52 protein-coding genes, 2 tRNA genes and 2 pseudogenes (2 of these 56 only partly in view) are annotated in these 56,372 nt (G+C 72.9%); 37 read left to right on the plus strand and 19 right to left on the minus strand.

Features of this window, described 5'->3' with window-relative positions; genetic code table 11:
* From JQX11_RS14710 to rpmH, 5 genes are all read right to left on the minus strand, one after another.
* Nucleotides 1-542, minus strand: the 5' portion of a protein-coding gene (locus JQX11_RS14710; protein ID WP_204925521.1) for a Jag family protein. Its footprint begins 37 nt before the window's first position; the window shows 542 of its 579 coding nt (coding positions 1-542); its start codon is at nt 540-542; its stop codon lies off the left edge, out of view.
* 212 nt (nt 543-754) lie between these two features.
* The gene (yidC, locus tag JQX11_RS14715; RefSeq protein WP_204925522.1) at nt 755-1,750 is read right to left on the minus strand and encodes a membrane protein insertase YidC; all 996 of its coding nucleotides are present in this window, start codon (nt 1,748-1,750) and stop codon (nt 755-757) included.
* A gap of 3 nt (nt 1,751-1,753) precedes the next feature.
* Nucleotides 1,754-1,993 carry a membrane protein insertion efficiency factor YidD gene (gene yidD / locus JQX11_RS14720; protein WP_204925644.1) on the minus strand — a complete coding sequence of 80 codons (240 nt, stop codon included), beginning with the start codon at nt 1,991-1,993 and terminating at the stop codon, nt 1,754-1,756.
* Nucleotides 1,994-2,037: 44 nt separating this feature from the next.
* The gene (rnpA, locus tag JQX11_RS14725; RefSeq protein WP_204925523.1) at nt 2,038-2,466 is read right to left on the minus strand and encodes a ribonuclease P protein component; all 429 of its coding nucleotides are present in this window, start codon (nt 2,464-2,466) and stop codon (nt 2,038-2,040) included.
* Between the two features lie 29 nt (nt 2,467-2,495).
* A complete protein-coding gene (rpmH, locus tag JQX11_RS14730; protein ID WP_067300964.1) occupies nt 2,496-2,633 on the minus strand; it encodes a 50S ribosomal protein L34 in 138 nt (45 codons plus the stop codon).
* Between the two features lie 629 nt (nt 2,634-3,262).
* Between rpmH and dnaA the strand changes: the two genes are divergently transcribed.
* From dnaA to JQX11_RS14755, 5 genes are all read left to right on the plus strand, one after another.
* Nucleotides 3,263-5,074 carry a chromosomal replication initiator protein DnaA gene (dnaA, locus tag JQX11_RS14735; protein WP_204925524.1) on the plus strand — a complete coding sequence of 604 codons (1,812 nt, stop codon included), beginning with the start codon at nt 3,263-3,265 and terminating at the stop codon, nt 5,072-5,074.
* A gap of 784 nt (nt 5,075-5,858) precedes the next feature.
* A complete protein-coding gene (gene dnaN, locus JQX11_RS14740; protein ID WP_088643664.1) occupies nt 5,859-6,992 on the plus strand; it encodes a DNA polymerase III subunit beta in 1,134 nt (377 codons plus the stop codon).
* 40 nt (nt 6,993-7,032) lie between these two features.
* Nucleotides 7,033-7,905: a phosphogluconate dehydrogenase (NAD(+)-dependent, decarboxylating) gene (gene gnd, locus JQX11_RS14745; protein WP_204925525.1), complete on the plus strand. Its 873-nt coding sequence runs from the start codon at nt 7,033-7,035 to the stop codon at nt 7,903-7,905.
* A 16-nt stretch (nt 7,906-7,921) separates the two neighbouring features.
* A complete protein-coding gene (recF, locus tag JQX11_RS14750) occupies nt 7,922-9,055 on the plus strand; it encodes a DNA replication/repair protein RecF (protein ID WP_204925526.1) in 1,134 nt (377 codons plus the stop codon).
* Nucleotides 9,045-9,743, plus strand: coding sequence for a DciA family protein (locus JQX11_RS14755; protein ID WP_307826190.1), 699 nt, complete (start codon nt 9,045-9,047; stop codon nt 9,741-9,743). The genes recF and JQX11_RS14755 overlap by 11 nt, the downstream gene beginning before the upstream one ends.
* Before the next feature lie 3 nt (nt 9,744-9,746).
* On the opposite strand, the gene JQX11_RS14760 is transcribed toward JQX11_RS14755, so the two are convergent.
* Nucleotides 9,747-9,974, minus strand: a complete 228-nt coding sequence (locus JQX11_RS14760; protein WP_145917177.1) for a hypothetical protein — start codon at nt 9,972-9,974, stop codon at nt 9,747-9,749.
* Nucleotides 9,975-10,064: 90 nt separating this feature from the next.
* Here JQX11_RS14760 and JQX11_RS14765 point away from each other — a divergent pair, with 90 nt between their 5' ends.
* Complete coding sequence (locus JQX11_RS14765; protein WP_204925527.1) at nt 10,065-10,559, plus strand: MarR family winged helix-turn-helix transcriptional regulator; 495 nt, start codon at nt 10,065-10,067, stop codon at nt 10,557-10,559.
* A gap of 13 nt (nt 10,560-10,572) precedes the next feature.
* Here the strand turns inward: JQX11_RS14765 and JQX11_RS14770 are convergent, their stop codons facing one another.
* Nucleotides 10,573-11,157 (minus strand): hypothetical protein, encoded by a 585-nt coding sequence (locus JQX11_RS14770; RefSeq protein WP_204925528.1) that lies wholly within the window; start codon nt 11,155-11,157, stop codon nt 10,573-10,575.
* Nucleotides 11,158-11,685: 528 nt separating this feature from the next.
* On the opposite strand from JQX11_RS14770, the gene gyrB reads away from it, so the two are divergent.
* From gyrB to JQX11_RS14805, 8 genes are all read left to right on the plus strand, one after another.
* A complete protein-coding gene (gyrB, locus tag JQX11_RS14775; protein ID WP_204925529.1) occupies nt 11,686-13,632 on the plus strand; it encodes a DNA topoisomerase (ATP-hydrolyzing) subunit B in 1,947 nt (648 codons plus the stop codon).
* A gap of 121 nt (nt 13,633-13,753) precedes the next feature.
* Entirely contained in the window at nt 13,754-17,536 is a 3,783-nt protein-coding gene (gene gyrA, locus JQX11_RS14780) for an intein-containing DNA gyrase subunit A (RefSeq protein WP_204925530.1), read from the plus strand.
* A gap of 4 nt (nt 17,537-17,540) precedes the next feature.
* Nucleotides 17,541-18,416 carry a DUF3566 domain-containing protein gene (locus tag JQX11_RS14785; RefSeq protein WP_204925531.1) on the plus strand — a complete coding sequence of 292 codons (876 nt, stop codon included), beginning with the start codon at nt 17,541-17,543 and terminating at the stop codon, nt 18,414-18,416.
* A gap of 289 nt (nt 18,417-18,705) precedes the next feature.
* Nucleotides 18,706-18,779 (plus strand) — tRNA-Ile (locus JQX11_RS14790).
* A 49-nt stretch (nt 18,780-18,828) separates the two neighbouring features.
* A complete protein-coding gene (locus tag JQX11_RS32470; RefSeq protein WP_211291697.1) occupies nt 18,829-18,957 on the plus strand; it encodes a DLW-39 family protein in 129 nt (42 codons plus the stop codon).
* Nucleotides 18,958-18,990: 33 nt separating this feature from the next.
* Nucleotides 18,991-19,066, plus strand: a tRNA-Ala gene (locus JQX11_RS14795).
* Nucleotides 19,067-19,375: 309 nt separating this feature from the next.
* Entirely contained in the window at nt 19,376-20,035 is a 660-nt protein-coding gene (locus tag JQX11_RS14800) for an HAD family hydrolase (RefSeq protein ID WP_204925532.1), read from the plus strand.
* A gap of 83 nt (nt 20,036-20,118) precedes the next feature.
* Complete coding sequence (locus JQX11_RS14805; protein ID WP_307826191.1) at nt 20,119-20,454, plus strand: DUF952 domain-containing protein; 336 nt, start codon at nt 20,119-20,121, stop codon at nt 20,452-20,454.
* A 66-nt stretch (nt 20,455-20,520) separates the two neighbouring features.
* On the opposite strand, the gene JQX11_RS14810 is transcribed toward JQX11_RS14805, so the two are convergent.
* Nucleotides 20,521-21,267, minus strand: a complete 747-nt coding sequence (locus JQX11_RS14810) for an HAD family hydrolase (RefSeq protein WP_204925533.1) — start codon at nt 21,265-21,267, stop codon at nt 20,521-20,523.
* Nucleotides 21,268-21,461: 194 nt separating this feature from the next.
* Here JQX11_RS14810 and JQX11_RS14815 point away from each other — a divergent pair, with 194 nt between their 5' ends.
* Entirely contained in the window at nt 21,462-21,779 is a 318-nt protein-coding gene (locus tag JQX11_RS14815) for a hypothetical protein (RefSeq protein ID WP_204925534.1), read from the plus strand.
* Nucleotides 21,780-21,812: 33 nt separating this feature from the next.
* Entirely contained in the window at nt 21,813-22,781 is a 969-nt protein-coding gene (locus JQX11_RS14820; protein WP_204925647.1) for an L-threonylcarbamoyladenylate synthase, read from the plus strand.
* Between the two features lie 13 nt (nt 22,782-22,794).
* Here the strand turns inward: JQX11_RS14820 and JQX11_RS14825 are convergent, their stop codons facing one another.
* Nucleotides 22,795-27,231, minus strand: coding sequence for a cation-translocating P-type ATPase (locus JQX11_RS14825; RefSeq protein WP_204925535.1), 4,437 nt, complete (start codon nt 27,229-27,231; stop codon nt 22,795-22,797).
* 197 nt (nt 27,232-27,428) lie between these two features.
* Between JQX11_RS14825 and JQX11_RS14830 the strand changes: the two genes are divergently transcribed.
* From JQX11_RS14830 to JQX11_RS14850, 5 genes are all read left to right on the plus strand, one after another.
* Nucleotides 27,429-27,689, plus strand: coding sequence for a hypothetical protein (locus JQX11_RS14830; protein ID WP_204925536.1), 261 nt, complete (start codon nt 27,429-27,431; stop codon nt 27,687-27,689).
* A gap of 83 nt (nt 27,690-27,772) precedes the next feature.
* Entirely contained in the window at nt 27,773-29,143 is a 1,371-nt protein-coding gene (locus JQX11_RS14835) for an MFS transporter (protein WP_307826192.1), read from the plus strand.
* A gap of 51 nt (nt 29,144-29,194) precedes the next feature.
* Entirely contained in the window at nt 29,195-29,842 is a 648-nt protein-coding gene (locus JQX11_RS14840; RefSeq protein ID WP_204925537.1) for a GAP family protein, read from the plus strand.
* A gap of 130 nt (nt 29,843-29,972) precedes the next feature.
* Nucleotides 29,973-30,167 carry a hypothetical protein gene (locus tag JQX11_RS14845; protein ID WP_204925538.1) on the plus strand — a complete coding sequence of 65 codons (195 nt, stop codon included), beginning with the start codon at nt 29,973-29,975 and terminating at the stop codon, nt 30,165-30,167.
* 89 nt (nt 30,168-30,256) lie between these two features.
* Complete coding sequence (locus tag JQX11_RS14850; RefSeq protein WP_204925539.1) at nt 30,257-30,805, plus strand: YbaK/EbsC family protein; 549 nt, start codon at nt 30,257-30,259, stop codon at nt 30,803-30,805.
* Between the two features lie 68 nt (nt 30,806-30,873).
* Here the strand turns inward: JQX11_RS14850 and JQX11_RS14855 are convergent, their stop codons facing one another.
* The 4 genes from JQX11_RS14855 to JQX11_RS14870 form a co-directional block, all read right to left on the minus strand.
* The gene (locus JQX11_RS14855; protein ID WP_204925540.1) at nt 30,874-31,506 is read right to left on the minus strand and encodes a DsbA family oxidoreductase; all 633 of its coding nucleotides are present in this window, start codon (nt 31,504-31,506) and stop codon (nt 30,874-30,876) included.
* 20 nt (nt 31,507-31,526) lie between these two features.
* Nucleotides 31,527-31,952 (minus strand): SufE family protein, encoded by a 426-nt coding sequence (locus JQX11_RS14860; RefSeq protein WP_145917200.1) that lies wholly within the window; start codon nt 31,950-31,952, stop codon nt 31,527-31,529.
* A gap of 181 nt (nt 31,953-32,133) precedes the next feature.
* The gene (locus tag JQX11_RS14865) at nt 32,134-32,553 is read right to left on the minus strand and encodes a CBS domain-containing protein (RefSeq protein ID WP_204925541.1); all 420 of its coding nucleotides are present in this window, start codon (nt 32,551-32,553) and stop codon (nt 32,134-32,136) included.
* Between the two features lie 58 nt (nt 32,554-32,611).
* Nucleotides 32,612-34,423, minus strand: a complete 1,812-nt coding sequence (locus JQX11_RS14870; RefSeq protein ID WP_204925542.1) for a proline--tRNA ligase — start codon at nt 34,421-34,423, stop codon at nt 32,612-32,614.
* Nucleotides 34,424-34,666: 243 nt separating this feature from the next.
* Between JQX11_RS14870 and JQX11_RS14875 the strand changes: the two genes are divergently transcribed.
* The 3 genes and pseudogenes from JQX11_RS14875 to JQX11_RS33430 all read left to right on the plus strand — a co-directional run bounded on the left by JQX11_RS14875 (nt 34,667) and on the right by JQX11_RS33430 (nt 37,180).
* The gene (locus tag JQX11_RS14875) at nt 34,667-35,401 is read left to right on the plus strand and encodes a class I SAM-dependent DNA methyltransferase (protein ID WP_204925543.1); all 735 of its coding nucleotides are present in this window, start codon (nt 34,667-34,669) and stop codon (nt 35,399-35,401) included.
* A 19-nt stretch (nt 35,402-35,420) separates the two neighbouring features.
* A pseudogene (locus JQX11_RS33690) lies at nt 35,421-35,558 on the plus strand (IS982 family transposase); the annotation flags it as partial.
* 221 nt (nt 35,559-35,779) lie between these two features.
* On the plus strand, nt 35,780-37,180 hold the full coding sequence (locus JQX11_RS33430; protein WP_204925544.1) for a transposase: 1,401 nt from the start codon (nt 35,780-35,782) through the stop codon (nt 37,178-37,180).
* 42 nt (nt 37,181-37,222) lie between these two features.
* On the opposite strand, the pseudogene JQX11_RS14885 reads toward JQX11_RS33430, so the two are convergent.
* Nucleotides 37,223-37,360: pseudogene (locus JQX11_RS14885) on the minus strand (DUF397 domain-containing protein); the annotation flags it as partial.
* 270 nt (nt 37,361-37,630) lie between these two features.
* Between JQX11_RS14885 and JQX11_RS14890 the strand changes: the two are divergent.
* The 3 genes from JQX11_RS14890 (at nt 37,631) to JQX11_RS14900 (ending at nt 39,851) form a co-directional block, all read left to right on the plus strand.
* Nucleotides 37,631-38,401, plus strand: a complete 771-nt coding sequence (locus JQX11_RS14890) for an SGNH/GDSL hydrolase family protein (protein ID WP_204925546.1) — start codon at nt 37,631-37,633, stop codon at nt 38,399-38,401.
* Between the two features lies 1 nt (nt 38,402).
* Nucleotides 38,403-38,885 (plus strand): imidazolonepropionase-like domain-containing protein, encoded by a 483-nt coding sequence (locus JQX11_RS14895; RefSeq protein ID WP_204925547.1) that lies wholly within the window; start codon nt 38,403-38,405, stop codon nt 38,883-38,885.
* A gap of 63 nt (nt 38,886-38,948) precedes the next feature.
* The gene (locus JQX11_RS14900; RefSeq protein WP_204925548.1) at nt 38,949-39,851 is read left to right on the plus strand and encodes a sulfurtransferase; all 903 of its coding nucleotides are present in this window, start codon (nt 38,949-38,951) and stop codon (nt 39,849-39,851) included.
* Between the two features lie 133 nt (nt 39,852-39,984).
* Here the strand turns inward: JQX11_RS14900 and JQX11_RS14905 are convergent, their stop codons facing one another.
* Nucleotides 39,985-40,539 (minus strand): TetR/AcrR family transcriptional regulator, encoded by a 555-nt coding sequence (locus JQX11_RS14905; protein WP_204925549.1) that lies wholly within the window; start codon nt 40,537-40,539, stop codon nt 39,985-39,987.
* Between the two features lie 100 nt (nt 40,540-40,639).
* Here JQX11_RS14905 and JQX11_RS14910 point away from each other — a divergent pair, with 100 nt between their 5' ends.
* Together JQX11_RS14910 and JQX11_RS14915 are read left to right on the plus strand one after the other, a co-directional pair.
* Nucleotides 40,640-41,833 (plus strand): FAD-dependent oxidoreductase, encoded by a 1,194-nt coding sequence (locus JQX11_RS14910; RefSeq protein ID WP_204925550.1) that lies wholly within the window; start codon nt 40,640-40,642, stop codon nt 41,831-41,833.
* A 79-nt stretch (nt 41,834-41,912) separates the two neighbouring features.
* Nucleotides 41,913-43,544 (plus strand): alpha/beta fold hydrolase, encoded by a 1,632-nt coding sequence (locus JQX11_RS14915; protein WP_204925551.1) that lies wholly within the window; start codon nt 41,913-41,915, stop codon nt 43,542-43,544.
* Here the strand turns inward: JQX11_RS14915 and JQX11_RS14920 are convergent.
* Entirely contained in the window at nt 43,516-43,938 is a 423-nt protein-coding gene (locus JQX11_RS14920; RefSeq protein ID WP_204925552.1) for a DUF7144 family membrane protein, read from the minus strand. The two genes, JQX11_RS14915 and JQX11_RS14920, sit on opposite strands and share 29 nt — an antisense overlap.
* 182 nt (nt 43,939-44,120) lie before the next feature.
* Here JQX11_RS14920 and JQX11_RS14925 point away from each other — a divergent pair, with 182 nt between their 5' ends.
* Together JQX11_RS14925 and JQX11_RS14930 are read left to right on the plus strand one after the other, a co-directional pair.
* Nucleotides 44,121-44,735 carry a TetR/AcrR family transcriptional regulator gene (locus tag JQX11_RS14925; protein WP_204925553.1) on the plus strand — a complete coding sequence of 205 codons (615 nt, stop codon included), beginning with the start codon at nt 44,121-44,123 and terminating at the stop codon, nt 44,733-44,735.
* Nucleotides 44,736-44,840: 105 nt separating this feature from the next.
* Nucleotides 44,841-46,178, plus strand: coding sequence for an acetyl-CoA carboxylase biotin carboxylase subunit (locus JQX11_RS14930; protein WP_204925554.1), 1,338 nt, complete (start codon nt 44,841-44,843; stop codon nt 46,176-46,178).
* 31 nt (nt 46,179-46,209) lie between these two features.
* On the opposite strand, the gene JQX11_RS14935 is transcribed toward JQX11_RS14930, so the two are convergent.
* Complete coding sequence (locus JQX11_RS14935; protein WP_204925555.1) at nt 46,210-47,097, minus strand: hypothetical protein; 888 nt, start codon at nt 47,095-47,097, stop codon at nt 46,210-46,212.
* Nucleotides 47,098-47,494: 397 nt separating this feature from the next.
* On the opposite strand from JQX11_RS14935, the gene JQX11_RS14940 reads away from it, so the two are divergent.
* Nucleotides 47,495-47,704 carry a hypothetical protein gene (locus JQX11_RS14940; RefSeq protein ID WP_204925556.1) on the plus strand — a complete coding sequence of 70 codons (210 nt, stop codon included), beginning with the start codon at nt 47,495-47,497 and terminating at the stop codon, nt 47,702-47,704.
* Between the two features lie 183 nt (nt 47,705-47,887).
* Nucleotides 47,888-48,805 (plus strand): hydroxymethylglutaryl-CoA lyase, encoded by a 918-nt coding sequence (locus tag JQX11_RS14945; protein ID WP_372444590.1) that lies wholly within the window; start codon nt 47,888-47,890, stop codon nt 48,803-48,805.
* Nucleotides 48,806-48,889: 84 nt separating this feature from the next.
* On the opposite strand, the gene JQX11_RS14950 is transcribed toward JQX11_RS14945, so the two are convergent.
* Nucleotides 48,890-49,459: a snapalysin family zinc-dependent metalloprotease gene (locus tag JQX11_RS14950; RefSeq protein ID WP_204925557.1), complete on the minus strand. Its 570-nt coding sequence runs from the start codon at nt 49,457-49,459 to the stop codon at nt 48,890-48,892.
* Between the two features lie 208 nt (nt 49,460-49,667).
* On the opposite strand from JQX11_RS14950, the gene JQX11_RS14955 reads away from it, so the two are divergent.
* The 3 genes from JQX11_RS14955 to JQX11_RS14965 all read left to right on the plus strand — a co-directional run bounded on the left by JQX11_RS14955 (nt 49,668) and on the right by JQX11_RS14965 (nt 55,244).
* Nucleotides 49,668-51,200, plus strand: coding sequence for an acyl-CoA carboxylase subunit beta (locus JQX11_RS14955; protein ID WP_204925558.1), 1,533 nt, complete (start codon nt 49,668-49,670; stop codon nt 51,198-51,200).
* Between the two features lie 152 nt (nt 51,201-51,352).
* Complete coding sequence (locus JQX11_RS14960) at nt 51,353-52,501, plus strand: acyl-CoA dehydrogenase family protein (RefSeq protein WP_204925559.1); 1,149 nt, start codon at nt 51,353-51,355, stop codon at nt 52,499-52,501.
* Between the two features lie 124 nt (nt 52,502-52,625).
* Nucleotides 52,626-55,244: an ATP-binding protein gene (locus JQX11_RS14965; protein WP_204925560.1), complete on the plus strand. Its 2,619-nt coding sequence runs from the start codon at nt 52,626-52,628 to the stop codon at nt 55,242-55,244.
* A 206-nt stretch (nt 55,245-55,450) separates the two neighbouring features.
* Here JQX11_RS14965 and JQX11_RS14970 read toward each other — a convergent pair whose 3' ends face one another.
* On the minus strand, nt 55,451-55,957 hold the full coding sequence (locus JQX11_RS14970; protein WP_204925561.1) for a MarR family winged helix-turn-helix transcriptional regulator: 507 nt from the start codon (nt 55,955-55,957) through the stop codon (nt 55,451-55,453).
* A gap of 101 nt (nt 55,958-56,058) precedes the next feature.
* Between JQX11_RS14970 and JQX11_RS14975 the strand changes: the two genes are divergently transcribed.
* Nucleotides 56,059-56,372, plus strand: the 5' portion of a protein-coding gene (locus tag JQX11_RS14975) for a YceI family protein (protein WP_204925562.1). The gene runs 265 nt beyond the window's last position; only the first 314 of its 579 coding nucleotides appear in the window; its start codon is at nt 56,059-56,061; its stop codon lies off the right edge, out of view.

A 56,372-nucleotide genomic window follows, 5' to 3' on the forward strand; every position in this document is an offset into this window, starting at 1 on the left:
TCGACACCCTCGGACTCGCTCTCCACACCGCTCATCGCGTTGACCACATCGTGTACGCACTTGCGCTCGAAGGCCGACATCGGCTCCAGCCGGACCGGCTCGCCGTGCTCCTTGACCTTCTCCACCGCGTTCTTGGCGACGGCGGCGAGTTCCTTGCGCCGGGTGGCGCGGTAGCCGCCCACGTCGAGTAGGAGCCGGCTCGGGGAACCGGTCTGCCGGAACACGGCCAGCCGGGCCAGCTCCTGGAGCGCCTCCAGGGTGGCACCCCGCTGACCGACGAGGTTCTGCAACCGGCCACCGACCACCTCGACGACCGGACGACCGCCGGAGACCAGCTCGTCGATGTCGCCGTCGTAGTCGAGGATGTCGAGCAGGCCCTCGATGTAGTCCGCGGCGATCTCGCTCTGGGCGAACAACTCACCCTCGCCGGCGGACTTCTTCTCCTTGCCGCCGTCGGCGGGCTCACCCTCACCGGTCACGGCGGTCGGGACGGTCTCCTCGTCGAGCGAGGCGTCCGCGCTGGGGATGCTGGTGTCGGTCACGGTGTCATCTCCGTACTAGCTCGGCCGGACCGTCGGGTCCGTTGGTCTCCCGGGTCGGCCGGCTGAAGGGGGCCGGGCTCGACACGGGCACGTCTGGTGGGGGCAGTCCCGTCCGCCACGTCGGGCGCGGCGGATCCGGTCCGGCGCCTGCCGTCACGGCGGCTGCGCGTACCGGAGGCTGCCGCCGGTCCCGCCGACGGCAGCCCGTCGGCTCAACCCTGGCGCTTGGCCGGGCCCTTCTTCGGGTTGACCGGCTTGGCACCGGGCTTCGGCCCGGCGACCTTCGGCGCGGCCGGCTTGGCCGGCACCTGCGCGACGGGCTTGTTCCGGTTGAGGAAACCACCGGACTTGGCCGGCTGTACCGGGTTCCGGCCACCCGGGGTCGTCGCCTTGCCGCCGGCGACCCCCTTGTTGGTCACCAGCGGCGGGAACTTGCGGAGCACCCACTGCTGCTGGCCGAGGGTGAACAGGTTGTTGGTGACCCAGTAGATGATCACACCGATCGGGAAGATCGAGCCGGAGACCAGCAGGGAAAGCGGGATGCCGTAGAGCATCAGCCGCTGGATCATCCGCTGCTGCGGGTCCTCGGCCCAGCCGGTCTTGAGGATCATCTGGCGGCTGGTCAGGTAGGTGGTGCCCATCATGACCAGGACCAGGATGCCGGCGATCACCTTCACGGTGGTGCCGTTCGCGCCCAGCCGGGCCAGCTCGTCGGCGGTGGAGCCGAACTTGCCGGCGATCGGGGCGGTGAAGATCTTGGCGCTGGAGGCGCTGTCGAACTGCTCGGCGGTCCAGCCGTAGAGGCTCTTGGCCTCCTTGGCCGGGTCGAGCCGGCGCAGCACGTGGAAGAGACCCAGGAAGACCGGGATCTGGAGGAACATCGGAAGGCAGCCCATCAGCGGGTTGGCCTTTTCCTTCCGATAGAGCTCCATCATCTCCTTCTGGAGCGTCTCCCGGTCACCCTTGTGCTTCTCCTGGAGCTCCTTGACCTTCGGCTGGAGCGCCTGCATCGCCCGCTGGGACTTGATCTGCTTGACGAAGACCGGGAAGAGGATCACCCGGACGGTGACCACCAGGAAGACGATGGCGAGAATCCACGACCAGTTGGTGCCGAGGACCGCGTCGACCGGCACCCCGATGGCGTCCCACGCCGAGTGCCAGGTCAGCAGGATCCACGAGATCGCGTAGTAGATCCAGTCGAGACTCAATTCTCAGACTCCAGTCACGTCGGCGCGTCGGCGGCGGCCCGGCTCCGGCACCGGGTCGTGTCCACCAGGGTGGAAAGGGTGGCAGCGCGACAGCCGCCGGACCGTCAGGCCGGCTCCCCGCAACGCACCGTGACGGGTCACCGCCTCCAGGGCGTAGGCACTGCACGACGGGTAGAACCGGCAGCGGGCCGGCAACGCCGGACTTATCCAACGACGGTACGCGATGATAGGGCCACTGAGCATCCGGGCACCCATGCTCCGGCGCGGCGGCACGATCGGGCTGCTGCTCACCGCGACCTCCGGCCCCGGGGCTGCCGGGCGGCGGCGATGGCCGCGTCCAGGTCGCCCGCCAGCCGGGGGTACGGCGTCCCGGCCGCAGTGGGCAGGGCGCGTACCACCAGGGTGCTGCCGGCCGGCAGCGCAGCCAACCGTTCGCGGACCAGGTGCCGCAGCCGGCGGCGGACCTTGTTGCGGACCACGGCGGGGCCGACGGCCTTGGACACGACGAAGCCGGCGCGGCTCGACTCGGAGATCAACTCCGGGTCGGTGGTCCGCGCCGGCTCCGGCGGGGTTGTCCCGAGGGGTGTAGCCGCGGGTGTGGAGGTCGCCGGCAGCGTCAGGTGGACGACGACGGCGCCACGACCGACGCGTCGACCACCCCGGACCGCTGCGGCGAAGTCGGTGCTACGCCGCAGTCGCTGTGCGGCCGTCAGCACGACTGTCCACGTCCCCGGACCGGTCGGCCTCAGGCCGACAGGCGGGTGCGGCCCTTGGCGCGGCGGGTCGACAGGATGGCGCGGCCGGCCCGGGTGCGCATGCGCAGCCGGAAGCCGTGGGTCTTCGCGCGCCGGCGGTTGTTCGGCTGGTAGGTGCGCTTGCTCACGTCAGGCTCTCCGTTTTCGTACGTCCCCGGTGCGGGTTCGCCCGGGGTCGTTTGGTGGACCAGACCACCTCGGCGGTGGCCTCCGATCGGCACTGCCCGGCGGCACGGAACCTCGACGGGGCGAGGCGGCGACCACGGACAGCGAGCACCCATCACCCTAGCAGAGGGCGACAGAGCAGCCGCTCCAGCCTACGCAGGGGGGCAATGACCGTCAAACCACCCTGGGCTGCGGCTCCGGGGTGGTCGCAGCACCGCCGATCCGGCGTCGCGTCCCGATCCTGACGGGGGCGTCGGTTGATGGCGGCCGGCCGTCGCTGTTACCGTGCGCGTTTGCGGTCAGCTTCAGGTCCGGGTTGTCGTGCGGAGCGCAAGACCGGATCCGGCAGTGAATCGTTCGGCACGGTGAACCCGCTTCAACGCCCTCCCCGACAAGGGGGGCAGGTCCGACCCGCGTCCGGCGGGCGGCCACAATCGGTCGGTACACACAGGCTGTGGATAACTTGTGGATGCCGGCCGGTCAGCCGTCCGGTGGGTGAGAGGTACCACCCGCTCGAACGCGGTGGCGGGCCCGGCACGATCCGCTGGACCACAGCGGCGGCCGGGAGCAGAGGCGAGGGGGTGGCACGACGGTGGCCGGAACGATCGACCTTGCCGCGGTGTGGACCGCGGCGACGGACGAACTCGCCGACGAGATCATCTCCGCCCAGCAGCGCGCCTACCTCCGACTGACCCGGCTGCGGGCGATCGTCGAGGACACCGCGTTGCTGTCGGTGCCGGACGCCTTCACCCGGGACGTCATCGAGTCCCGGCTGCGCCCGGCCATCACCGAGGCGCTCACCCGTCGGCTGGGCCGACCGATCCAGGTCGCGGTCACCGTCCGGATCGCCGAGGACGCCGCCGGTCGACCGGCCGGCACCGTCTACCGCAGCGGGCCGGAGGCCGCCGCCGTGGTGGAACCGGGTCCGGCCGTGGACGACTATCCGGGATTCCGGCCGCCGGCCTACGACGAACCCGAACCGCCGTACCCCCGGGAGGCCGGGCCAGCGCCGGAGCAGGCCGGGGAACGGTCGCCCGCCGGGCAACCGGAGCCGGACGGGCACCGCCCGGCCCGGGTTCCGGCCAGCCGCGACGGCGGTCAGGACACGCTGTTCGGCGTCGGCTTCGCCGAACCGGCACGGCTGGACCGCCCCGCCCCCGAGCGGCGCGGTTTCGAGGAACGCCACCGCGCCGAGCCGGACACCGACCCGCGCGGCTACGAGCCCGCGTACCGGGACCAGGGGCGTGCGCCACGTGACCAGCAGGGTCCGCGCGGCCTGGCCCGCGACGGCGCCACCGACAGCGGGCCCGGTCGGGCCGGCGTCGACCACCGCCCCGGTGCCGGCGACCGACGCCCCGGCGGTACGGAGTCCAGCGGCAACCGGCTCAACCCGAAGTACATGTTCGAGACGTTCGTCATCGGCTCGTCCAACCGGTTCGCCCACGCGGCGAGCGTCGCGGTGGCCGAGTCACCGGCCAAGGCGTACAACCCGCTGTTCATCTACGGCAGCTCGGGGCTGGGCAAGACCCACCTGCTGCACGCGATCGGGCACTACGCCCAGACGCTCGGCAACGCCCGCTCGGTCCGGTACGTCTCGACCGAGGAGTTCACCAACGACTTCATCAATTCGCTGCGGGACGACAAGACCAGTGCGTTCCAGCGCCGCTACCGCGACGTCGACATCCTGCTGATCGACGACATCCAGTTCCTGGAGAACCGCGAGCGGACCCAGGAGGAGTTCTTCCACACCTTCAACACGCTGCACAACGCGAACAAGCAGATCGTGATCACGTCCGACCGCTCGCCGAAGCAGCTGGCGACGCTGGAGGACCGGTTGCGGACCCGGTTCGAGTGGGGGCTGCTGGCCGACATCCAGCCGCCCGACCTGGAGACCCGGATCGCGATCCTGCAGAAGAAGGCCGCCCAGGAGCGGCTGTACGCCCCACCGGACGTGCTGGAGTTCATCGCCTCCCGGGTGTCGAACTCGATCCGGGAACTGGAGGGGGCGCTGATCCGGGTCACCGCGTTCGCCAGCCTGACCCGCTCCAACGTCGAGCTGTCGCTGGCCGAGGAGGTGCTGCGGGACTTCATCCCCGACGGCACCGGGCCCGAGATCACCGCCGACCAGATCATGATCTCCACCTCGGAGTACTTCGGGGTGAGCCTGGAGGACCTGCGCGGGCACTCGCGTTCCCGGGTGCTGGTGAACGCCCGCCAGGTGGCCATGTACCTGTGTCGGGAGCTGACCGACCTGTCGCTGCCCCGGATCGGGCAGGCGTTCGGCGGACGCGACCACACCACGGTGATGCACGCCGACCGGAAGATCCGCCAGCAGATGGCGGAGCGGCGCTCGCTCTACAACCAGATCGCCGAGCTGACCAACCGGATCAAGCAGAACACCTGAGACGTACGCCACTCCCGCTGCACCACCGACGCCCGGCCGATGCCCTCGGCCGGGCGTTTGCGTGGCGGTACGCCCCGGCGAGGTTGACCCTCGACCCGGTCGAGGGGCCACGATCGGCGCATGACGCCGTCTTCTTTGTCCACAGGACCGCCCGGTTGTCCACACCCCCTGTTCCACAACCGGTGGATAACCACGCTCCGTCCGGAGCCGGTTACCCACAGACTGTGGACAAACCCTGGGGACAGTGCTGTGGACGGCTGGGGACAACCGCAGCGTTGTCCACCGACGACGGTGGGCCTGTGGGCAACCTGTTGAAGGTTCTGGGGATGACGGCGGTCCGGGTCCGACCGGTTGTCCACAGCGCTGGGGGTAAACCCGGTGGATTACCGGTGGACAACCGGTGGACAACGGTGGACAACTCTGGGGACACCGGGTGCCTGTGGACCACCGACCGGGTTTACCCCCCGGTTCTCCACAGCGAACCCACCGGTGGATAACGTGTCTGAGCTGCGACGACGCGAGTTACCCACAGTTTGCACAGGTGCGATGAAGACGATGAGTTATCTCTTCTGAAGAATCAAAAACCAATCATCACCGTTGGACTTCCTGTGGATCGGGCCGCAGCGCTGCCGTCGGCAGTCACCCCGGCACCGGAAGCACGGGGTCGGGCGCACAGCCGATGCCCACGCGCCCTAAGGTGCGATGGGTACCCGCACGGTCGGGCGGGACGGTGGGCAGCGGTCGGCATGAGAGAGTTGTCGCTGACGTCGACGCGGAGGCATTGATGAAGTTCCGAGTGGAGCGCGACGCGCTCGCCGAAGCGGTGGCGTGGACCGCGAAGAGCCTGCCCAGCCGGCCGTCCGTACCGGTGCTCGCCGGGGTGATGCTGCGGGTCACCGACGGCAACCTCCAGGTCTCCGGCTTCGACTACGAGGTCTCCAGCCAGGTGACCGTCGAGGTGCAGGGCGACGCCGACGGGGCCGCCCTGGTCTCCGGCCGGCTGCTCGCCGAGATCACCAAGGCGCTGCCGGCCAAGCCGGTGGACATCGCCGCGGTCGGCGCCCACCTGGAGCTGGTCTGCGGCAGCGCCCGGTTCACCCTGCCCACCATGCCGGTGGAGGACTATCCGGCCCTGCCGGAGATGCCGGAGAGCGCCGGCACCGTCGAGGCCGCCGCCTTCGCCGCCGCCGTCGGCCAGGTGGCCATCGCCGCCGGCCGGGACGAGACGCTGCCGATGATGACCGGGGTCCGGCTGGAACTCTCCGGAGGCACCCTGGCGATGCTCGCCACCGACCGCTACCGGCTCGCCCTGCGCGAGATGGAGTGGAACCCGGACGACCCCGAGATCAGCATCAACGCCCTGGTGCCCGCCCGCACCCTGAACGACACCGCCAAGGCGCTCGGTCCGCTCGGCGGCCAGGTGACCATGGCGCTGTCCCAGGGCGGTGCCGGCGAAGGCATGATCGGTTTCTCCGGCGGCACCCGTCGCACCACCAGCCGGCTGCTCGACGGGGCCAACTACCCGCCGGTCCGCTCGCTCTTCCCGGCCACCAGCAACGCCGAGGCCCGGGTGCCGGTGAGCACCCTGATCGAGGTGGTCAAGCGGGTCGCCCTGGTCGCCGAGCGGACCACCCCGGTGCTGCTCAGTTTCAGCTCCGACGGCTTGGTCGTCGAGGCCGGCGGCACCGAGGAGGCCCGCGCCAGCGAGGCCATGGAGGCCACCTTCACCGGCGAGCCGCTGACCATCGGGTTCAACCCGCAGTACCTGATCGACGGCCTGGCCAACCTGGGGGCCCAGTACGCCCTGCTGCGCTTCGTGGACGCCTTCAAGCCGGCGGTGATTTCCCCCGCAGGTGAGGATGGCGAGGTCATCCCTGGGTACCGGTACCTCATCATGCCGATCCGCGTGTCCCGCTGATCGGCACCGGCAGTACCCGGACGCACGGAGGTAGGAGCAGATGCAGCTCGGCCTGGTAGGACTCGGCCGGATGGGCGGCAACATGCGCGAGCGGTTGCGCGCCGCCGGCCAGGAGGTCGTCGGCTACGACCGCAACGCCGACCGCAGTGACGTCGCGAGCCTCGCCGAACTGGCCGACAAGTTGCAGTCGCCCCGGGCGGTCTGGGTGATGGTCCCCGCCGCCGTCACCGACGCGACGATCGATGCGCTCGCCGAGGTGCTGGGCGAGGGCGACATCATCATCGACGGCGGCAACTCGCGGTTCAGCGACGACGCGCCCCGGGCCGCCCGGCTGGCCGAGCGGGGCATCGGGTACGTCGACGTCGGCGTCTCCGGCGGTGTCTGGGGCAACGTGAACGGCTACGCCCTGATGGTCGGTGGCGCGCAGGAGCACGTCGACCACCTGATGCCGATCTTCGAGGCGTTGAAGCCGGCCGGCGATCACGGCTTCGTGCACGCCGGCCCGGTCGGTGCCGGCCACTACGCCAAGATGGTGCACAACGGCATCGAGTACGGCCTGATGCACGCCTACGCCGAGGGCTTCGAGCTGCTATCCGCCGCCGAGATGGTCACGAACGTGCCGGGGATCATCAAGTCCTGGCGGGAGGGCACCGTCGTCCAGTCCTGGCTGCTCGACCTGCTCGACCGCGCGTTGGACGAGGACCCGGACCTGGCCACGCTGACCGGGTACACCGACGACACCGGTGAGGGGCGCTGGACGGTCGACGAGGCGATCCGGCTGGCCGTCCCGCTCAACGTCATCACCGCCGCCCTGTTCGCCCGGTTCTCCTCCCGCCAGGACGACTCGCCCGCGATGAAGGCGGTCGCCGCGCTGCGCCAGCAGTTCGGCGGGCACGCCGTGCACAAGCGCTGAGCGGCATCCACAGGCTGTGTACGTCCGCCGGCTCGAACTGGTCGACTTCCGCTCGTACGAGCGGGTCGGCGTCGATCTGGAGCCGGGTCCGAACGTCCTGACCGGTGCGAACGGCGTCGGCAAGACCAACCTGGTCGAGGCGTTGGGCTACGTGGCGACCCTGGACTCGCACCGGGTCGCCACCGACGCCCCCCTGGTCCGGCTGGGCGCGACCGCCGCCGTGATCCGCTGTGCGGTGGTGCACGACGGCCGGGAACTGCTGATCGAGCTGGAGATCGTCCCCGGTAAGGCCAACCGGGCCCGGCTCGGGCGCTCCCCGGCCCGGCGGGCCCGGGACGTTATCGGCGCGTTGCGGCTGGTGCTGTTCGCCCCGGAGGATCTGGAACTCGTCCGGGGCGACCCGGCGGAACGCCGCCGCTACCTCGACGACCTGCTGGTGCTCCGCCAGCCCCGGTACGCCGGGGTGCGCGCCGACTACGACCGGGTGGTCAAGCAGCGCAACGCCCTGCTGCGTACGGCGTACCTGGCCCGTAAGACGGGCGGGTCGCGCGGCGGTGACCTGTCGACCCTGGCGGTCTGGGACGCCCACCTGGCGCGACACGGGGCCGAACTGCTCGCCGGCCGGCTGGAACTGGTCGCCGCGCTCACCCCGCACGTGGCGAAGGCGTACGACGCGGTGGCGGCGGGGGCCGGGGCGGCGGGCATCGCGTACCGGCCGTCGGTGGAGCTGACCGGGGTGGGCACCGACCGGGAGGTGCTGGCCGAGGCGTTGACCGCCGCGCTGGCCGAGTCCCGGTCGGCCGAGATCGAGCGGGGCACCACGCTGGTCGGGCCGCACCGCGACGACCTCGTGCTCACCCTCGGCCCGCTGCCCGCCAAGGGGTACGCCAGCCACGGCGAGTCCTGGTCGTACGCGCTGGCGCTGCGGCTGGCCGGGTACGACCTGCTGCGCGCCGACGGGATCGAACCGGTGCTGGTGCTCGACGACGTCTTCGCCGAGCTGGACGCGGGTCGCCGGGAGCGGCTGGCCGAACTGGTCGGCGGGGCCGGTCAGCTCCTGGTGACCTGTGCGGTGGACGACGACGTCCCGGTGGCCCTGCGTGGCGCCCGGTACGCCGTCGGCGAGGGGACGGTCCGTCGTGCCGACTGAACCGGAGCAGCCCACCGGGTCGACGGGCCGCCCGGGGCGCACCACCCCGGGCGGGGCACGCGGTGCGCGTACCCCCGGTGCAGCCGGCGGGGGCGCGGAGGGCGCGCGGGGCCGACCGGCGGGCAACGACGCGGACGCCGCGCCCGGGGGGTCGGCGGCTGCGGCCGGTGACGCGGCGGCGGGGGCGAGCGGGCCGGAGCTGGCGCGGGCGGTGCTGGACGCGGCGCGGGCCCGGCGGGAGGCGGCGGCCCGCACCCGGCGACCGGGGGTGACCGGCGCGGCCGACGGTGGTGGGCGGCGGCTGCGGGGCTACTCCGGGCCGGGGCCGGACCCGCGTGACCCGCAGCCGTTGGGCGCGGTGCTGGAACGGCTGATGAAGGCGCGGGGCTGGCAGCAACCGGCGGCCGAGGCGACCGTCTTCGGTGCCTGGGAGAAGGTCGTCGGGGCGGAGATCGCCCAGCACAGCCGCCCGGTCAAGCTGGAGGACGGCGAGCTGACCGTGGAGGCCCGCTCGACCGCGTGGGCAACCCAGTTGCGGCTGCTCGCCGGATCGCTGTTGAAGCGGATCGCCGGGGAGGTCGGCCACAACGTGGTGCGCAAGCTGCACATCCACGGGCCGGCGGCGCCGTCCTGGTCGCGGGGGCCGCGTCGGGTGCGTGGTCGGGGACCGCGCGACACCTACGGCTGAGGTTCACCGTTCGGCGCGGCGGGCCTCCCGCTCGGCGCGTTTGCGTTCCCGCTGCTCGCGGCTCCACTGCTTGCGTCGTTCCAGGTCCTCTTTCCAGGCGTCGCGGGCCTGCCGGGAGCCGCCCTGCACCGCGCCGGCCACCTCCGGCGGGCCGGCCAGGTTCTTGAACGCCCAGGCCAGGAGCCGGCCACCCTCGCCCGGGGCCTTAGCCGCCGGCTTGTCCTCACTCATCGGCAACCGAACCTTCCTCGACGCTTGGTGTACAAACAATTGGTACACCAAGCGTTGGTAGCATCGCAACGGCGACGAGGAGGAACACACGTGGACGGGCAACCCGACGGGGATCCGCTGGCGTTGGAGGAGCAGGTCTGCTTCGCGCTCTCCGTCGCCGCCCGCGGCGTCGTCGCGGTCTACCGGCCGCTGCTGGAACCGATGGGGCTGACCCACCCGCAGTACCTGGTCATGCTGGCGCTCTGGCAGTACGCGCCGCTGTCGGTACGCGAGCTGAGCCGGCTGCTGCAACTCGACCCGGGCACCCTGTCGCCCCTGCTCAAGCGGCTGGAGGCGGCCGGCTACCTGCGCCGGGAGCGGGACCCCGCCGACGAACGCAGCCTCGCCGTGTCGCTCACCGGGAGCGGCCGGGCGCTGCGGGCACAGGCCGAGCAGATCCCCCCGGCGGTCGTGGCGCGGCTCGGGCTGCCGCTGGCCGAGCTACGCGACCTGCACGGGGCGTTGACCCGGGTGATCGCCGCCGCCAATGGCGCGGTGACGGCCGGGCCGCCACCCGCCGGGCCGGCGACGCCCGACGGCCCCTAGAGCCGGGCCCCGATCAGGGCTGCGGGCCCGGACGACGGCCGGGCTCGGCGTCGGCGTAGATCGCGAAGCCCCGGTCGGCACAGCGCCGGTAGAAGGCGGCCAGCACCCCCAACTCGGCGCAGGTGAAGTCCCACTGCGGCGGGTCGCCGTTCTCGTCGCGCAGCCGGTCGAGCCGACTGCCCAGCCAGCGCAACTGCTGCTCGGCCAGGCGGCCGTCACCGAGCAGCGCGCGGAGCACGTCGCTGACCGACTCGAAGGTCACCGTCTCGCCGTGCGGCCGGTGCTGGGCGACGAACTTCTCCACCCCGTCGGCGATCCAGGCGCAGCCGTCCGGGTCGATCACCGGATCTTCGTCCTCGGCGGCGGCGTCAGTGGCGTAGAGCACATTTTCCAGGCCGAGGATCAGGTCGACCAGCTCGGTGTACGCGGTCGCCCGGACCGTGCCGGTCTTGGCGATGTGCTCGGCGAGCGCGGCGGTCGGCGCCGAGATGCGCGGAACGTCGACGATCTCGCCGAAGTCGACGAACTCGGCCGGCGCGACCGGGTCGTAGAAGCGGCCGGTCCGCGGCCAGTGCACCGCGACATTGTCCAGCCCCATCTGGTGTCACCTCTCGAGAGCACGTGTCGGATCGATCGGGTCCATCGTCCGGTTACGGGCGGAAAAGATCAAGACGAGCGACTTCGTCGCGCGCCGCAAAGCTACGGTACGACCACCGCCCGACGCGACCCCGCGCCACCCGGCGAGCCGGACTATCCGGTGGCGGCGGGCACGGAAACCGGGCCGGGGCGTGTAGGGGGAGTCGCGGACAGCGAGATTCGGCCCGCTACGAGGGTCTGAGCCGCCTTCAAGGGGTGCCGAGTGGCGGTTATGTCGTGTGCGCACAGTAAGATTGACGCTGAGACGACGACCTGACGCGGTGCGACGGACGGGGGCCCTCACCGGCCCTTGATCAACGTCCCGGGTCGGGTCTGGCCGATCGCGATCCGCGGGCAACCGCGGCGACCGGCGCGCACGATCCGGGACGGCCCTGCGGGGCCGTCGCCCGTGCACGCCGACGTCGCGTCCTGTCCGCCGAACCCGCGCCCCCGCGCCCTCGGCGCGGACGGTGCGAGAAAGTGGCCGAGGGTGGCAGCGCAGGACAAGCAGGATTACGGCGCAGAGTCGATCACCGTCCTCGAGGGTCTGGAGGCGGTCCGCAAGCGACCCGGCATGTACATCGGGTCGACCGGCGAGCGTGGCCTGCACCACCTGGTGTGGGAGGTCGTGGACAACGCGGTGGACGAGGCGCTCGCCGGCTACTGCGACACCATCGACGTGGTGCTGCTCGCCGACGGCGGGGTCCGGGTCACCGACAACGGCCGTGGCTTCCCGGTCGACCTGCACCCGAAGCTCAAGAAGCCGGGCGTCGAGGTCGCGCTGACCGTGCTGCACGCGGGCGGCAAGTTCGACGGCAAGGCGTACGCGGTCTCCGGCGGTCTGCACGGCGTCGGCGTCTCCGTGGTGAACGCCCTCTCCACCCGGATGGCCGTCGAGATCCACAAGTCCGGCCACGTGTGGCGGCAGAAGTACCACAACTCCAAGCCGGAGCCGCTCGACAAGGGCGAGACCACCGACCGCACCGGCTCGGCGGTCTCCTTCTGGCCCGACCCCGACGTCTTCGAGACGGTCGACTTCGACTTCCAGACCATCTACCGCCGCCTGCAGGAGATGGCCTTCCTCAACCGGGCCCTGTCCATCCACCTGCTCGACGAGCGGGTCGCCGAGGGCGAGGAGGGCAAGCCCCGCGAGGTCACCTTCTACTACGAGGGCGGCATCGCCGACTTCGTCCGGCACCTCAACGCCTCGAAGAACCCGATGCACAAGACGGTGGTCGAGTTCGCCGCCGAAGAAGAGGGCATGTCGGTCGAGATCGCCATGCAGTGGAACGAGTCGTACGGCGAGTCGGTCTACACCTTCGCCAACACGATCAACACGCACGAGGGCGGCACCCACGAGGAGGGTTTCCGGGCGGCGCTGACCAGCGTGGTCAACCGCTACGGCAGCGAGCGCAAGCTGCTCAAGGGCGACGAGAAGCTCTCCGGCGAGGACATCCGCGAGGGGCTGGCCGCGATCATCTCGGTCAAGCTGGCCAACCCGCAGTTCGAGGGCCAGACCAAGACCAAGCTGGGCAACACCCCGGTCAAGAGCTTCGTACAGCGGGTCTGCAACGACCGGTTGGTCGACTGGTTCGACCGCAACCCGGCCGAGGCCAAGACCATCATCCAGAAGGCGTCCCAGGCGGCGCGGGCCCGGATCGCCGCCCAGCAGGCGCGCAAGCTGGCCCGCCGCAAGTCGCTGCTGGAGTCCGGCTCGATGCCCGGCAAGCTGGCCGACTGCCAGTCCACCGACCCGCGCGAGTCCGAGGTCTTCATCGTCGAGGGCGACTCGGCCGGCGGCTCGGCCAAGCAGGGCCGCGACCCGCGCACCCAGGCGATCCTGCCGATCCGCGGCAAGATCCTCAACGTGGAGAAGGCCCGGATCGACCGGGTGCTGAAGAACAACGAGGTCCAGGCGCTGATCACCGCGCTGGGCACCGGCATCCACGACGACTTCGACATGGAGAAGCTGCGGTACCACAAGGTGGTGCTGATGGCCGACGCCGACGTCGACGGCCAGCACATCCAGACGCTCCTGCTCACCCTGCTGTTCCGCTTCATGCGTCCGCTGGTCGAGCTGGGTCACGTCTACCTGGCCGCCCCGCCGCTCTACAAGATCAAGTGGAACAAGAAGGGCGACGACGCCCAGTACGCGTACTCCGACCGGGAGCGGGACGGGCTGATCGCGCTGCGCCAGCAGAAGAAGCCCAACGCCAAGCCGGACGACATCCAGCGGTTCAAGGGTCTCGGCGAGATGAACTATCCCGAGCTGTGGGAGACCACGATGAACCCGGCCACCCGGACGCTGCGTCAGGTCACCCTCGACGACGCCGCGACCGCCGACGAACTGTTCAGCGTGCTGATGGGTGAGGACGTCGAGGCCCGCCGCTCGTTCATCCAGCGCAACGCCAAGGACGTGCGGTTCCTCGACATCTGACGGCACGGTCGGCCGGTGCCCCACCGGCCGACCGTCGTCCACCGGGTTATCCACAGCCTGGCCGGTTTCCACAGCGTTATCCACAGCACGAACACGACTCTGAGTCTGATAAGGGTTAACAGTGACCGATACTCCCGAGTCCACCCCGAACGAGCCGGAGACCACCGAGACACCCCTCGCGGCGGTCGTCCAGCACGACCGGATCGAGCCGGTCGGGCTCGAGGTCGAGATGCAGCGCTCGTACCTCGACTACGCGATGAGCGTGATCGTCGGGCGGGCCCTGCCGGACGTACGGGACGGGCTCAAGCCGGTCCACCGCAAGATCCTCTACGCCATGTACGACTCGGGTTACCGGCCGGACCGGGGCTACGTGAAGTGCTCCCGGGTCGTCGGCGACGTGATGGGGCAGTTCCACCCGCACGGTGACTCGGCCATCTACGACGCGCTGGTCCGGATGGCCCAGCCCTGGGCGCTGCGCTACCCCCTGGTCGACGGCAACGGCAACTTCGGCTCGCCGGGTAACGATCCGGCTGCCGCGATGCGCTACTGCCTGACCGCTGACGTCCGGATTCGTACGGTGGACGGCAGCGTCCGGATCGGCGAGATCGTGCCGGATGCCGCGCCGAGCAGCGAGACCGACATCGACCTGAAGGTCCGCGACCGTAACGGCGACCTGGTCCGGGCGTCGAAGTTCTTCCACTCCGGCGAGCACCCGACGCTGCGGCTGCGTACCCGCGAGGGGTACGAGCTGACCGGCACCCACAACCACCCGGTGCTCTGCCTGGTGGACGTGGCCGGGGTGCCGACACTGCTCTGGAAGCTGCTCGCCGAGATCTCCCCGGGTGACCGGGTGGTGCTCCAGCGGACGGTGCCGGACGAGATCGGCTACCCGATGCTGGAGCACGTCGAGGCGGCCGTGCTCGCCGGCGCGTTCGTGTCGGAGGGCTGGGTCTCGGCGGCCCGCGCGGGCTTCAACAACGTGGACCGGGACTACTTCCTGCGCGTCGTCGCCGCCTACGACCTGGCCGTCGGCGGCCCCCGGTACGTCAGCGAGCGGGTGATCGCCTCGGGCAGCACCCTGCACGAGCTGGACGTACAGGACCTGTCGGCGCTGCGCGCCAGCGTCCTCGGCGAGATGGTCGGCGCGCGCAGCGCCGCGAAGTTCGTGCCCGAGTTCGTCTGGCAGGGGCCGGCCGCGATCAAGCGGGCGTTCCTCCAGGCGCTCTTCGAGGGTGACGGCTCCTCGTCGCTGCTGCCGCGCCACACCATTCAGGTCTCGTACTCGACCCGCAGTGAGCGGTTGGCCCGCGAGGTCCAGCAGTTGCTGCTGGAGTTCGGCGTGATCAGCCGGCAGGCCCGGTACGACGACGGCGAGATCAAGGTCGTGGTGACCAATCGTCGCGATGCCCGGATCTTCGCCGCCCACGTCGGCTTCCTCGGCCGTAAGCAGGCCAAGCTGGAGGCCGAGCTGGCCCAGGTGCCGGCGAGCAGCACGGCGCTGTCCAGCGACCACGTTCCGCTGGTCGGCGACTTCATCCGGGAGCACGGCGCGACCCGCTGGACCGAGCGGGACTGGCTGCGTCGGCACAACGTCGACCGGATCGAGCGTTGGGAGCGGGACCGCGACGAGATCGCCGCCCGGATCACCAACACCGAGGTGCTCGACGTGGTCGAGCCGCTGGTCGACGGCCGGTTCTACTACGCCGAGGTGGCCGAGGTCGCCGACGCGGGTGTGCAGCCGGTCTACAGCGTCCGGGTGGACACCGAGGACCACTCCTTCGTCTCCGACGGTTTCGTCAGCCACAACACCGAATGCAAGCTGGACCCGCTGGCGATGGAGATGCTGCGGGACATCGACGAGGACACCGTCGATCTCCAGGACAACTACGACGGCCGGGCCAAGGAGCCCACCATCCTGCCGTCGCGCATCCCCAACCTGCTGGTCAACGGCTCCGAGGGCATCGCGGTCGGGATGGCCACCAAGATCCCGCCGCACAACCTGCGCGAGATCGGCGCGGCGGTGCAGTGGTGCCTGGAGAACCCGGAGGCCGACGAGGCGACCACCCTCGAAGCGCTGCTGGAGATCGTCAAGGGTCCGGACTTCCCGACCCACGGGCTGATCGTCGGTCAGGCGGCCATCCAGGACGCGTACCGGACCGGGCGTGGCTCGATCCGGATGCGCGCCGTGGTGGAGGTCGAAGAGGACAAGCGGGGCCGGCCGGCGCTGGTGGTCAGCGAGCTGCCCTACCAGGTCAACCCGGACAACCTGGCCGAGCGGATCGCCGAGCTGATCAAGGAGGGCAAGCTCGCCGGCATCGCCGACATCCGGGACGAGTCCTCCGGGCGTACCGGCATGCGGATCGTGCTGGTGCTCAAGCGCGACGCGGTCGCCAAGGTGGTGCTGAACAACCTCTACAAGCACACCCAGCTCCAGGAGACCTTCGGCGCCAACATGCTGGCCCTGGTCGACGGGGTGCCGCGCACGCTCAACCTGGCCCAGTTCCTCCGCTACTACGTCGAGCACCAGATCGAGGTGATCCGGCGGCGGACCGCGTTCCGGCTGCGCAAGGCCGAGGAGCGGGCGCACATCCTGCGCGGTCTGTCCAAGGCGCTGGACGCGCTGGACGAGGTGATCGCCCTGATCCGGCGGTCGCCCACCGTCGACGACGCCCGGCAGGGCCTGATCCGGCTGCTGGAGATCGACGAGATCCAGGCGACCGCGATCCTGGACATGCAGCTGCGCCGGCTGGCCGCCCTGGAACGGCAGCGCATCCTGGACGACCTGGCCAAGCTCGAACTGGAGATCGCCGACCTCAAGGACATCCTCGCCAAGCCGGAGCGGCAGCGGAAGATCGTCTCCGAGGAGCTGAGCGAGATCGTCGCGAAGTGGGGCGACGAGCGGCGCACGAAGATCGTCCCGTTCGACGGCGAGGTCTCCATGGAGGACCTCATCGCCCGCGAGGACGTGGTGGTCACCATCACCCGCACCGGGTACGCCAAGCGCACCAAGGTCGACCTCTACCGCTCGCAGCGGCGCGGCGGCAAGGGAGTGAGCGGCGCAACGCTGCGGCAGGACGACATCGTCAGCCACTTCTTCGTATGCTCCACCCACGACTGGATTCTGTTCTTCACCAACAAGGGCCGCGTGTACCGGGCCAAGGCGTACGAGTTGCCCGAGGCCAGTAGGGTGGCCAAGGGCCAGCACGTGGCCAACCTGCTCGCCTTCCAGCCGGACGAGCAGATCGCGCAGATCATCGAAATCCCGAACTACCAGGTGGCCCCCTACCTGGTACTGGCCACGAGAAACGGCCTGGTGAAGAAGACCCGACTCGAGGAGTTCGACTCCAACCGGTCCGGCGGCGTCATCGCGATCAACCTGCGCGATGAGGACGAGCTGGTCGGTGCCGTGCTCGCGGCACCGGAGGAGGACCTGCTGCTCGTCTCCAAGAAGGCCCAGGCGATCCGGTTCAACGCCTCCGACGAGGCGCTGCGCCCGATGGGTCGGGCCACCTCCGGTGTGATCGGCATGCGCTTCACCGACGACGACGTCCTGCTGGCCATGGAGGTCGTCCGGGAGGGCCTGGACGTCCTAGTGGCCACGAACGGGGGATACGCGAAACGTACCCCCATCGAGGAATACCCGGTTCAGGGCCGGGGAGGTAAGGGCGTGTTGACTGCGAAGATCACCGAGCGCCGCGGTGGTCTGGTCGGCGCGGTGGTGATCGACCCGGACGACGAGCTGTTCGCGATCACCAGCAACGGCGGCGTCATCCGGACTCCGGTGAAGCCTGTACGCCGTACCCGTGACCGGAACACAATGGGGGTCAAGCTGATGGACCTCCCGGACGGCGTGACTATCGTGGCGATTGCTCGCAATGCCGACGAGCCTGACGAACAGGACTAGTTGAATGACGGAGACACAGGCGAAGTCGGGGAACAAGGGGACCTCGGCCACCCCGGTCGACGAGGAGGCCGCCAAGAGCGGTACAACCCCCGCCGGCCGCGCCGCCGTGGGTCGGGCCACCGTCCCCGCCGACGCGCCTGCCCCGAAGTTCACCCGGGCACCCGGCATGGCACCGCCGCCGGACAAGCCCGGTGAGGACTCGGGGACGACGGAGAAGTCCCAGCCGACGGGCACCGACGCGCCATCGTCAGCCACCCAGCCGGTGGCTGCGGCGGCCCGGTCGAGCAACACGACACAGCCGATCGCGGTGGGGGCCGCCACCTCCCCGTCCACGACCGGCACCCAGCCGAAGGTCGGCGGTTTCCGGCCGACCCCGGACAACGCCGCCCGCCCCGCAAACGGTGGCGGTCTGCCCCCGGGCATCGGTGGCGCATCCGCCGTCGGTGCCGCGCGGGTGGGTGACGCGGTACGCGCCGCGCGTACCTCGGTCAGTTCGGCCGCCTCCCGGGGACCGCGCCGGGCCCGGCTGAACCTCAAGCGGATCGACCCGTGGTCCGTGATGAAGTTCGCCTTCGCCGTCTCCGTGGTGCTGTTCATCGTGGTGGTCGTGGCGACCTCGGTGCTCTACCTCGCGCTGGACGCGATGGGTGTGTTCCAGAGCGTCAACGACAGCCTGACCGACCTGGTCAGCGCCAGCGGCGGGCAGGGCACCAACAGCGGCTTCCAGATCACCGCGAAGGGTGTCATCCTGACGTCCGCCCTCGTCGGGCTGGTGAACGTGGTGCTGTTCACCGCGCTCGCCACGCTGGGGGCGTTCATCTACAACGTCTGCGCCGACCTGGTTGGCGGGATCGAGCTGACGCTCGCCGAGCGCGACTGATCCGACCCGACGCCGGGGCGCCGCGACCAGCGGCCGCCCCGGCGTCGTGCTTTTCCGGCCTGGTGGCCGAGCGGCCCGGCTCGTGCCCGCTCGTGGGCCGATCCAGCGGTGTCCGGGCCGCCCGATGCCGCCGCTTCGCGTCACAGGGGTGGATCTCCGGCCCTTGGGACCGGGGGAAAGGGCTCGCCCGGCAGCGGGTCGACCGGTACGGTCGGGAAGGCGCGGGAGCGTCGGCCACCCCGATTTGGGAGCGGACGACGCGATGGGTTAATCTTGCTCGTCGCCACGCGGGGCTATAGCTCAGTCGGTTAGAGCGCAGAGCTGATAACTCTGAGGTCGCTGGTTCGATTCCAGCTAGCCCCACCGCACACCGTTCCGACGGGCAGTCGAGTCGAGCGCGAGGGGTCGCCCCATGTTCAAGAAGCTTCTGTTCCTGGTCGGCATCATCGGCGTCGCTGCTGTGGTGGCCAAGAAGGTCAAGGAATCCAACGACGAGCGCGCCCTGTGGCACGAGGCCACCACCTCGCCCGACCTGCGTTGACCAGCCAGCACCCGGCGGCTCGATCCGCCCTCGGGGGCCCTAGCTCAACTGGCAGAGCACTGCCTTTGCAAGGCAGGGGTTAGGGGTTCGAGTCCCCTGGGCTCCACCAGCACGAACACCGGTTGACCCATGGTACCGAGTCAGCCATCCGTCCAGCCAAGCTGCTCAGGCCCTCTCCTGTCCGGGCGTGACTGCGAATGAGGCTGCGGTGCCCACCTGGAGGACCACCGGACCAGTCCAGGTAGCGCTGAGCCGCCCACCGCTCCTCATCCGCAGGTGTGCGTGAGGGCTGATCGGCAGACAGGGCAGAGTCGGAGTCCGAGGGCCCAGCGGTGCCGCAGCCGGGGAGGTGAGGTGCGGCGTACTGGCGTCCGGGACGAAGGGGCTTGGCTTCACCCGCCCGGTACGGTTGCTGACCATGCAGCGGTTGGCGCTCTTCGATCTCGACAACACCCTCGTGGACCGTTCGGAAGCGTTCCGGCGCTGGGCGGTCGAGTTCTGCGCCGATCACGGCCTGTCGGAAGAGGCTTTAGCCTGGCTGATCACTACTGATCAGAACGGTTCCGTGCCCCGCGACTGGTTTTTCGGCGAGGTGACGGACCGTTTCGGCCTGGCACCAGGGGACACCATGTGGGGGCAGTACCGACGCCGGATGCCGGAACTGGTGACGTGCCCCGAAGAAGTGCTGGGGGCGCTGACGCTACTGCGCGACGATGGCTGGACCGTCGCGATCGTGACCAACGGCCAGGCGGACAACCAGTTGGGCAAGATCAGGCGTACTGGACTGGACCGGTGCGTCGATGCATGGGCAATTTCCGGACAGGTGGGCATCCGGAAGCCGGCACGCGAGATCTTCGAGGTGGCGGCCCGTGGGTGCGGTCTCGATCTGCGCGGCGGGGGCTGGGCGATCGGTGACAGTCCGGTGCTTGATGTCGAGGGTGGCCGCGCAGCAGGGCTTGCCACCCTCTGGGTCAGCCGGGGGAAGGACTGGCCGGCGACGCTCGCCCCACCTGATCGCACCGTCACGGACGTATTGGCCGCTGTTCAGGTGCTACGAGACGAGGACACCGGGCGGTAGTCGTACGGCCTCCGTACAGCCGAGCCCGCCGACAGACGGGCGGCTGAGGGGCTGCGGCAGCCGGCCATCTGCCACCCTGGGCTGTGCTGATTTACAAGATTCTGCTGCCCGCCGAGTGGGCCGAGTTCGAAGCCGCCGGCCGCTTCGACGGATCGCCGTTCGACCACAGCAGCGGCTTCATCCACTGTTCCTCGCGCGAACAGGTGGGTGCGACCGCCCTGCGGTTCTTCGCGCACGAGCCGGCGCTCGTGATCGTCGCCCTCGACGCCGGGCTACTCGGCGCGGCGGTGCGCTGGGAGGACACCTCCGACGGCGGTTCCTTCCCGCACGTCTACTCGGCGCTACCGCGCGACGCCGTCGTCGCGGTCCACCACGTGGCGGGGGCGTCGTCGGTGGACGACACGCTGGGGCGCGGCTAGGCAGCGAACCCGGTCGAGGGACGGCCCTCCCCGCAGACGGCGACGGGAGGAAGAACCGGAACCTGATCAGGCCTGACGCAGCAGAGCCAGCAGGCCGTGGCCGTCCTCGACCCAGGCGTCCGGTACGACGGCGGGGTGCGGCGACTCCCGGTCGGTGCGGGGGGAACGCATCAGGATCGCCGCCCCCGCCCCGGCCCGGCGGGCGCACTCGACGTCCCGACCGAGGGTGTCCCCGACGAACCAGCAGTCACCGATCGGAACCCCGACGGCCTCCGCCGCCAGCAGCGCCAGGCGCGGGTTGGGCTTCCGGGGGCCGGCTTCGTCGCTGTAGAACTGGGCGGCGAACGACCCGGCCAGCCCGGCGGCGGCCAGGAAATCCCGGTGCGCGGCACCGCAGAGGGTGTTGCTCACCACGGCCAGCGGAAGACCCGCCCCCGTGGCCGCCCGCAATGCCTCGGGGATGCCCGGGCGCACCGCCCAGTCCGCCCGCCACGTCCAGGCGTACGACAGGGGGGTCGCCTCGCGGTCGACGGCGTCGCGGGCCGGGCGGGGCCACGAGCCGGTGACGAACTCTGCCCACACCCGGGCGTGCGGCAGCTCCACCGGGTCGGGCGTCCGGCCCGCGTCGTCGCGCCAGGCCGAGTACCGTCGCGCACCCCCGGTCAGGTCGGCGGCGATCTGCCGTTCGGACACCGCGCCGTCGACGAGCTGGGAGAGCCGCCGGACGAGTTCCGGCGGGGCGGGCGGCTGCGGGGGCGCGTCGGCCAGGACACCGCCGAAGTCCAGCAGGAGGGCGCGCGGCGAGCGGAGCATGCCGGCGATTCTCCCGCAGGGTGACCGACCGCAGGACGGCACGGTCGGCGTGCGTCCTCTAACCTCTCGGCAATGGGAGCACTCAGACCGTGGCACCTGGCCCTCCTGATGCTCTGCTGCCTGGTGCCCACGGCGCTGGCCATCGGCGGGGGCGTCTGGGCGATGCGCCGCTCCCGTCGAAGCCGTTGAGCCGCATGACGACCGATGGTGACCCGGGTAGCCGCCGTCTCCAGCTCTACTGCCGGATCGACGTCACCGTGACCGACCCGGCCGCGCTGACCGACCACGCGGTCGCCGAGCTGCGTGCCGCCGACATCGACTGGGCGCAGGAGGAGGACGACCTGCCGTCCGCCAGCGCGGAGCTGCGCGGTGACCTCACCCGGGCGCTCGCCTCCGTCGCGGACGTCACCCGGATCGTCGACGGAGTTCCGGGCATCGAGTTCCGGGGCGGCGTCTGCTGGGCGGAGACCGGCCCGCCACCCGCATCGGTCCGGGCGTCGACGGCAGGCTAGCGTCGGGGGGTGACCACTGGCTCCTGCCGCGTCCTGCCCGCCGAACACGACGGCATCGCCGAGGCCGCCGACGTGCTGCGGGCCGGCGGGCTGGTGGCCTTCCCCACCGAGACGGTCTACGGGCTCGGCGCGAACGCGTTGGACGCCCGGGCCGCGGCGCGGATCTTCGAGGCGAAGGCGCGGCCCAGCTTCGATCCGCTGATCACCCACCTCGCCGACGCCGCCGACCTGCCGGCCCTCGTCGGCGTGTTGCCCCCGACCGTCGCGGCGCTGGCCGAGCGGTTCTGGCCGGGGCCGCTCACCCTGATCGTGGACCGGCCGGCCGTGATCCCGCCGATCGTCACCTCCGGCCTGGACAGCATGGCCGTGCGGGTGCCCGACGAGGCGTCCGCACGCGCGTTGATCAGGGCCGCCGGGGTTCCGGTGGCCGCCCCGAGCGCCAACCGGTTCGGGCAGCTCAGCCCCACCCGGGCCGAGCATGTCGTACGCGGGCTCGGCGCGGCGGTCGACGTGGTGCTCGACGGGGGTCCGACCCGGTGCGGGATCGAGTCGACCATCGTGGACGCGCGTGGCCCGCAGCCGGTGGTGCTGCGCCTCGGGGCGCTCGCCGTGGAGGACCTCGTCGCGGCTGTCGGCCCGGTGACGATCCGGCCGGGCAGCTCCGGGCAGCCGGTCGCCCCCGGTACGTTGGCCGCGCACTACGCGCCGCGTACCCCGTTGCGGTTGGTGCGGGGTGCGGTGCCGGCGTCGGACGACGGCGTCCGGCGGGGCTACCTGGCCTTCCGCGCGGCCCCGGCGGCGGACCACGCGGCGGTGGAGGTGTTGTCGCCCGCCGGTGACGTGACCGAGGCCGCCGCCCGCCTCTTCGACGCGCTGCACCGGCTGGACGCGGCCGGAGTGACCGAGATCCTCGCCGAACCGGCTCCCGACGAGGGGGTCGGCCGGGCGGTCAACGACCGGCTGGGTCGGGCCGCCGCCACCTGGTCCCCGCCCCCGGCCTGACCCCGCCGAAGGTCTAGCCTGCCGACGGCGGGTCAGCGGGCCGGCCCCGGGCCGGCAGGTGTTCCACCAGCCGGGTCAACGTGCCGTTGGCGAAGGTCGCGCCGAGCGCCGACCCGGCGGCGATGGTCCACCCCACCGGGCCGAGCGGGGTGCAGCCGAAGAACTGGCTCACCCCGGGTGTCTGCACCACGGCGGCGAGCACCCCGACCGACGCCGCCGTCGACGCGAGCACCGTCGGGCTGGTGCCGCCGGCCAGGACGGTCTGCCCCAGCTGCGTGCCGACCAGGGAGACCAGGGCCACCGTGCCGGCGCGTCGTTCCCGGCCGGTCCACCGGGCCACCGTCCAGCCGGCGGTCGCCCCGAGGGTGGTGGCGGCGGCGCGCAGTCCGATCTCCCGGGTCATGGTGCCGCCGAGGGAGGCGTCGGGCCCCTCGCGGAGCAGGCCGTCGGCGTGGTCGGCGTCGGGCGGTCGGACGGCGATGGCCAGCGCCGGCGCCAGGTCGGTGAGCAGGTTGACCAGGAGCAACTGCCGGCCGTTGAGCGCCGACCGGCCGGTGACGGCGGCGCTGAGCACACTGAAGGCGATCTCGCCGAGGTTGCCGCCGACCAGGATGCTCAGCGCGTGGCGTACCGACGACCACATCGCCCGTCCCTCGACCAGGGTGGCGATGATGGTCTCCAGCCGGTCGTCGGTGACCACCAGGTCGGCGGCGGCGCGGGCGGCCGGGGTGCCCCGCTGGCCGAGGGCGATGCCGACGTCGGCCAGCCGGATCGCCGGCGCGTCGTTGGCGCCGTCCCCGGTCATCGCCACGGTCCGCCCGCACTTCTGCAACGCCTGGATGATCCGTACCTTGTGCGCCGGGGTGCACCGGGCCACCACGTCGGTACGGCTGAGCCGTTCGCCGAGCTCCGCGTCGTCCCACTGGTCCAGGTCGGTGGCGGTGACCACCCGTTGACCGTCGGCATCCGGGCTGATCGCCGACGCGATCGCCTCGGCGGTGGCCGGATGGTCCCCGGTGATCATGATGGTGTGCACGCCGGCCTGCCTGATCCGGCGGACCGCCGGGGCGGCGCTGTCGCGGATCCCGTCGGCGAGGGCGAGGAAGCCGACGAAGACCAGCCCGCGTACCTCGTCGTCGGTGACCGTCTCGGCACCGACCCGGCACTCCGCGACGGCGAGGATGCGGTGCCCCGCCCCGGCCCGGTCGGCGAGCACACCGTGCAGCCGCTCCCGGCGTTCGTCGTCCAGCGGCTCGTCCCGGCCGCCCGGCAGCCGCCACGCGCCGCACCGGGGCAGCACGGTCTCCGGGGCGCCCTTCACGCTCAGCAGCAGACCGTCGGCGGTGCGCCCGACTGTCGCGTGGTAACCCCGGGACGGCTCGAACGGCAGCCCACCCACCGCCGTCCACCCGTGCGCACCGGTCTGCTCGGTCGTGTCCGCCTGCCGTGCGCCGTACCGGACCGCCCGGTCGGTGTGCTGGGGCAGCTCCTGCGGGTCGGCCGCGTACGGGGTGGCGCGCAGCCCGGCGGCGAGGACCCGGCGCAACTCGTCGTCGAGCCGGTCGACGGGGTCGAACCGGTCGCCGTCGCCGACCCCGGCGAGCAGCAGCCGGCCCTCGGTGAGGGTGCCCGTCTTGTCGAAGCAGAGCACGTCGACCCGGCCCAGCGCCTCGATGGTGCGCGGGTTGCGGACCAGCGCGCCGTGCTCGGCCAACCGTCGGGCGGCGGCCAGCTGGGCCGCGCTGACCAGGAACGGCAGCCCCTCCGGCACCGACGCCACGGCCAGGTTCGCGGCGGTCGCCGCCGTCTGCCCCAGCGGTACGCCCCGCAGCAGTCCCGCCCCGGCCACCGCGATCGCCGACGCGACGGCCAGCGGGACCGCCGAGCGGGTGAGCCGGCCGAGCCGGGCCTCCACCCCGCTCTCCGGTGGGGCCTGCCGGGCCAGCGCGAGGCTGCGACCCGACTCGGTCGCGGCACCCGTGGCGACGACCACGGCGGTGCCGTGGCCGGTGGCGACGGTGGTGCCCTCGTACAGCATCGAGGCGCGGTCGGCGAGGACGGCGGCGACCACCGGGGCGGCCCCCTTGGGCACCGGCAGCGACTCACCGGTCAGCGACGACTCGTCGGCCTCCAGACCGTCGGCGGTGAGCACCCGGCAGTCGGCGGGCACCGCGTCCCCGGGGCCGAGGATCACCACGTCACCGCAGACCAGGTCCTCGGCGGCGGCCACCCGTTCGGCGCCGTCCCGCAGCACCTTGGCGGTGACCGCCGAGCGGGACAGCAGCTCGGCCAGCGCCCGGTCGGTGTTGCGCTGGTGCACCGCCCCGACCAGCGCCGACCCGCCGACCACGCCGCCGACCAGGGCCGCGTCGACGAGCGAGCCGAACGCCGCCGACAGGACGGCACCGGCGGCGAGCACCGGCGTGAGTGGGTTGGCCAGCTCGTCGACGAACGCCCGGAACAGGCCGACCGGCCCGGCCGACGGGTCCGGGTCGGTGCGGTGCCGGCGCTGCGCCTCGGCATCGGTGAGCCCGTCCGGGCCGGTGCCGAGGTGCCGCAGCACGGTCGGGACCGGCATCAGGTGCCAGGCGGTGGTGGCCGGCGTCGGGGCCACGGCCGGGTCGGGTAGCCGGCGGGCCCGCCACACCCCGTTGGCGAAGGCCACCGCCGCCGCGCCGTTGACGGCGGCGAGGCTACGGCCGGGAAGCTGCGTCGGCGCGGCGGTGAACGCACCCAACGCGCCGAGCCCGGTGCCGGCCATGGCGAGGCGGATGCTCTGCCCGGTCATCCGCCGGGCCACCCCGGCCGCCTCGATCAGCAGCGCCGCGATCCGCAGGTCGGTGCCGACGAGCAGGTGGGCACCCCACGGGGGCAGGTCGTCGGGGGCGGCCACGCCGAGCCCGCAGTCGGACGCCGCCAGCGCCGACCGGTCGCCGGAGACCAGCAGCACCACCGCCCCGTCGCGTTGCAGGGCCCGGACGGATCCGGCGAGCCGGTCCCCGCCGGGCAGCACCGCGTCGGCGAAGCCGTACCGCTGCGGGTCCGGGCCGGCGACGACCAGGCGCAGGCCGGCGTGCCGGGCGGCGGCGGGCAGCGCGTCGACGCCGGGCGCCGGCTCGGGGGCGACCCGGACGACGGCGGCGAGGGTGCCACCGTGGGCGAGGCCGAGCAGGGGGCCGTCCGTCGCGCGCAGCCGCCGGCTCTGCGGGGTGTCCCCCGGGTCGACGGCGTCGAGATCGGCCAGTGGCCCGAGTCGCCAACCGTCGGCCTCGTGGGTCTCGTCCGGGTGGTCGGGGTCGAACAGGGCGAACGCCCGGCCGGCCACCTCCCCGGTGTCCGTGCCGGCCAGCGGGGCCAGGTCGGCGAGGACACCCCGGGGCGAGCCGAGCACGGCCGCGTCCAGCACCACCGTGTCGATCCGGTCGAGTTCCCGCAGCACACTGCGGTCCATCGCGATCACGCCGCGCCGTGCCAGCACCCGGCCGAGCTGCGCGGCGTACCCCTCGCGGCCACTGCCGGGGGCCTTGGGCAGCGCGGCGAGCCCGAGCGCGGCGGCCCGCTTCGGACCGGCGACGGGCCACGCGGCGGCCCCGGCGGCGGCTCCGGTGGCGAGCATCGTCGAGACGTACCGTTCGACGGGGCCGTCGGGTCGGGGGCAGGGACGGCCGGGGCCGGGTGACCGGGCGACGGCGCGTCGCGGGTCACCGGTCAGTCTCGGCTCCGCCCGGGTCCACGCGGTGAGCTGGGCGCGCGCCTCACCCCACTGCACGATCCGCTGCGCGCCGTCGAGGACGATGCCGGCCCAGCCGCCGGTCAGCCCCTGCACGACCGCCTCGGCGAGCGGGAACAGCACCTCGGCGCGCGGGTCGGCACGCAGCCCCCGGCCGGCCAGGTCGTGCAGCTTCGGGTGCAGGTCGACGGCGGTGAGCAGGCCGGCCACCTCGCCCGGTACCGGGGTGAACGGCAGGATGCGGGTGGCGGCGGAGATGGTCAGGCCCAGCGCGTCGGAGGCGAGCGCGCCGAGGGTCCGGGGGGTACGTGGCCCGTCCTCCGGCGGGTGCGGGGGCGGGATCTCCGGGTCCGGCTCGTGCGGGCAGACCCGCTCGACCCGGGCCACGGTGTCGATCAGGGTGGCGAGTTTCGGCTTCGGGTCCTCGACGGCCACCACGACCCGGCCGGAGGGGGCGTTCACCCGCGCCCAGGCCACCCCGGGCAGCCGCTCCAACGCCGCCTCGACCTGGCAGGCCAGCCGGTCACCGCCGTCCTGGCAGACGCCGTGCACCTCGATGTGGTGCCGGCCGTCGCGGGACCAGACCCGACGGCGGGTCAACCCGGCCACCCGGGCCAGCCGGCCGGCGGCCGAACCGACGGTACGGGACGCCCCGCCGAGCAGCGGCGGCACCGGCACCGACGGGAGGACCCGGCCGGCGACCCGGCCCAGCGTGGTCATCGGGGGGTACGGGCGGATCGGTCCCGCCCACTGCCGCCGTACCCCATCTCGCCTCCCGCGTTCGTCAGGGGGCCTGGCTTCCCGGTCGGGCGTCCGTTATGCCCGTCGGTCGGGGGAAGTTTCCGCCGGTGGCGGGGCATGGACGGCGGTGCCGGTGGAATCCCCCTGACGACCCGACGAGTGGCAGGGAGGCCGGAATGAGCACGATCACGCGTCATCTCAGCGGCGGTCACGAGATGGTCCGGGTGTACACCCGACGGGTGGAGGTGCCGATGCTGGGCGAGGTGGCGGTGCCACCACCGGACAAGATCGCCTATTACGCCGGGCTGGGGGTGCTCGCCGCTCTCCAGGTCATCGAGTGGCCGCTGGCCCTGGTGATCACCGCCGGTCACCTGCTCGCCGACCAGCACCTGTCGGGGCTGGCCAGGGGGCTCGGCGAGGCACTGGAGTCAGCCTGACGAGACCGGGCTCACCCTTGACCTGAACCCGGGTGCAGGTCGCAGGCTGGGCGCATGTCTGACGTACCGCCCGGCGTCACCCGGTGACCGCCACCCTGACGCCGGCCACCCGCCTCTACGACCCGCGCCTGCGGGCGATGACGGTGGGCAGCGTCGCCCTGGTGTCGCTGCTCGCCTTCGAGGCGTTGGCGGTGGGCACCGCGATGCCCACGGTGGCCCGCGCGCTGGACGGGCTCGGGCTGTACGCGCTCGCCTTCGGCGGCTCGTTCGCCGCCGGTGTGCTGGCCATGGTGCTCTCCGGTATCTGGTGCGACGCTCGGGGTCCCCGGGGGCCGATGTGGGCCGGGGTGGGTCTGTTCGTCGCCGGCCTGTTCGTCGCCGGGAGCGCCGACGCGATGGGCACCCTGGTGGTCGGCCGGGCGGTGCAGGGCTTCGGCTCCGGCCTGCTCTCCGTCGCGTTGTACGTGGTGGTCGGGCAGGCGTACCCGGAGGAACTGCGGCGTCGGGTGTTCGCCGCGTTCGCGGCGGCGTGGGTCGTACCGTCGCTGGTCGGGCCGGCGTTGGCCGGGCTGATCGTGGAGTACCTGGGCTGGCGGTGGGTCTTCCTCGCCGTACCGGTGGTGGCGCTGCCGGCGGTGCTGCTGGTCGAGTCGGGCCTGCGGACGCTGCACCGCCCGCCGCCGGCCGGGCCGCCGGCGGGCGCGGCGGCCCGGATCGGGTGGGCGGCCGGGGCGGGGGTGAGCGCCGCACTGCTGCACCACGGGGGGCAGCAGCGCGGCGTGCTCGGGTTGATCCTGGTGGCGGTTGCCCTGGCCGGCCTGGGGGTCTGCGCGCCCCGGCTGCTGCCGGCGGGGTTCCTGCGGGCGGCCCGGGGCCTGCCCACGGTGGTGGGTCTGCGCGGGTTGGCGGCGGCGGCGTTCGTGGGCGCGGAGGTGGTCATCCCGCTGATGCTGTCCCGGGAACGCGGCTTCTCGCCGACCGCCGCCGGGCTGGTGCTGACCGTCGGCGCGCTGTCCTGGTCGGTGGGTTCCTGGGCGCAGAGTCGGCTGCCGCCGCCACGGTCCTCGGCGACCCTGCCCCGGCTCGGGCTGGCCTGCGTGGCGGCGGGCACGGCCACCGTCACCCTCGCCGTCTGGCCGGCGGTGCCGGTGGCGGTCGGGGTGGCCGGTTGGGCGGTGGCCGGGTTGGGGATGGGGTTGACGTTCCCGTCGCTGTCGGTGTTGACGCTGGCCCTGTCGGCCCCCGAGGAGCAGGGCCGCAACAGTTCCTCGCTGCAACTGGCCGACTCGTTGTTCACCGCCACCGTGCTGGCGTTGACCGGCACGGTGCTCGCCGCCGGGACGACGCCCGGCCCGGCCGGGTACGCGGGGACGCTCGCCGTGGCGGTGGCGTGTGCGCTGCTCGGCGCGGTGCTCGCCGGCCGGGTGGTGCCGGGCCGGGAGCGGACCGCCTGATCCGGGCGAATCCCGCCGGGCCGGCCGTGCCGACGGCGAGGATGGTGGGCGATGAACCTCCTGACGTTCCTGCCGATGGCCGTGGTGATGGTGGCCGGTACGCAGCTGGTGGCGGCGGTCTTCCTCGCCTCCGGTGACCGGCCCCGGCGGGCGTCGACGGGTTTCCTGGCCGGCGCGGCGCTCGCGGTGTCCGCCGGTACGACCCTCGCCTGGCTGGTCTTCCGGCTGGTCAGGGGTGCGGCCGGTGGTGGCGGCGGGGGTGGCGGCCGCAAGCCGGTCGAGACGGTCATCGACTGGGTGGTGCTGGCGCTGCTGGTGGTGCTGGCCGTGGTGGTGTTCCTCCGGCGGCACTCGGCCGGCGAACCCGGGTGGATGGGCCGCCTGCAGCATGCCGGCTTCGGGTACGCGTTCCGGCTGGGCCTGCTGCTGTTCGTGGTGATGCCCTCCGACGACCTGACGATGGTGACGGTGGGGGCGACCGCCGCCCGGCACGGGCTGCCGTGGTGGCACCTGGTGCCGTTCGTGCTGCTGACCGTGCTGTTGCTCGCGCTACCGCTGCTGGCGTTGCTGCTGTTCGGTGACCGGGCGGACCGGGTGCTGCCCCGGATGCGCGACTGGGCGGACCGGCACTCGTGGATCATCAGCGAGGCGGTGGTGGGGTTCTTCCTCGTGCTGACCGTCGTCGACCTGCTCAAGTGAGGCCGTGCCGGGTGGCCGGCCCGTCGGCTGGGCGGCCGGGCGGCGGGACGCCGATCAACTGGCCGACACGTACGGGGGAACCGACCGAAGATGAGCCTGCTACGGGTTCGGCCCTGCCTACCGTGACGCCATGCTGGTCTTCGTCGTCACGGTGCTGCTCTACGTCTTCGGCCTGGTCTTCCTCTACGGGGTGATCCGTCTCGCCGTGCGGCACGGCATGGAGGATCTGGAGGCCCGCCGGCCCCAGGTGCTGCGGGGTGCGCAGTCGGCGTCGGCCGACGACCGGGCGTTCCTGCGGGAGAACTCCTTCCTCGGCGGCAGCTGACCTGCCGGACCCGTGGCGGCAGGCCCGGTGGCCTGCGGGCGTGGCCCGACGGGCGGCCGGCGGCCCGGGGTGCGAGGATCGCTGCCGTGATGGGAACGTTGCAGACCGAGCCCGCCCGCACCCGACCCGACCTGCTGGCGGCACCGGTGGCCGCCGCGTTGGCGTCGTGGCCGGCTCAGGCGCCCGTCGACGTCGACGCCGTCCTGGTCGCCCCGATCGACGCCACCCTGGCCGACACGGCGGCGTTCTGCGCGGCGTACGAGGTGGGGCTGGACGTGTCGGCGAACTGCGTGGTGATCGCCGGCAAGCGGGAGGGTGAGATCCGGTACGCCGCCTGCGTGGTGCTCGCCACCACCCGGGCCGACGTCAACGGGGTGGTCCGCCGGACGCTGGACGTGCGCAAGGCGAGCTTCGCCCCGATGGCCGAGGCGGTCGAGTCGACCGGGATGGAGTACGGCGGGATCACCCCGATCGGGCTGCCGGAGTCGTGGCCGATCCTGGTCGACGCCCGGGTGATCGCCACCCCGCACGTGATCATCGGGTCCGGCGTACGGCACAGCAAGATCGCCCTGCCCGGGCCGGCGCTCGGCGCGCTGCCCGGGGCGCGGGTGGTGGAGGGCCTGGCCCGGCCCGCCTAGCCATTCCTGTTCTTCGATGTTGTTGCACGTGAAACATCGCGCCGGTCGATGCCACCCCGGCGCGGGCATCAGGCGGCCGACTCCCGCTGGGCGACCTCGGTCAGGGCGGCGAGCAGCGTCTCGGGCTCCTGCGCCCCGGTGACGCCGTACTTGCCGGCGAGTACGAAGGTCGGCACGCTGGTCACCCCGAGCTGGTGGGCGGTGCTCAGGTCGGCGGCCAGTTCGCGGCGGCCGGCGTTCGACGCCAGGTACTCGCGCGCCCCGGTCTCGTCCAGCCCGACCGAGGTGGCCAGCGCCACCAACGCCTCCGGCGAGCCGACGTCGACCCCGTCGGTGAAGTGCGCCCGGTAGAGGGCCTCGACCAGCTCACCCGCCAGGCCGTGCTCGTCGGCGAACCGGACCAGCCGGTGCGCGTCGAAGGTGTTGGCGCTCACCGCCCGGTCGAAGTTCAACGTCAGCCCCACCCCGGCGGCCACCTGGGTCACCTGGCCGGCCATCGACTCGGCCCGCTCCCGGCCACCGAACTTCGCGGCCAGCGCGTCGAGCAGCGGCCCGGGCGTGGTCACCGGCGACGGGTCGAGCTGGAACGGCCGGTACCTGACGGTCACCTCACCGTCGTACGACGCGAGGGCCTGTTCGAGTCGGCGCTTGCCGATGTAGCACCAGGGGCAGACCACATCGGCGTAGATCTCGATCTCCATGACCGGAGACAACCCCCAGCTCAGCCCACTTGTTCCCGTACCTGTCGCTTGAGTCGGGCCAGGATCGCGGTGCCGCCGCGTACCCGCAGCGGGCTGATCGCCTGGGCCAGGCCCATCCGCTGGTAGAGGTCGTCCGGCACGTCAAGCACCTGCGCGGCGCTCGCCCCGGCCAGCCCCTCGGCGAGGATGCCGGCGAAGGCCCGGGTGGTGGGTGCCTCGGGTGGGCAGTCGAACACGGTGGTCACCGTGCCGTCCGGGGCGACCTCGGCGCGCAGGAAGAACGCCGTCTGGCACTCGGGGACCTGCTCCAGGTCGTCGCGGTCCACCCCGGCCGGCAACGGCGGGACCACGTCGGCGTACTCCAGCAGCATTTCCAGCACCACGTCACGGGGCGCGTCGGCGAACTCCTCGACGATCTCGGCCAGCTTCGTCGGCATCTCGGGCATTCCGCCAGGCTACCGCCGTCCCCTGCCGTCCCCGCCCGACGGTCGGCACCGGCCGGCGCGGCCGTTCCGGCCGGGGGTGGGTCCACCTGCCCCCGGCCACGTCATTCGTCTGCACCGGCCGTCGTTCCCGCCCGCACCGCCGGCCGTCGTTCCCGCCCGTACCCCGGCCGTCGTGCTCGGCTCAGTTGTTCGGGGCGCCCTCACTGATGTCGGCCAGCGCCGAGCTGGGGTCGAGCTGCATCGCCAGGTCACCCAGGGAGACGATGCCGACGAGCTTGCGTTCGTTGTCGCAGACCAGGATGCGCCGGATGTTGCGCTCGCGCATCAACGCCACCGCCTCGCCGGCCGTGGCGTGCTGCTCGATCATCACGACCTCCCGGGTGATGATCGAGCCGATCGAGGTGCTGGTCGGGTCGCTGCACTCGGCCACCGCCCGGACCACGATGTCCCGGTCGGTCAGCAGACCCGCCAGCGTGGAGCCGTCGGTGACCACCACGTCCCCGATGTCGGCCTCCTTCATCACCCTGGCCGCCTCGTCCAGAGTGGTCTCCGCCGACAGATAGACCACCTGCTTGGTCATCACGTCACTGACCCGGTACATGAGAGCCTCCGTACAACACCCGTAGTCGATCCGACTTCGGTACCCCGTGGCGCGTCCGCTACACCCCGTTGCCGCGAACCCGACTCAGCAGTTGGTCGGCCAGGCCGTCCCACGGCACCTCGTCGCGTCCGCCGGTCGCCCGGTCGCGCACCTCGACGTACCCGTCGACGAGTCGGCGGCCGACCACCACGACGCACGGGATGCCGATCAGCTCGGCATCGGTGAACTTCACCCCGGCCGAGACGTTGGCCCGGTCGTCGACGAGCACCCGCAGGCCGGCCGCCGACAGTCGGCCGCCGAGGTCGAGCGCCGCGTCGAGCTGCGCCCCCTTGCCCGCCACCACCAGGTGTACGTCGCACGGCGCGACCGCCGCCGGCCAGATCAGCCCCCGCTCGTCGTGGTGCTGTTCGGCGATCGCCGCGACCGCCCGGGACACCCCGATGCCGTAGCAGCCCATGGTGGGCCGGACCGGTTTGCCCGCCGCGCCCAGCACGTCGAGGGCGAACGCGTCGGTGAACCGGCGGCCGAGCTGGAAGATGTGCCCGATCTCGATCCCGCGCCGGATCGTCAGCTCACCGCCGCTGCCGTCCCTCCCGGCGGCGGTGCGGCCGGGAGTTCCGCTGGCGGTGGCGGCGCAGGCCGGGCAGGGGTCACCGGGGCGGACCTCGGCCGCCTCGATGGTGCCGTCGGGGACGAAGTCCCGCCCGCACACCACGTCGGTGGCGTGCCGCCCCGGCTCGTTGGCCCCGGTCAGCCAGGCGGTGCCGTTGACCACCCGGGGATCGACCAGGTAACGCAGCCCGAGCTTGGCCAGCACCTGCGGCCCGAGATAGCCCCGGACCAGCCCGGGGTGGGCGGCCCAGTCGTCGAAGACCGCCACGTCGGCCGGGTGCAGGGCCGCCGCGACCCGCCGGAGGTCCACCTCCCGGTCGCCGGGCAGGCCGATCACCAGCACCTCGGGGGTGTCCGCGCCGGGCCGGCGTACGGTCAGCACCACGTTCTTCAGGGTGTCGGCGGCGGCCCAGTCGTGCCGCCCGGCGAGCCTCCGGTCGTTGGCGAGGGCCACCAGCGCGGCGATGGTCGGCGTCTGCGGGGTGTCGTGCACCTCGATGGGGCGGTGCGAGTCAGGATCGCCGCCGGCCGGGGCGGGGGTCGTCACCGCCTCGGTGTTCGCCGCGTAGTCGCAGGCCGTGCAGCCGACGTAGGTGTCCTCACCGACCGGGGTGCCGGCCAGGAACTCCTCCGAGGCCGAGCCGCCCATCGCCCCGGAGACCGCCCGCACGACCGTGTACGCCAGCCCCAACCGGTCGAAGACCCGCCGGTACGCCGCCCGGTGCCGGGCGTACGACGCGCGCAGACCGTCGTCGTCCAGGTCGAACGAGTAGGCGTCCTTCATCAGGAACTCCCGCCCGCGCAGCAGCCCGGCCCGGGGGCGGGCCTCGTCGCGGAACTTCGTCTGGATCTGGAAGATCGTCAACGGGAAGTCCCGGTACGACGAGACCAGGTCCTTGACCAGCAGCGTCGCCAGTTCCTCGTGGGTGGGGGCGAGCAGGTGCTCGGCTCCGCGCCGGTCGGCGAGGGTGAAGATGTCGTCGCCGTACTCCGTCCACCGGCCGCTGGTCCGGTACGGCTCCGCCGGCAGCAGCGCCGGGAAGTGCACCTCCTGGTCGCCGATCGCGGCCAGTTCCGACCGGACGATCTCGGTGACCCGGTCCAGCACCAGTTTGCCCAGCGGCAGCCAGGCGTACCCGCCCGGGGCGACGCGGCGGATGTAACCGGCGCGCAGCAGGAGCCGGTGGCTCGGCACCTCCGCGTCCGCCGGGTCCTCGCGCAGGGTCCGCAGCAGGGTGGTCGACGTACGAAGCAACATCGACGCAGCGTAAGGCCGCACCCCCCACCCCAGCGATCCCTTTCACCCCTTCCGCCCTCCACCCCGCGCGCCTCCGCTATTTCGCGGTGATCAAGAGGTTTGCGTCAGGATTCCGGGGGCGGGGTGACGCAAACCTCTTGATCACCGGGGCGAGGGGGCGGGGCGGAGGTGGGGCTGGGGCGCGGGGTGGGTGGGGTGGGTAATTCGATGGACATGGTTTTCCGGGGCGGTGAGCATCGGGGCATGCGGCAGGACGAGATCTGGGACGCCGAGGCTGCTCGGCACTACGACACGCCGGGCGAGGGCATGTTCGCGGCCGAGGTGCTGGGGCCGACGGTGGACCGGCTGGCCGCGCTCGCTGGTGACGGGCCGGCACTGGAGTTCGCCATCGGGACCGGTCGGGTCGCCGTCCCGCTGGCCGCCCGGGGGGTCCCGGTCACCGGCATCGAGCTGTCCGCCCCGATGATCGCGCAGCTCCGCACCAAGGTGGACGCGGACACGATCCCGGTGGTCGCCGGTGACATGGCGACCGCCGTCGCCCCGGGTGAGTTCTCCCTCGTCTATCTGATCTACAACACGATCGCCAACCTGCTCACCCAGGCCGAGCAGGTGGCCTGCTTCCGCAACGCCGCCCGGCACCTCGCCCCCGGTGGCCGGTTCGTCGTTGAACTGTGGGTGCCCGAGCTGCGCAAACTGCCGCCCGGTCAGCAGGCGGTGGTGTGGCACTCCGAACCCGGCTACGTCGGCCTGGACACCTACGACGTGCTGAACCAGCAGGTGGTGTCCCACCATTTCCGGTTCGGCGACGGTCGGCAGGCGGAACTGTTCCGCACCCCGCACCGCTACGTCTGGCCCGCCGAGCTGGACCTGATGGGGCAGCTCGGCGGGTTCGCCCTGGAGAGCCGGCACGCGGACTGGACCGGCGGCGAGTTCACCGCCGAATCCCGCTCCCACGTCTCCGTCTACCGTCTGCCCTAGCCCTAGCCCTAGCCCTAGCCTGCGTCTGCATCTGGTCTGCACCCCGTCGGGTCTGCCGATCACCGGGGCGCTGGCTACGCCGAAGGTCGACGAGCGGCAGGTTCTGACCGCGGTCCTGGATCACGATCCGGGCCTGGTCGCTGACCGTCCGGGCCTGAGGGGTGGCTGCCCGGGTCGCGCAACGCCGGCCTTCAGCGGTGGGCACCGCGTCTCGACGTCATCGCGCCCGCACTGGCCGTCGCCGCGCCCGGACTGGCCGTCGCCGCGTTGCCCGCAGGGGCAGCCCGGACTGCCCGCAGGGCCGGCCGGTGACCGGGGAGCGGGCCGGTAGATCCGGTGCACGCTGGTGCGGACCCGCCCACTGACCGGGAGACAGGCGTGCATCCGCATCAGGACGTCCAGCCGGCGCCATGGCAACACACGTTCGCCACGACCTTCGCCTGGATCGCCGAGCACGAGCCGGCGTTCTTCCAGCGCCTCACCTGGGCCGAGACCCAGCAGAACCCCGCCTGCCTGGCGATGTTCCACGCCTGGGCCGACGAGCAGGCCGCCCACACCGGCGTCGACCAGCTGCGCCGTAGCCTGGCCACGATCACGTTGCTCCAGCAGCACGCCAGTGGGCAGTTGGACCGGGACCACCTCGTCGTCGCGCTGGTGGACACCGTCCGGCCGCCGTGGGTCGACCACCCCCTGGCGGTGGCGTTCGGGGAGGTCGATCCGACGCTCGTCGCGGAGTTCGCACAGATCGACGACATGTACGCGCTGGTCGCCCGGTTGGCGCAGGTGTTCGAGGTGGACACCGGGGCCACGTTCGCCTTCTGGTCGGTAGCCGCCGAGGCCCTCGCCGGCGAGGTCGCCGGGGCGTACCTGCCGTACTTCGCCGCGGCCTGCGACGAGCACCTGCGGCAGTGGTATCTGACCGCCACCGTCGCGCAACCGGACCTGCCCGGTCAGCCCGGGGACCCGGCACCTGACGGCGGCGACCAGCCGGCGCCCCGGTGGCTGGACTACCTGGACCCCGACCAGTTCCCGCAGGTGCTGGCGGACTGCCCGGACCTCGCCGCCGACATGGCCGAGTACAACACGCAGGCGTACGCGTTCAGCCTGGCCGGGCCGTACCAGGAGGAGTACCGGTCGTCGGTGCACGATGCCATCGCCCGCGTCATGGCCTGGTACGCCCACCGTCAACCGGTGATCCTGGGTCGCCTCCAGGCGTTCGGCGGGCAGCAGGGGCAATCCGACGATCCGGCGACCGCCCACCTGCAGGCCCTCGCCCCGCAGTGGGAGCAGCTCCGCCAGGCATGCGGGCTCCTCACCGCCGCCCTCGAACCCGGCTTCACCGGATATCCGCCGGCCCAGCCGTTGCCGGTTCGGGAACAGATCGCGGCGGCGGCGCGGGCCCGGCTGTCGGCCAGGGAAAGCCAACAGGCCAGTGCGCAACCGCCGCAACCTGTCGAGGTGCCGCGAGCTGTCGAGGTGCCGCGACCAGCGTCCCGCCGGCCCGAGCGGGCCGAGCAGCGCGGACCGTCGACTCCGGGCGGCATCACCGACGAGCAGTGGCGGCAGGTCGCGGCGATCCTGCCGGGCAGCGACGCGCATGGGGGCCGGCGGTACGACCGCCGGCTGATCGTGGAAGCGATCTACCACCGCAGACGCACCGGCTGCACCTGGCCGGACATGCCGGCGCACTATCCACCCGGCTCGATCGTCGCCAACTACCAGTCGGCCTGGGAACGCGACGGCACCATGCGCCTGATCGAGGCGATCCTGGGTCAGTAGCCGCCGGGTCGGGCCGGGGCCGGCGGGCCGGGTCGGGTCGGGTCAGTGGGTGCCGACACCCTTGCCGGTGGCGGCGACGAAGGAGCGCCAGGCCCGGCGCTCGAAGGTGAGGACGGGCCCGGTCGGGTCCTTGCTGTCGCGCACCCCGACGACGCCCGGCCGGCCGCCGGCGACCTCGACGGCCCCCTACCGCCGGGGACCGGCCACCCCGCCCCGCCGGGCTGAGCTGGCCGGGGTGGGGCGGGCGGCGGCATGGGGGCCGATATAGCGGTGTCCGGAGGTACGGGATGCCGCTATATCAACCCAAAAGAGCCGACCCCAGGCGAGTCGATCAAGGGCGCGGAGTGCTGGTCGATGACCTGCGCCACGTTGGGGCGGTGGGCGGCGACAGGCGAGGGCCGGCCGGTGACACACTGGTCGCCGCGGTCGACGAGGGCATGAGGGGGCGGCGTGCGCTGGCGGAGCTTCGTGGCGGTCGGGGACAGCTTCACCGAGGGCATGGACGACGCCTACCCGGACGGCACCTACCGGGGCTGGGCGGACCTGGTGGCTACCCGGCTGGCTGCCGAGGCCGGGCCGGACTTCGGCTACGCGAACCTGGCCATCCGGGGCCGGCTCTTTCCGAGTGTCGTCGCCGAGCAGGTGCCCGCCGCGCTCGCCATGAAGCCCGACCTGGTCAGCTTCGCGGCCGGCGGCAACGACGTGCTGCGCCGTACCTTCGACCCGGACGCGCTGGCGACCCGGTTCGACGCCGTGGTGGCCCGGCTGCGCGCCAACGGTTCCGACGTGATCCTCTTCCGGTTCGCCGACGTGCTGGCCCGGCTACCCGGCCAGCGTCTCGTCTCACCTCGGATCGCGCTGATCAACCGGCTCATCGGCGAGATCTCCGAGCGGCACGGCGCGATCCTGATCGACCTGTTCGCCGACGACACGTTCCGGCTCAACCCGATGCTCTGGAGCCCCGACCGGCTGCACCTGTCAGCCGCCGGGCACCGGCGGGTCGCCGCCCAGGTGCTGACGACGCTCGGGGTGGGCTGCGACGAGGAGTGGCTGATGGTGCCGGAGCGCCCGGCCGCCACCCCGTGGCTCGCCGCCCGCGCCGCCGACCTGAGCTGGGTCGGCCGGCACCTGGCCCCGTGGATCACCCGTCGACTCACCGGCCGGTCCTCCGGCGACACGGTCACCGCGAAGCGTCCGATCCTCGGCCCGGTCACCGACTGACGTGCGCACCCTGCACACCGCCCCCCTGCTGCGCCTCACCCGGGACGACGGGCCGCCGCCGGACCAGCCGGCCCCGGGCGACGGAGGGTCGCTGTCGGGCTGGGCGGTGCTGGTCGACGGGGACCGGATCGAGGCGGTCGGACCGGTCGGGGAGCTGACGCAGGCGTACCCGATGGTGCGGGTGCGGCGGTGGCCCGGCACCCTCGGGCCGGCGCTGGTGCACGACGGGCCGCTGCCCCCGGCGGCCAGTCCGCGTGAACGGGTGCACGCGTTGCTGCGGGTGGGGGTCGGTGCGGTGCTCGCCGGGCACCTGACCGACCCGGCGCTACGGGCGGCGGTGGCCCGTAACGACGTGGCCGTCCTCGACGTGGCACGACCCCTGGCCCTCACCGTCGGTAACCGCGCCGACCTGGCCGTCTTCGCCGACGACGGCCGCTGCCTCGCCACCGTCGTCGCCGGCCGCCTGGTACACCGCCGCGCCTGACCGACCGACGTTCCGGGCCCAACGGACGGTCGACGCCCCGGATTCCGGCGTAACTTGGGGCTCATGTCTGTGCCGAGTGATCCGCATCCCCGCCTCCAGTCGTACGCCGACCCGCAGCGGCTGGTCACCACCGAATGGTTGGCCGAACACCTCGGCGACGAGGGTCTCGTCGTGGTCGAATCCGACGAGGACGTGCTGCTCTACGACACCGGTCATATCCCCGGGGCCGTCAAGGTCGACTGGCACACCGAGCTGAACGACCAGGTGACCCGGGACTACCTGGACGCGGAGAGCTTCGCCGAGCTGTGCGCGGCCAAGGGCATCGGCCGCGACGACACGGTGGTCTTCTACGGCGACAACTTCAACTGGTGGGCCGCGTACGCGCTGTGGGTGTTCACCCTGTTCGGCCACTCCGACGTACGGCTGCTCGACGGCGGCCGGCAGAAGTGGATCGCCGAGGGGCGCGAGCTGACCCGGGAGAAGACGGTCCGGCCGCGCGCTGACTATCCGGTGCCGCAGCGCAACGACGCACCGGTCCGGGCGTACCGGGAGCAGGTGATGGCGCACGTGGCGGCGGGTCGGCCGCTGGTCGACGTCCGTTCGCCGGGTGAGTACACCGGCGAGATGCTGCACATGCCCGACTATCCGCAGGAGGGCGCGCTGCGCGGGGGGCACATCCCGGGCGCGGTGAGCAAGCCGTGGAAGTCCGCCGCGAACGACGACGGCACTTTCAAGTCGGCCGACGAGCTGCGGGCGATCTACACCGACCAGCTCGGGTTGAGCCCGGCCGACGACGTGGTGGCCTACTGCCGGATCGGTGAACGGTCCAGCCACACCTGGTTCGTGCTCCACCACCTGCTGGGCTTCCCGCAGGTACGCAACTACGACGGTTCGTGGACCGAGTGGGGCAACCTGGTCCGGGCCCCCGTGGTGCGGGGTGACCAGCCCGGCGGTCTGGCCGGCTGACCAGCCCTCCGCCGGGCTTCGGGCCGCGCCCGGCTGGGTCGCGCTTGGGCGGATGTTGCGGTATCCCAGCCCCGGGACACCGCAACATCCGCCCAATTGCGTCGCGGCGACCCGGCGGTCGCCGGGACGGTGGTCAGGCAGGGGCGCGGAGGTAGCGGTGGACGGTGGGGGCCAGCCAGGTGATCAGGTCGGCCGGCGGGGTGTCGACCACCGGGGGTAGGCGTAGCACGTACCGGGTCAGCGCCAGGCCGAGCATCTGGCTGGCGACCAGCCCGGCCCGCCGGGGCGCCTGCGCCGGATCGGGTACGACGGCGGCCACCGCCGCGCCGAGCTGGTCGGTGAAGACCGCCCGCATCCGGTCGGCCGCACCCTGGTTGGTGGCGGCGGTACGCAGCAGTGCGACCAGCGTCCCGTCGCCCTCCCAGCGGTCGAGGAAGTGCCGGACCAGCACCTCACCGAGCTGGTCGGTGGGCTGGTCGGTGAGGTCCGGCAGCCGCAGGTCGAACTCGGCGGCCGCCGCGAACAAGCCTTCCTTGCTGCCGTAGTAGCGCATCACCATGGACGGGTCGATCCTGGCGTCGGCGGCGATGGCCCGGATGGTGGCGCGCTCGTATCCGTCGGCGGCGAACCGCTGCCGGGCTGCGGTCAGGATCGCGGCCCGGGTGGCGTCCGATCGGCGGGCGGTCATGTCCCCGACTCTATGCCAACAGGCGTTGACCTCTGGTGTCCACCCGGCCTACCGTTGCCAACAAGTGTTGGCAAACGTGTGTTGGCAACGGAGGTGGGAGATGCTGCCCGCGCAGACCGACGTCCTGGTGGTGGGAGCCGGCCCGACCGGACTGACCGTCGCGGCCACCCTCGCCGGGCAGGGCGTCGAGGTGACCGTGGTCGACCGGGCGTCCGCGCCGCCGGTCACCTCCCGGGCCGCCGTCGTGCACGCGTACACGCTTGAGGTGCTGGACCGGATCGGCGTCACCGCGCCGCTGGTGGCCCGGGGACTGCGGGCGTCGCGCTTCACCGTGCGGGACCGCGACCGGGTGCTGCTCACCCTCGGCTTCGGGGACCTGCCGTCGACGTACCCGTACGCGCTGCTGGTCTCCCAGGCGGTGACCGAGGCGGTGCTCACCGAACGGCTGGCCGCCCTCGGCGGGCAGGTGCACCGGCCGTACCAGCTCACCGGCCTGGACCACGACGGCGACGGGACGGTCGCCGGCTTCGCCGACGGGACGGGCGTGCGGGCCCGCTGGGTGGTCGGCGCGGACGGCATGCACAGCACCGTCCGTGACCTGGCCGGCATCGGCTTCGGTGGGCCGGCCGACGTGGGCGAGTCGTTTCTGCTCGCCGACGTCCGGGTGAGCAGCGTGCTCCCCCGCGACGAGGTCGCGCTCTTCCTCGCCCGACCGGGTCCGCTCGTGTGGGCACCCCTGCCGGACGGCGTGGTCCGGCTGGTCGCCGCCGTCGCCGACGCGCCCCGCGATCCGGACGCCGCCCGGCTCCAGGCGCTGCTCGACGAGCGTGGCCCGACCCGGCGGCCGGACCGGGTGACCGACGTGCTCTGGAGTTCCCGGTTCCGCGTCCACCACCGGATCGCCGACCGCTACCGGCGTGGCCGGGTACTGCTCGCCGGGGACGCCGCGCACGTGCACAGCCCGGCCGGTGGACAGGGGATGAACCTCGGCATCTGTGACGCGGTGGCCCTCGGCACCGCCCTCGGCGACGTCCTCGCCGGCCACCCCGACACCCTGCTGGACGACTACGCCGCCAGCCGTCGGCCGCTCGCCGAAGAGGTCGTCGGCTTCGCCGCGAGGCTGACCCGGCTGGCCACCCTGCCGCCCGCCGGCCGGCCGCTGCGGGACCTGGCGTTGCGCGCGGTGTCGGGGATGCCGCCGGTACGCCGCCGGATCGCGCTGCGGCTCGCCGGCCTCCAGCAGCGCGCGACGACCCTCCACCGGGGGGACGAGCGGCAAGCCGGTCGGCGGTAGTTCGGCGGTAGGCCCGACACGCGGTCGTCGGGCGGGGGAACCTGCTGGGGGAGCCCCGGTTATCTGGTGAGGAGAGGGCGTGCACCGACCGCGAGCCCGGCTGACGGCGCTGTGCGCCCTGGCCGCCCTGCCCCCGGCGATCGAGGCGTTGCTACTGGTACGCCTCGGGTTCGTCGCCGCCGAGGGGCTGTCCTCCCAGGTCACCGCCGTCTGGCCGTACGACACCTACCACGACCTGCGCTGGCTGTACGTCTACCACGACTCGTGGCCCGACTTCCTGGTCGGCCTGCTGCTGGTGATCGGGTTCCGGGCGCTGCTCACCACCGGGCTGGTCACGCTCGCCTGGCCCGCCGGGGTGGACCGGCCCGGTCTGCGCTGGCTGCTCGGCCGCAACCTCGGCCTGTCCGTCGTGGTCGTCGTGCTGGTCGCACCGTGGGCGTTGATCTCGGTGGCCGCCTCGGTGGTCGCGCTCTCCTGGGTGCTGCTCGCCTCGCTGCTGCCGATGTTCCTGCTCGCGCCGTTCCTGCAACGCGCCGCCGTGGTCGGGCCGTGGTGGCGTGGACTGCCGTCGATCTCCCTGGTCGGCTGGTCGCTGCTGAACTTCGTGGTGATCACCGTGGCGAGCGCGCTGTGCTGGAGCGTTCCCGGCTGGTGGACGGTGCCCGTCGCGCTGTTCGCCGGGGCGGCCAACGGGCTGCTCTGGGAACGCACCGTGCACGTCGCCGTGCTGGCCCCCCGGGTGCGCTGGGCGCGGGTGCCGGTCGCCCCGATCGCCGTCGCGCTGGCGCTCGTCGTGCCGCTGACGATCCCCGTGCTGGTGCAGGTCGTCCCGGCGGGGGTGACCATCGAGCAGGTGGTGCTGGGGCAGCGGCTACCCGCCGACGTCCGGCACGCGGTGATCGTCCTCGCCGGTCACGGGTCCGCCTATGACGGCACCCCGCCCGTCGACGCGAACGTGGAACGGTTCTCCTACCGGGGGCTGGGCGGGGACGGCCGGCCGCTGCCGTACCGGTCGTCGGACACCAACCGGTCGCTGGAGAGCGGGGCCGCCCTGCTCCAGACGCAGGTGGACCGCCTGCACGGGCGTACCGGCCGGCCGGTGGCGCTGATCGGGGAGAGCGAGGGGGCGATGCTGGCCCGCACCTACCTCGCGCAGCGCCCGCACCCGGCGGTGGACACCCTGGTCATGTTCAGCCCGTTGATCAACGCGGGGCGGGCGTACTACCCGCCGGCCGGGGTGTCCCACGGCTGGGGTGTGGCCACCGGCTGGCAGCTACGGGCCCTGCTCGGCATGATCGGACTGTTCGGGGTCACCGACGCCGGGCCGGACGAGCCGTTCATCCGCTCCCTGCTGGACAATGCGCCCTTCTACCGCAACCAGTTGATGTGCCCGGTGCCGGGCGTGCGCATGGTGGCCTTCCTGCCGACCACCACGGCGACCGAGGCGCCGCCGGGCGACTACACCGGCATCCCCGTGTTCCAGATGCCCGGGGTGCACGGCGGGCTGCTGGGCCGCTCACTGGTCCAGGACCGGCTGATCCACTTCCTCGCCGGGGTGCCGGAGAGCCGGATGCGGCGGGAGTATCCGCTGCTCCAGCAGCTCGGTGCGGGCTGGCAGGCACCGCCCCTGGCGATCCGGGTCAACCCCGCCTGGAACGACGTCCGCCAACCGGACCCGTCCTTCACCGGGAAGGTCTGCCAGCCGTCCTGACCTGTGTGTCGTCCCGGTCGCCGCGTCGGTGCCGGACGACCAGCCGGACGGCGGCCAGGGTCAGTCCCACCACGATCAACGCCTCGATCGGGTGGTACGGCGCGAACAGCAGGTGCACGACGACGACCGCCGCCCCGACCACCATGGCGGCGGTCACCCAGCGGCGGCGGGCGAACGCGACGACCAGGCCGGTCGCCACCAGCAGCACCCCGCTCGCCACGTGCAGCCAGGCCCAGTCGGTGAGGTCGTAGAAGACCAGCCCGTCGGCGTGCAGCGAGACGTAGACGTCGCCGCTGTCGACGTCGCCGATCCCGGACAGCACGTCGAAGATGCCCGCACCGACCAGCAGGCCACCGGCGAGCAGCAGCGACCGGTCCGGCCGTCGTGCCGTCATCCCACCCTCCCTCCCCTCCCAGGCTAGGGCCGGCGGGGCACGCCGTCCGGCGATCACCGGCGGCTCCCGGCGGCCACCGCCGGCACCCGTGCCGGCACCCCGCCCGGCGGCCGCTGTCCGCCTGGTGAACCCGCGGGTAACCGAGGGGCCCCGGTGTCCGGGTCGAGGTCTACGCTTGCCAGGTGACTGTGGGGCAGCAGGCTAGGGGCAGCGCAGGCAGCGCGGGCCGGCGCCGGTCGAGGCGCGACGAGATCCTGGAGATCGCGGTCGGGCTCTTCGCCGCCCGTGGCTACCACGGGGTCTCCATGGACGACATCGGTGCGGCCGCCGGGGTGACCGGCCCCGCCCTCTACCACCACTTCGCCGGCAAGGAGGCGATGCTGGCCGCCGCGCTGATCCCGGTCAGCGAGGGGCTGCTCGACGGTGGCCGGGACCGGGCGGCGAGCCGTCCGGGCGACCCGCGTGGCGCGCTGGAGTCCCTGATCGACTTCCACGTCGACTTCGCGCTGGCGAACCCGGCCGTGATCGCCCTGCACCTGCACGAGCTGGACCGCCTCCCGGACGAGCCGCGCCGCCGCATCCGCAAGCTCCAGCGGCTGTACGTCGAGGAGTGGGTGACCGTGCTGACCGCGCTGCACCCGGGGCTGCCCGACGGAGAGGCGCGGGTGCTGGCGCACGCCGCGTTCGGCCTGATGAACTCGACCCCGTTCCTCGGCGGCGAGGTCGACAGGCGGCGTCGGGCGGGGCTGCTGCGGGCCGCCGCGCTGGCCGCCCTGCTCGCCGAGACCGACTCCTGACCCTCCCGCCCGACTCGTGGCCGACGGCCCGACCGTGGTTTCCTGGCATCCGTCCGCACCCCTGGACGTTGAGCATCCGTCCCCACCCTGGACGCTGGAGGAAACATGATCGAGTCGCTGTTGGTCGCCAACCGGGGCGAGATCGCCCGCCGGATCATCCGTACCGCGAAGCGGCTCGGCATCCGTGCGATCGCGGTGCACTCGGAGGCCGACGCCGACCTGCCGTTCGTGGTCGAGGCCGACGAGGCGGTGTGCGTGGGACCGGCGAACCCGGCCCTGAGTTACCGCAACGTGGAGGCGATCCTGGCCGCCGCCGAGTCCACCGGCGCGCAGGCGATCCACCCCGGCTACGGCTTCCTGTCGGAGAACGCCGACTTCGCCCGTACGGTGCAGGCCCGTGGGTTGGTCTGGGTCGGGCCCGGCGCGGACGCGATCACCGCGATGGGCGACAAGATCAACGCGCGGAACCTGATGGCGGCGGCCGGGGTGCCGGTCGCGCCCGGCACCACCGAACCGGCCACCGACCTCGACGCGGCGGTCGCCGCCGCCACGGAGATCGGCTACCCGGTGATGGTCAAGGCCGCCGCCGGTGGCGGCGGGATGGGCATGGCGGTGGCCGCGGACGAGGCCGCGCTGCGCACCGAGTACGACAAGGTCCGCGCGTTCGCCGAGCGGATGTTCGGCGACGGCTCGGTGCTCATCGAGCGCTACTTCCCCCGGGTACGCCACGTCGAGGTGCAGATCCTCGGCCTGGCCGACGGCCGGGTGGTGGCGCTCGGCGAGCGGGAGTGCTCGGTGCAGCGGCGCAACCAGAAGCTGGTCGAGGAGTCCCCCTCCCCGGCGGTCTCGCCGGAGCTGCGGGCGCGGTTCCTGGCCGCCGCCGTGCGGGCCGGCGAGGCGGTCGGCTACCGCAACGCGGGCACCGTCGAGTGCCTGCTGGACCCGGCCACCCAGGAGTTCTTCTTCCTGGAGATGAACACCCGGCTGCAGGTGGAGCACCCGGTGACCGAGCTGGTCTACGGCGTCGACCTGGTCGAGGAGCAGCTACGGGTGGCGGCCGGCCTGCCACCGACCTTCGACCCGGATGCGCTGACCCCGCGCGGGCACGCGATCGAGCTGCGGATCAACGCGGAGGACCCGAAGCGGTTCCTGCCCGGACCCGGCGTCATCGGTACCTGGGTGGAGCCGACCGGCGAGGGGGTACGCGTCGACTCCGGGTACGTCGCCGGCAACACGGTGACCCCGTTCTACGACAGCCTGCTGGCCAAGCTCGTCGTCACCGGGGCGGACCGGGCCGAGGCGATCGAGCGGGCCCGGACGGCGGTGGCCGGCTTCGCGGTGGCCGGCCCGAAGAACAACCTGCCCTTCTTCGCCGAGCTGCTGACCAACGGGGAGTTCGTCTCCGGCGACTACGACACCGGCATCGTCGGCCGGATGCGCTGACCGGCGGCGGGCCTGACCCCGCGCGGCGTGGTCAGGCCCGCCGGATCCCGCCCGGCGGGTGCGGCCGGGGCATCGGCCGGTGCGGCGGCGGGCCGACGACGTCGATCCGGGGCGGCAGCGACACCGTGTCGATCCGGGGTGGGCGGTGCCGACCGGCCGGGGCGTCGTTGGTCGGGGTCGGGCCGGCGGGGAAGTGCCCCGGGTTGCGGTCCTTGCGGGCCGGCCCGTCGAGCAGGGCCGCCTCCCGTCCCGATGGGTCCGCCGGGTGGTTACCCCCGTCGGGCGCCCGGTGCGGGTGGCCCTTCGGGGTGGTCCGGTTCGCAGTTTTGATGGTGGCGCGGAGCAGGTCGTTCTCGGCTTCCCGGGCGGCCAGCGTGCGCCGCAGCACGGCGTTCTCCGCGCGGAGCTGGGCGATGATCCGGCCGGCGTCGTCCGTGGTGGGGGTCGACCCGTCGGGGCTGGTCACCTGCGGCCCGGGGCCGTGCGGGTGGGCCCGGCCGTCGGTCGGTCGACGGTCCGTCGGCGGCTCACCCCGGGCCGCCTCGTAGAGCCGTTCGAACCGGCGCAGGGTGGCCTGCCGGTCGGCGGGTGCGACGGTGCACTCGACCACCAGCACCACCGTCTGCCACGGCGGCCCCTTGGTCTCGGTGGTGAAGTGCCGGGACAGCCGCTTGCGCCAGGTGTCCCGGTCCCGGCCCGGCCGGTTGCGGCAGATCCGTTCGGCCAGCCTGCTCCAGGTGTCGACCGTCCCGATCTCCGGGGACCGTTCGACCAGGTCACGGACCGCCAGCGCGTACTCGGACACCGCCGGCGACCCGTACCGGGCCGCGTAACCGGCGGCCAGGTGCTCGCGCGGGACGAGCCAGTGCCGCTGGTGCCGGCCCCGGGCCGGGGTCGGCGTACTGGTGTCGGAGAGCATGGGCGGACCTTTCGTGCGGAGCTGTCTGACCCGGGAAGGTATTCGTACCCTCCATCCACAGATCGTGAGCGTCCCGGCCTGTGTCCGTGGTCAGTTTCTGGCCGGGTCGTTGTCCGGGTAGCGCCGGAGCGCCGTCCGGGTTGGACGGTCGGGCCCGGGGACCGGGGCGGTCGTTTCCCGGAGCCGTCGCCGGACGGTCCACTTTGGCCGCCCGTCCCGGCACTGCCCGGCCAGAACGGCGTGCGGGCCCGGCCCGGCCCGTCGTTGGGCCCGTCGTGCGACCGGATTCGTTCCGCACCTTCGCCGGCCCTCGGTCGGCGCACGCGCGGCGGGAGCCGGACGCGTCACCCGGCGGTGGAGATGCCGTCGCCGGTCATGCGGCCTGGGAGCGGAGAACATGGGAAGCGGAAGACTGACCGACGGCGCGCGTCCGCGACCCGACCGTCGGCGGGTGGGCCGGATCCTGCGGTCGATGTCGCTGTTCGCCGAGGGTGCGGTGGCGATGGCCCTGGTCCTGGGCCGGGAGGACGCGGTGGCCTGGGCGGGCGCGGTCGCGACGGTGCTGCGCAGCGCCGCCGAGCTGGTGGAGGGCCCGTCGGGCCGGTGACCTCCGGGGCCGGCCGGCCCGACACCCGGGGCGGGCCGAGATCCGGGGCGGTGTGGCGGCGGCGGACGGCGTGGTGGTTCCCTGGAGGGACCACCGGTCGTCCGGCGTCGCCGGTCGTCGCCCCCACGAGGGGCGACGACGCGGGACGAACCTCCGGCGACCCGATGTCACAGCGAGGTGACCATGAGTCAGATGCCAGCGGCGGTGTCGATCCGGGAGGTCGGGCCCCGCGACGGGCTCCAGAACGAGGAGCTGATCCCCACCGGGGCCAAGGTGCGGCTGCTCGACGCCCTCTCGGGCACCGGCGTGCGCCGGATCGAGGCGGTGTCGTTCGTGCATCCCAGGGCGATCCCGCAGATGGCCGACGCCGACGAGGTGTGGCGGCAGGCCGGGAAGGCCGAGGGGGTCCGCTACTCGGCGCTGGTGCCCAACACGAAGGGTGCCCAGCGGGCCCTGACCGCCGGATTCACCGAGATCGAGGTGGTGGTCTCGGCCAGCGACACGCACAACCGGCGCAACGTCAACCGCTCCACCGACGAGTCGCTCGACGACATCGCCGAACTGATCGACCTGCTGCACGGCGCGGGCGCGCGGGCCGAGGTGATCGTGGCGACCAGCTTCGGCTGCCCGTACGAGGGGGACGTCGACCCGGGGCGGGTCGCCGGGATCGTCGAGCGGGTGGTCCGCGACGGCGCCGACCGGGTCGCGTTCGGCGACACCACCGGCATGGGTACGCCCCGGCGGGTCCGGGAGCTGGTCACCGCCGTCCGTGACCGGGAGCCCGACGTGCCGGTGCTGCTGCACTTCCACAACACCCGGGGTACCGCGCTGGCGAACCTGCTGACCGCCCTGGAGCTGGGGATCACCGAGTTCGACGCCAGCGTCGGCGGTCTGGGCGGCTGCCCGTACGCGCCGGGGGCGAGCGGGAACCTGGCCACCGAGGAGGCGGTGCACATGCTGCACGACATGGGCATCGACACCGGCATCGACCTGGACGCCCTGATCGGGGTCGCCGAGTTGGCCGAGGAACTGCTCGGCAAGCGGCTGCCGTCGGGGGTGCTGCGGGCCGGCCCGCGTAGCCGGCTGACCGCCCGGCCCTGACCGGGCCCGGCGGGGGCGGATCGGCCCGACGACGCGGGGAGGGGCCGGCGTGGTGCCGGCCCCTCCGTCGGGTCACGTCGTGGGTCAGCCGACGCTGAGCAGACCCGGCCAGCTGTCCTTGAAGACCTGGCTGCCGGTGCTGCTGCGGCGGTCGTTGGCGCTGAGGGTGCCGGCGAACAGGCTGCTGACCCGGTTCGCCTCGGTGGTGCTCGGGTACGGGTTGGTGCAGCTCGTGCCGGCGCTGCCGCCCGACATCAGGATCGCGCAGTTGCCGTTGTAGTTGTCGGGCAGGCCGAGGATGTGCCCGATCTCGTGGGTCATGATCCGCAGCGGGCTGTACTGGGCGGCCTGCTGGGTGTCGATGTAGACCCGGCCGTTGCCGAGGCTGGTGCGCTGGGCGTACGAGCCGCCGCCGGTGATCTGGTAGATCCGCAGGTTGGTGCCGCAGTTCGCGGTGAGCGTCAGGTTGGTGGTGGCGTTGTTCCAGATCGACGCGGCCTGGTTGGCGATGCCCGCGTAGCTGGGCGCCTGGCTGGTGTTGTAGCAGATGGTCATCGCGGCGGAGGCGGGCGCGGGGTTGGCGACCGTGAGGCCGAGGGTCGCGGTCGCCGTCGCCAGGGCGGCGACGGCGAGGCGCTTGATGCGTGAGTTCATGACTCACTCCAATCCGGAGGGGGTGTCTGGAGCGTAGCCATATCGATAGTTGAGTATCAATATCCGGGGCGGAAGTCGGTCGGGTGGTCGGGTGGGGCCCGGATGCGCTAGCCTAACGATCGTTCAGGCTGGTCGGCGCGTCCACCACGACGCCCACGGCGGCATGGCGGTCGGGCGCGCCCACGAGGCGCGGGGCGAGGGGGTCGGCGTGACGCTCGACGGTGAGGCACTGGAGCAGCTACGCAAGCGGGCCCGCTCCGGCGGCGCCGACAAGTACCACGCGGCCAACGCCGGCAAGGGCAAGCTCTTCGCCCGGGAACGGGTCGCGCTCCTGGTCGACGAGGGCTCCTTCGTCGAGGACGGGCTCTACGCCAACGCCCTGGCCGAGGGGCTGCCCGCCGACGGCGTGGTCACCGGCACCGCCACCATCGACGGCCGGCCGGTCTGCCTGATGGCCAACGACTCCACGGTCAAGGCCGGCAGTTGGGGCGCGCGTACCGTCGAGAAGATCATCCGGATCATCGAGCGGGCCTACTCGACAGGCGTGCCGATGGTCTACCTGGTCGACTCGGCCGGCGCCCGGATCACCGACCAGGTCGACCTCTTCCCCGGCCCCCGGGGTGCCGGCAAGATCTTCTGGAACCAGGTCCGCGCCTCCGGGGCGATCCCGCAGGTCTGCGCATTGTTCGGGCCGAGCGCCGCCGGCGGGGCGTACATCCCGGCGTTCTGCGACGTGGTGGCCATGGTCGAGGGCAACGCCAGCATGTACCTCGGCTCCGACCGGATGGTCGAGATGGTCACCGGGGAGAAGACCACCCTGGAGGCGATGGGCGGGGCCCGGGTGCACTGCGCCGAGTCCGGCGTCGGGCACTTCCTGTGCAGGACCGAGGCCGACGCGCTCGACGTGGTGAAGACCTACCTGTCGTACCTGCCCTCCAACTGGCAGCGGCAACCGCCGGCCGCGCCGGCCGTCGCCGCGCCCGCCAAGGTCGACCTGGCCGCGCTGGTGCCGGCCAGCGAGCGGCAGGCGTTCGACATGCGCCGGTACGTCAAGGGCCTGCTCGACGAGGGTTCGTTCTTCGAGATCCAGGCGCTCTGGGCGAAGGAGCTGACCATCGGGTTCGGCCGGCTCGACGGCGAGGTCGTCGGCGTGGTCGGCAACAACTCGATGTTCAAGGGCGGCGTGCTCTTCGTCGACTCGGCCGACAAGGCGACCCGGTTCGTGCAGCTCTGCGACGCGTTCAACGTGCCGCTGCTGTTCCTGAGCGACGTGCCCGGGTTCATGGTCGGCAGCGCGGTGGAGAAGCAGGGCATCATCCGGCACGGGGCCAAGATGATCACCGCGATCTCCGAGGCGACCGTACCCAAGATCTGCGTGGTGGTGCGCAAGGCGTACGGCGCGGGCCTGTACGCGATGGCCGGCCCCGGGTTCGCCCCGGACGCGACGATCGCCCTGCCCACCGCGAAGATCGCGGTGATGGGGGCCGAGGCGGCGGTCAACGCCGTCTACGCCAACAAGATCGCGGCGATCGCCGACGAGGCCGAACGGGCCGCCTTCGTCGCCGCCAGACGGGCCGAGTACGAGCGGGACATCGACGTGGTGCGGCTCGCCAGTGAGCTGGTCATCGACGCGATCGTCGAACCGCACGAGCTGCGCGCCGAACTGGTCCGCCGGTTCGCCGCCGCCCGCAGCAAGGACCGGCACTTCTCCCGTCGCCGGCACGGGGTCACCCCGGTCTGACCGGCCGGGGACCCACCGCCGTCCCCGACCGGCCCGACCGGTCGGCACCGAGCCACCGCCACCGCCGTCGACCGGGTCCGACCGGTCGTCCAACCGATCCGTCGTTCCCGGCGTCACGAGCGTCCGGGGCGGCACCCGTACAGGAGGAACCGATGGACTTCCGGCTCAGCGAGGAACACGAGGCGCTGCGGGAGAGCGTGCGGGACTTCGCCCGCGAGGCGGTCGCCCCGGTGATCGCCGAGCACTACGAGCGGCACACCTTCCCGTACGAGATCGTCCGGCAGATGGGCAAGATGGGGCTGTTCGGCCTGCCCTTCCCCGAGGAGCACGGCGGCATGGGCGGCGACTACTTCGCGCTCTGCCTGGCCCTGGAGGAACTGGCCCGGGTCGACTCCAGCGTGGCGATCACCCTGGAGGCGGCGGTCTCCCTCGGCGCGATGCCGATCTTCCGGTTCGGCACCGACGAGCAGAAGGCCCGCTGGCTGCCGAAGCTGCTCAGCGGCGAGGCCCTCGCGGGGTTCGGGCTCACCGAGCCGGGCACCGGCTCGGACGCGGGCGGCACCCAGACCCGGGCCGTCCTGGACGGCGACGAGTGGGTGATCAACGGCTCGAAGGCGTTCATCACCAACTCGGGCACCGACATCACCGCGCTGGTCACGGTCACCGCGGTCACCGGCACCAATCCGGACGGCTCGAAGGAGCTGTCCACCATCATCGTGCCGTCGGGGACACCCGGCTTCACCGTCGCGCCGGGGTACTCGAAGGTGGGGTGGAACGCCTCGGACACCCATGAGCTGACCTTCGACGACTGCCGGGTGCCGGCCGGGAACCTGCTCGGCGAGCGGGGCCGGGGCTTCGCCCAGTTCCTGCGGATCCTCGACGAGGGGCGGATCGCCATCGCCGCGCTGGCCGTCGGCCTCGCCCAGGGCTGCGTCGACGAGTCGCTGAAGTACGCGAAGGAGCGCCAGGCGTTCGGTCAGCCGATCGGCAACTACCAGGCGATCCAGTTCAAGATCGCCGACATGGAGTTGAAGGCGCACACCGCCCGGCTGGCCTACCATGACGCCGCCGCGCGGATGCTCGCCGGTGAGCCGTTCAAGCGGCAGGCGGCGATCGCCAAGCTGCACGCCAGCACGGTCGCGGTGGACAACGCCCGGGAGGCCACCCAGATCCACGGCGGCTACGGCTTCATGAACGAGTACCCGGTGGCCCGGTTCTGGCGGGACTCCAAGATCCTGGAGATCGGCGAGGGCACCTCCGAGGTGCAGCGCATGATCATCGCCCGCGACCTGGGCCTCTGACCGTACGCCCGGACCGGGTCCGCCGCCGGGCGAGAACGGGGCTCTGTCGGGTATCCGCAGCCCTTCGTCAGTAGACCGACGAAGGGCTGCCCGGCGTCGTATCCCGTCCGTACCCTTCCTGCCCATGACCCCGGATCATGATCACTCGCCAGCGGGTGGTCGTACCCCGATCGGGGAGCTGGTGCGGGCCCACCGCCTGGCCGCCGGTCTCACCCAGACCGACCTGGCCCAGCGGGCCGGGGTCGGCGTGCGGACGGTCCGCGACCTGGAACGCGGCCGGGCCCACCGGCCGCACCGCACCACCGCCGAGCTGATCGCCGGGGCGCTCGGCCTGACCGGCGCGGCGCGCGCCGGCTTCCTCGCCACCGCCCGGGGCCGGGCCGCGACCACCCCGGCCGCCCCGGGCGTCGCCGGGCTGCCGCACCGCACACCCGCCGCCGGCACCGTCCCCCGCGACCCCGACCTTCCGGGTACGCCGATGGCGCTGCCCCCGCCGGTCGAGCTGATCGGCCGGGAACGGGAACTCGACGAGCTGACCGCTCTGCTGACCGGCGACGGCTGGCCGCCGGTGCTGAGCCTGGTCGGTCTGGCCGGGGTGGGCAAGACCGCGCTCGCCCTGGCCGTGGCGCACGCGGTGGCCGACGTCCACCCGGGCGGGGTGGCCGGGGTGCTGGTCGGTACCGGCTCCGACGCCAACGACGTGCTCGCCGCGGCCTGCGCGGTGCTCGGCGCGGCCCGGCTCGCCGAACTGGCCGCCCGGCTGCGGGGCCGCCCGGCGCTGCTGCTGGTGGACGCGGTCGAACGGGCCCCGGACCCGGTGGCCGAGGTGGTGCACCTGCTCGTCGCGGCGGTGCCCACCCTGCGGGTGGTGGCGACCGGTCGGCATCCGGTCGGCATCCCCGGCGAACTCGTCCGCCCGGTGGCCCCGCTGGAGGTGCCCCCCGCCGGAGTGGTCGACCCGGACGAGCTGGCCCGGTGGCCGGCGGCGGCCCTGTTCACCGCCCGGCTCACCCGGGTCCGCCCGGAACCACCCGGCCCGGACGAGCTGCCCGCCCTCACCGCGCTGGTCCGCCGGCTCGACGGCCTGCCGCTGGCGATCGAGCTGATGGCGGCCCGGGGCCGCATCCTCGACCTGCCCGAACTGCTCGACCGGTACGGCGACCGGGTGCTCGACCTGGCCGGCCCGGATCTCGGCGGGCGGGGGTGGGAGGCCGCGCCGCCGGGGCGTACCGACGACCCGGCCCGCTCCACGGTCGCGGTGACCCTGCGCGAGGCGGTCGCCACCAGCTACCGGCTGCTCGACGGGTGGGAACAGGCGGCGCTACGCCGGCTCTCGGTGTTCGCCAACCGGTGGTCGGTGGAGCTGGCCGAGGAACTGCTCGCCGACGAGGCCGACCCGGATCCGTCGGGGGTGGTCGACCCGGTGCCGCTGCTCGACCGGCTGGTCGAGTTGGGCCTGCTCAGTGTCCGGGGTGCCGGGCCACTGCGGTTCCGTCTGCTCGACGCGGTCCGTGAGTACGCCCTCGAACAGGCCGCCGGCCGGGGGGAGCTGACCGCCGTCCGTCGCCGGCACGCCGTGGTGATCACCCGGTTGGTGACCCGTACCGCGCCGGACCTGGTCGGGGCGCGACAGCCGGCGGCCGTCCGTCAGCTCGACGAGGCGACCGGTGACATCGGCGCGGCGCTGGCGCACGCCGCCGGGGACGATCCGGTCACCGCGCTGCGGCTGGCAGCCGAGCTGACCCGTTGGTGGCGGATGCGGGGGCGGGACGTCAGCGGCCGGCAGTGGCTGTGCCGGCTGCTCGCCGATCCCCGTACCGCCGACGCCGATCCGGTGCTGCGGGCCTGGGCGCTGCTCGGGGTGGCCCGGCTGGCCGCCGAGCACGGCGCGGCGGCGCAGGAGCTGCCCGCCGCCCGTGCCGCGCTCGCGGTGCTCGCCGGGCGGGCCGACGTGGCCGGGGAGCTGGCGGCGCGGACCGTCCTCGGCACCCTGCTGGTCGCGACCGGTGCGTACGACGAGGCGGCCGAGCAGGCGCAGGCGGTGCTGACCCTGGCCACCCGGCACGGCCGGACCCGGGACATGGCGGTCGCCCAGCACCACCTGGCCTGGCACGAGATCCGCCTCGCCGATCTGTCGGCGGCCCGGCGTCGGCTGGCGGCGGTGGACCGGCTGGCCGCCCAGTGCGGGGAGCCCCGGCTGCGCCTGTTGGCCCGTGCCGACCTGGCCGAGGTGGCCCGGCTGGAGGGCCGTCACGGTGACGCGGTGGACCAGGGCCGGCGGGTGGTCGCCGCGCTGGCCGGGGTGGGTGATCCGGGGCACCGGCGGCGGGTGCTCGGCACGGTGGGCCTGGCGTTGGCCCGGTCGGGCCGGCTGGACGAGGCCACCGAGATCCTGGCCGAGCTGCGCTGCGACGGTCGTCCGTCGCCGCCCGGGTCCCGGTCGGAGGCGGGCGTGGCCGGGGGGCGTCCGGGCGGGGGCGGGCCGGTCCGGGCGGAGGAGTCGGTCTGCGCGCTGATCGAGGGCACCATGGCCCGGCACCGGGGGGACCGGGAGTTGGCGGCGGAGTGGTTCGCGGTGGCGGAGGCTGCCGGTGCGGCCGGTCAGGACCGGCGGGACGTGGTCGAAGCCCTGGTCGGGCTGGCCGTGAGCACCGGCTCCGCCGAGGTGCGGGAACGGCTGGCGCAGGCGTGCCGACGCGGCGGCATCCGGCTGTTGCCGGATGAGGAACGCCTGCTGGGCTAGACGCGGGGGTGGCGCGAGCGAACGGGCCCCCTGGTCAAACCCCTCGCTCGATCGCTCGCGCCAGCACCCCCCGGTGCTCCCCCGCGCGATGAAGGCTAGCCAGCCGGGCCGTCCGTTTTGCGGCGATCGGCGGCTCTGCGACCGGTGGGTCCGACGAGTTCTGCCGCTTTTTCTGCCGGTTGGCCCGGTGTCTTGTCGGCGGGTGGTCAGCAGGCTGACGGCGGCTCGTCGGTCGGGGCCTGGTCGGTGCTGCCGGCGGTCGCCCCCGGGTGGACGGCGTCGCGTACCCGGCGCAGGCCGTCCAGCATGGCGGCGAGGGTGTCGGGTTCGAGTTGGCCGGTGAACCACTGCTCGATGATCTGGAGATGGCCGGGCAGGGTCTCGTCCAGCCGCTGCATGCCGGCCGGGGTGACCACCGCGTACGAGCTGCGCCGGTCGGACGGACAGGCGCGACGTCGGAGCAGCCCGTCGCGCTCCATCCGGTCCACCACCCGGGTGACGCCGCTGGTGGACAGGGAGGTCTGGGCGGCGAGGTCGGTCATCCGCAGTTGGTTGCCGGGGGAGCGGGCCAGGCGCATCAGCACCTCGAACTCGACCGCGGAGACGCCGTGCTCCTCGTACTGGGCGGTGAACCGGGCGGTCAGCCCGGCGTGCGCCTCGACCAGGAGGCCGACGGCGGTGATCCGGGGGTCGTCGAACACAGTCTCGTCCACCTGGCCATCCTAACAGTGCTTGACACGGGGAATATTGCTGCGGTTATAGTTGCTCAGGCAGTCGTTGGGCTACTAAACAATCTTCCCCGGAGGGCAGTTACATGACCAGCACCGAGTCGGTTACCCGCGACTGGGACGGCCTCACCATCCCCGCCGCCGGCACCTACCTGCTGGACGCCGCGCACAAGCGGGTGGGCTTCGTCGCCCGGCACATGATGGTCAGCAAGGTACGCGGCGAGTTCGCCGACGCCACCGCCACCATCACCGTCGCCGAGAACCCGCTGCAGTCCTCGGTCACCGCCACCATCCAGGCGGCCAGCATCAACACCGCCCAGGCCGACCGGGACGGCCACCTGCGCAGCCCCGAGTTCCTCGACGTCGAGCAGTTCCCGACGCTGGAGTACCGCAGCACCGC

The organism is Micromonospora humida, assembly GCF_016901255.1.
In the GTDB taxonomy this organism is placed as follows: Bacteria; Actinomycetota; Actinomycetes; order Mycobacteriales; family Micromonosporaceae; genus Micromonospora; species Micromonospora wenchangensis.

Bases quoted from the DNA above. Each gene is read 5' to 3' on its own strand.
- yidD (WP_204925644.1), bottom strand. From the start codon at position 1,993: ATGCTCAGTGGCCCTATCATCGCGTACCGTCGTTGGATAAGTCCGGCG.
- dnaN (WP_088643664.1), top strand. From the start codon at position 5,859: ATGAAGTTCCGAGTGGAGCGCGACGCGCTCGCCGAAGCGGTGGCGTGG.
- gnd (WP_204925525.1), top strand. From the start codon at position 7,033: ATGCAGCTCGGCCTGGTAGGACTCGGCCGGATGGGCGGCAACATGCGC.
- JQX11_RS14760 (WP_145917177.1), bottom strand. From the start codon at position 9,974: ATGAGTGAGGACAAGCCGGCGGCTAAGGCCCCGGGCGAGGGTGGCCGG.
- JQX11_RS14770 (WP_204925528.1), bottom strand. From the start codon at position 11,157: ATGGGGCTGGACAATGTCGCGGTGCACTGGCCGCGGACCGGCCGCTTC.
- JQX11_RS14785 (WP_204925531.1), top strand. From the start codon at position 17,541: ATGACGGAGACACAGGCGAAGTCGGGGAACAAGGGGACCTCGGCCACC.
- JQX11_RS32470 (WP_211291697.1), top strand. From the start codon at position 18,829: ATGTTCAAGAAGCTTCTGTTCCTGGTCGGCATCATCGGCGTCGCTGCT.
- JQX11_RS14800 (WP_204925532.1), top strand. From the start codon at position 19,376: ATGCAGCGGTTGGCGCTCTTCGATCTCGACAACACCCTCGTGGACCGT.
- JQX11_RS14810 (WP_204925533.1), bottom strand. From the start codon at position 21,267: ATGCTCCGCTCGCCGCGCGCCCTCCTGCTGGACTTCGGCGGTGTCCTG.
- JQX11_RS14815 (WP_204925534.1), top strand. From the start codon at position 21,462: ATGACGACCGATGGTGACCCGGGTAGCCGCCGTCTCCAGCTCTACTGC.
- JQX11_RS14825 (WP_204925535.1), bottom strand. From the start codon at position 27,231: ATGACCACGCTGGGCCGGGTCGCCGGCCGGGTCCTCCCGTCGGTGCCG.
- JQX11_RS14830 (WP_204925536.1), top strand. From the start codon at position 27,429: ATGAGCACGATCACGCGTCATCTCAGCGGCGGTCACGAGATGGTCCGG.
- JQX11_RS14840 (WP_204925537.1), top strand. From the start codon at position 29,195: ATGAACCTCCTGACGTTCCTGCCGATGGCCGTGGTGATGGTGGCCGGT.
- JQX11_RS14845 (WP_204925538.1), top strand. From the start codon at position 29,973: ATGCTGGTCTTCGTCGTCACGGTGCTGCTCTACGTCTTCGGCCTGGTC.
- JQX11_RS14850 (WP_204925539.1), top strand. From the start codon at position 30,257: ATGGGAACGTTGCAGACCGAGCCCGCCCGCACCCGACCCGACCTGCTG.
- JQX11_RS14855 (WP_204925540.1), bottom strand. From the start codon at position 31,506: ATGGAGATCGAGATCTACGCCGATGTGGTCTGCCCCTGGTGCTACATC.
- JQX11_RS14860 (WP_145917200.1), bottom strand. From the start codon at position 31,952: ATGCCCGAGATGCCGACGAAGCTGGCCGAGATCGTCGAGGAGTTCGCC.
- JQX11_RS14865 (WP_204925541.1), bottom strand. From the start codon at position 32,553: ATGTACCGGGTCAGTGACGTGATGACCAAGCAGGTGGTCTATCTGTCG.
- JQX11_RS14870 (WP_204925542.1), bottom strand. From the start codon at position 34,423: ATGTTGCTTCGTACGTCGACCACCCTGCTGCGGACCCTGCGCGAGGAC.
- JQX11_RS14875 (WP_204925543.1), top strand. From the start codon at position 34,667: ATGCGGCAGGACGAGATCTGGGACGCCGAGGCTGCTCGGCACTACGAC.
- JQX11_RS14900 (WP_204925548.1), top strand. From the start codon at position 38,949: ATGTCTGTGCCGAGTGATCCGCATCCCCGCCTCCAGTCGTACGCCGAC.
- JQX11_RS14905 (WP_204925549.1), bottom strand. From the start codon at position 40,539: ATGACCGCCCGCCGATCGGACGCCACCCGGGCCGCGATCCTGACCGCA.
- JQX11_RS14910 (WP_204925550.1), top strand. From the start codon at position 40,640: ATGCTGCCCGCGCAGACCGACGTCCTGGTGGTGGGAGCCGGCCCGACC.
- JQX11_RS14920 (WP_204925552.1), bottom strand. From the start codon at position 43,938: ATGACGGCACGACGGCCGGACCGGTCGCTGCTGCTCGCCGGTGGCCTG.
- JQX11_RS14930 (WP_204925554.1), top strand. From the start codon at position 44,841: ATGATCGAGTCGCTGTTGGTCGCCAACCGGGGCGAGATCGCCCGCCGG.
- JQX11_RS14935 (WP_204925555.1), bottom strand. From the start codon at position 47,097: ATGCTCTCCGACACCAGTACGCCGACCCCGGCCCGGGGCCGGCACCAG.
- JQX11_RS14940 (WP_204925556.1), top strand. From the start codon at position 47,495: ATGGGAAGCGGAAGACTGACCGACGGCGCGCGTCCGCGACCCGACCGT.
- JQX11_RS14945 (WP_372444590.1), top strand. From the start codon at position 47,888: ATGAGTCAGATGCCAGCGGCGGTGTCGATCCGGGAGGTCGGGCCCCGC.
- JQX11_RS14950 (WP_204925557.1), bottom strand. From the start codon at position 49,459: ATGAACTCACGCATCAAGCGCCTCGCCGTCGCCGCCCTGGCGACGGCG.
- JQX11_RS14960 (WP_204925559.1), top strand. From the start codon at position 51,353: ATGGACTTCCGGCTCAGCGAGGAACACGAGGCGCTGCGGGAGAGCGTG.
- JQX11_RS14965 (WP_204925560.1), top strand. From the start codon at position 52,626: ATGACCCCGGATCATGATCACTCGCCAGCGGGTGGTCGTACCCCGATC.